At 37.2% G+C, this 57,671-nt stretch carries 42 protein-coding genes (2 of these 42 running past the window's edge); 9 read left to right on the top strand and 33 right to left on the bottom strand.

The window, feature by feature from the left end; all coding sequences use genetic code 11:
- The 17 genes from CYTFE_RS0104500 to CYTFE_RS0104420 form a co-directional block, all read right to left on the bottom strand.
- Positions 1–555, bottom strand: the 5' portion of a protein-coding gene (locus tag CYTFE_RS0104500; protein ID WP_027470842.1) for a glycosyltransferase family 4 protein. 453 nt of this gene lie to the left of the window's left edge; 555 of the gene's 1,008 nt are visible here — the first part of the coding sequence; the start codon lies at positions 553–555; its stop codon lies off the left edge, out of view.
- A gap of 188 nt (positions 556–743) precedes the next feature.
- The gene (locus CYTFE_RS0104490; protein WP_027470841.1) at positions 744–1,670 is read right to left on the bottom strand and encodes a glycoside hydrolase family 130 protein; all 927 of its coding nucleotides are present in this window, start codon (positions 1,668–1,670) and stop codon (positions 744–746) included.
- Complete coding sequence (locus CYTFE_RS24970; protein ID WP_044262573.1) at positions 1,660–3,963, bottom strand: glycosyltransferase family 4 protein; 2,304 nt, start codon at positions 3,961–3,963, stop codon at positions 1,660–1,662. The genes CYTFE_RS0104490 and CYTFE_RS24970 overlap by 11 nt, the downstream gene beginning before the upstream one ends.
- Before the next feature lie 1,607 nt (positions 3,964–5,570).
- Positions 5,571–6,272: an aromatic aminobenezylarsenical efflux permease ArsG family transporter gene (locus CYTFE_RS0104480; protein WP_027470840.1), complete on the bottom strand. Its 702-nt coding sequence runs from the start codon at positions 6,270–6,272 to the stop codon at positions 5,571–5,573.
- Positions 6,273–6,281: 9 nt separating this feature from the next.
- Positions 6,282–6,806 (bottom strand): nitrophenyl compound nitroreductase subunit ArsF family protein, encoded by a 525-nt coding sequence (locus CYTFE_RS24965; protein WP_152541766.1) that lies wholly within the window; start codon positions 6,804–6,806, stop codon positions 6,282–6,284.
- Between the two features lie 121 nt (positions 6,807–6,927).
- Complete coding sequence (locus CYTFE_RS0104470; protein ID WP_027470838.1) at positions 6,928–7,158, bottom strand: thioredoxin family protein; 231 nt, start codon at positions 7,156–7,158, stop codon at positions 6,928–6,930.
- Positions 7,159–7,226: 68 nt separating this feature from the next.
- Complete coding sequence (locus CYTFE_RS0104465) at positions 7,227–7,529, bottom strand: ArsR/SmtB family transcription factor (protein ID WP_027470837.1); 303 nt, start codon at positions 7,527–7,529, stop codon at positions 7,227–7,229.
- A 106-nt stretch (positions 7,530–7,635) separates the two neighbouring features.
- A complete protein-coding gene (locus CYTFE_RS24960; protein WP_052342988.1) occupies positions 7,636–9,042 on the bottom strand; it encodes an ArnT family glycosyltransferase in 1,407 nt (468 codons plus the stop codon).
- Positions 9,017–9,337, bottom strand: a complete 321-nt coding sequence (locus tag CYTFE_RS30650; protein WP_052342987.1) for a glycosyltransferase family protein — start codon at positions 9,335–9,337, stop codon at positions 9,017–9,019. Before CYTFE_RS30650 ends, CYTFE_RS24960 begins: the two co-directional genes overlap by 26 nt.
- An 80-nt stretch (positions 9,338–9,417) precedes the next feature.
- A complete protein-coding gene (locus tag CYTFE_RS30645) occupies positions 9,418–9,771 on the bottom strand; it encodes a glycosyltransferase (RefSeq protein WP_052522218.1) in 354 nt (117 codons plus the stop codon).
- Positions 9,772–9,938: 167 nt separating this feature from the next.
- Positions 9,939–10,334 carry an acyl-CoA thioesterase gene (locus CYTFE_RS0104450; RefSeq protein WP_027470836.1) on the bottom strand — a complete coding sequence of 132 codons (396 nt, stop codon included), beginning with the start codon at positions 10,332–10,334 and terminating at the stop codon, positions 9,939–9,941.
- 9 nt (positions 10,335–10,343) lie between these two features.
- The gene (locus tag CYTFE_RS0104445) at positions 10,344–11,381 is read right to left on the bottom strand and encodes a threonine aldolase family protein (RefSeq protein WP_027470835.1); all 1,038 of its coding nucleotides are present in this window, start codon (positions 11,379–11,381) and stop codon (positions 10,344–10,346) included.
- A 121-nt stretch (positions 11,382–11,502) separates the two neighbouring features.
- Positions 11,503–12,018, bottom strand: a complete 516-nt coding sequence (locus tag CYTFE_RS0104440; RefSeq protein WP_027470834.1) for a glutathione peroxidase — start codon at positions 12,016–12,018, stop codon at positions 11,503–11,505.
- A 104-nt stretch (positions 12,019–12,122) separates the two neighbouring features.
- Positions 12,123–13,352: a tryptophan synthase subunit beta gene (gene trpB / locus CYTFE_RS0104435; protein ID WP_027470833.1), complete on the bottom strand. Its 1,230-nt coding sequence runs from the start codon at positions 13,350–13,352 to the stop codon at positions 12,123–12,125.
- Positions 13,353–14,180: 828 nt separating this feature from the next.
- Complete coding sequence (locus CYTFE_RS24950; RefSeq protein ID WP_044262571.1) at positions 14,181–15,155, bottom strand: M23 family metallopeptidase; 975 nt, start codon at positions 15,153–15,155, stop codon at positions 14,181–14,183.
- Between the two features lie 396 nt (positions 15,156–15,551).
- The gene (locus tag CYTFE_RS24945; protein WP_044213219.1) at positions 15,552–16,040 is read right to left on the bottom strand and encodes a GNAT family N-acetyltransferase; all 489 of its coding nucleotides are present in this window, start codon (positions 16,038–16,040) and stop codon (positions 15,552–15,554) included.
- Entirely contained in the window at positions 16,034–16,891 is an 858-nt protein-coding gene (locus tag CYTFE_RS0104420; RefSeq protein ID WP_027470832.1) for a histidinol-phosphatase, read from the bottom strand. The genes CYTFE_RS24945 and CYTFE_RS0104420 overlap by 7 nt, the downstream gene beginning before the upstream one ends.
- Before the next feature lie 168 nt (positions 16,892–17,059).
- Between CYTFE_RS0104420 and CYTFE_RS0104415 the strand changes: the two genes are divergently transcribed.
- Both CYTFE_RS0104415 and CYTFE_RS24940 read left to right on the top strand, forming a co-directional pair.
- Entirely contained in the window at positions 17,060–18,637 is a 1,578-nt protein-coding gene (locus CYTFE_RS0104415; protein ID WP_027470831.1) for a peptide chain release factor 3, read from the top strand.
- A gap of 251 nt (positions 18,638–18,888) precedes the next feature.
- On the top strand, positions 18,889–19,179 hold the full coding sequence (locus CYTFE_RS24940; RefSeq protein WP_044262568.1) for a thioesterase family protein: 291 nt from the start codon (positions 18,889–18,891) through the stop codon (positions 19,177–19,179).
- 89 nt (positions 19,180–19,268) lie between these two features.
- Here the strand turns inward: CYTFE_RS24940 and CYTFE_RS0104405 are convergent, their stop codons facing one another.
- Together CYTFE_RS0104405 and CYTFE_RS31795 are read right to left on the bottom strand one after the other, a co-directional pair.
- A complete protein-coding gene (locus tag CYTFE_RS0104405; protein ID WP_235208185.1) occupies positions 19,269–20,699 on the bottom strand; it encodes an exonuclease domain-containing protein in 1,431 nt (476 codons plus the stop codon).
- A 524-nt stretch (positions 20,700–21,223) separates the two neighbouring features.
- Positions 21,224–21,391: an alpha-L-fucosidase gene (locus CYTFE_RS31795; RefSeq protein ID WP_200871321.1), complete on the bottom strand. Its 168-nt coding sequence runs from the start codon at positions 21,389–21,391 to the stop codon at positions 21,224–21,226.
- A 193-nt stretch (positions 21,392–21,584) separates the two neighbouring features.
- Here CYTFE_RS31795 and CYTFE_RS0104395 point away from each other — a divergent pair, with 193 nt between their 5' ends.
- Positions 21,585–21,767: a hypothetical protein gene (locus CYTFE_RS0104395; RefSeq protein ID WP_027470829.1), complete on the top strand. Its 183-nt coding sequence runs from the start codon at positions 21,585–21,587 to the stop codon at positions 21,765–21,767.
- 372 nt (positions 21,768–22,139) lie between these two features.
- Here the strand turns inward: CYTFE_RS0104395 and CYTFE_RS24935 are convergent, their stop codons facing one another.
- Positions 22,140–25,115 carry a glycoside hydrolase family 2 protein gene (locus CYTFE_RS24935; RefSeq protein WP_052342985.1) on the bottom strand — a complete coding sequence of 992 codons (2,976 nt, stop codon included), beginning with the start codon at positions 25,113–25,115 and terminating at the stop codon, positions 22,140–22,142.
- A gap of 100 nt (positions 25,116–25,215) precedes the next feature.
- On the opposite strand from CYTFE_RS24935, the gene CYTFE_RS0104385 reads away from it, so the two are divergent.
- Positions 25,216–26,436 (top strand): hypothetical protein, encoded by a 1,221-nt coding sequence (locus CYTFE_RS0104385; protein ID WP_027470828.1) that lies wholly within the window; start codon positions 25,216–25,218, stop codon positions 26,434–26,436.
- Between the two features lie 21 nt (positions 26,437–26,457).
- On the opposite strand, the gene CYTFE_RS0104380 is transcribed toward CYTFE_RS0104385, so the two are convergent.
- From CYTFE_RS0104380 to CYTFE_RS0104370, 3 genes are all read right to left on the bottom strand, one after another.
- Positions 26,458–27,843 carry a sulfatase gene (locus tag CYTFE_RS0104380; RefSeq protein ID WP_044213239.1) on the bottom strand — a complete coding sequence of 462 codons (1,386 nt, stop codon included), beginning with the start codon at positions 27,841–27,843 and terminating at the stop codon, positions 26,458–26,460.
- A gap of 247 nt (positions 27,844–28,090) precedes the next feature.
- Positions 28,091–29,575, bottom strand: coding sequence for an arylsulfatase (locus CYTFE_RS0104375; RefSeq protein WP_027470826.1), 1,485 nt, complete (start codon positions 29,573–29,575; stop codon positions 28,091–28,093).
- Between the two features lie 587 nt (positions 29,576–30,162).
- Positions 30,163–34,248 (bottom strand): hybrid sensor histidine kinase/response regulator transcription factor, encoded by a 4,086-nt coding sequence (locus CYTFE_RS0104370; RefSeq protein ID WP_044262564.1) that lies wholly within the window; start codon positions 34,246–34,248, stop codon positions 30,163–30,165.
- A 502-nt stretch (positions 34,249–34,750) separates the two neighbouring features.
- Between CYTFE_RS0104370 and CYTFE_RS24930 the strand changes: the two genes are divergently transcribed.
- The 5 genes from CYTFE_RS24930 (at position 34,751) to CYTFE_RS0104340 (ending at position 43,399) form a co-directional block, all read left to right on the top strand.
- Positions 34,751–37,855: a glycoside hydrolase family 2 TIM barrel-domain containing protein gene (locus CYTFE_RS24930; protein ID WP_081735910.1), complete on the top strand. Its 3,105-nt coding sequence runs from the start codon at positions 34,751–34,753 to the stop codon at positions 37,853–37,855.
- 627 nt (positions 37,856–38,482) lie between these two features.
- Positions 38,483–39,607: an alpha-L-fucosidase gene (locus CYTFE_RS30640; RefSeq protein WP_027470823.1), complete on the top strand. Its 1,125-nt coding sequence runs from the start codon at positions 38,483–38,485 to the stop codon at positions 39,605–39,607.
- Between the two features lie 21 nt (positions 39,608–39,628).
- A complete protein-coding gene (locus CYTFE_RS30635) occupies positions 39,629–40,342 on the top strand; it encodes a glycoside hydrolase family 2 TIM barrel-domain containing protein (RefSeq protein WP_262505574.1) in 714 nt (237 codons plus the stop codon).
- Positions 40,339–41,883 (top strand): sulfatase-like hydrolase/transferase, encoded by a 1,545-nt coding sequence (locus tag CYTFE_RS0104345; protein ID WP_027470821.1) that lies wholly within the window; start codon positions 40,339–40,341, stop codon positions 41,881–41,883. Before CYTFE_RS30635 ends, CYTFE_RS0104345 begins: the two co-directional genes overlap by 4 nt.
- 394 nt (positions 41,884–42,277) lie before the next feature.
- Entirely contained in the window at positions 42,278–43,399 is a 1,122-nt protein-coding gene (locus CYTFE_RS0104340; protein WP_081735909.1) for an aldose epimerase family protein, read from the top strand.
- A gap of 181 nt (positions 43,400–43,580) precedes the next feature.
- On the opposite strand, the gene gluP is transcribed toward CYTFE_RS0104340, so the two are convergent.
- From gluP to CYTFE_RS0104290, 10 genes are all read right to left on the bottom strand, one after another.
- Positions 43,581–44,756 (bottom strand): glucose/galactose MFS transporter, encoded by a 1,176-nt coding sequence (gene gluP, locus CYTFE_RS0104335; protein ID WP_262505573.1) that lies wholly within the window; start codon positions 44,754–44,756, stop codon positions 43,581–43,583.
- A 523-nt stretch (positions 44,757–45,279) separates the two neighbouring features.
- Entirely contained in the window at positions 45,280–45,969 is a 690-nt protein-coding gene (locus CYTFE_RS0104330; protein ID WP_027470818.1) for an NUDIX hydrolase, read from the bottom strand.
- A 152-nt stretch (positions 45,970–46,121) separates the two neighbouring features.
- Entirely contained in the window at positions 46,122–47,789 is a 1,668-nt protein-coding gene (locus CYTFE_RS0104325) for a ribulokinase (RefSeq protein ID WP_027470817.1), read from the bottom strand.
- 106 nt (positions 47,790–47,895) lie between these two features.
- Entirely contained in the window at positions 47,896–48,264 is a 369-nt protein-coding gene (locus CYTFE_RS0104320; protein ID WP_027470816.1) for a zinc-binding dehydrogenase, read from the bottom strand.
- A gap of 216 nt (positions 48,265–48,480) precedes the next feature.
- Entirely contained in the window at positions 48,481–49,167 is a 687-nt protein-coding gene (locus CYTFE_RS0104315; protein ID WP_027470815.1) for an L-ribulose-5-phosphate 4-epimerase, read from the bottom strand.
- Between the two features lie 12 nt (positions 49,168–49,179).
- A complete protein-coding gene (locus tag CYTFE_RS0104310; RefSeq protein ID WP_027470814.1) occupies positions 49,180–50,859 on the bottom strand; it encodes a sodium:solute symporter in 1,680 nt (559 codons plus the stop codon).
- A gap of 212 nt (positions 50,860–51,071) precedes the next feature.
- Positions 51,072–52,574 (bottom strand): L-arabinose isomerase, encoded by a 1,503-nt coding sequence (gene araA, locus CYTFE_RS0104305; protein WP_027470813.1) that lies wholly within the window; start codon positions 52,572–52,574, stop codon positions 51,072–51,074.
- Positions 52,575–52,733: 159 nt separating this feature from the next.
- Positions 52,734–53,417, bottom strand: a complete 684-nt coding sequence (locus CYTFE_RS0104300; RefSeq protein ID WP_027470812.1) for an NUDIX hydrolase — start codon at positions 53,415–53,417, stop codon at positions 52,734–52,736.
- Positions 53,418–53,535: 118 nt separating this feature from the next.
- On the bottom strand, positions 53,536–56,382 hold the full coding sequence (locus CYTFE_RS0104295) for a glycosyl hydrolase 115 family protein (protein ID WP_044214024.1): 2,847 nt from the start codon (positions 56,380–56,382) through the stop codon (positions 53,536–53,538).
- Positions 56,383–56,487: 105 nt separating this feature from the next.
- A protein-coding gene (locus CYTFE_RS0104290) for a RagB/SusD family nutrient uptake outer membrane protein (protein ID WP_027470810.1) crosses the window boundary here: on the bottom strand, positions 56,488–57,671 show its 3' portion. The gene runs 493 nt beyond the window's last position; the window shows 1,184 of its 1,677 coding nt (coding positions 494–1,677); its start codon lies beyond the right edge, outside the window; its stop codon occupies positions 56,488–56,490.

Below are 57,671 nucleotides of genomic sequence, written 5' to 3'. Positions count from 1 at the left end.
TTCATAAGTACCTTTATCCGGATGGATTCTACCAAAATACAATAGGTAATCTTTGGGTTTTGCACGATATGTGAAATCATCCACATGAATTCCGTTATAGACAGTCGCTATATAATCTAATGCTGCACTCCTATCAGCATAACTAATGGACACATAGTGGCATATATCGTTATATTTCTTATAAACGGGAATAATTTTGGGTGAAGAAAAGCCATGAATAGTGGTTAGCATTGGCGTATCAATCAGTCTGGCATACGTTAAGGGTAAGAAATCAAAATGATTATGAATCAGATCATATTCATGCGCATGTTCCATCAGATGGCTAATATGCAGGCACTCCCACACTTTCGCATCGAGGCTTGGGTCCTCGGCATAGGCCGTTTCCGAAACATATTCCAATTTTCCCTTAGTGGATGAATTACCGGTTGCAAACAATGTAACGTCGATTCCATTTTTCACCAATCCTTCCGCAATATTAGAGGCCACTTGCTCCCAAGGACCATAATGTAACGGAGGTGTTCGCCAAGCGATAGGTGCTAAAATAGCTACTTTCATATGTTTATAATTTGTTTCTTAATGGTCATATGGAACTCGCCGTGATAATCATTCACCTGTGTGAGAGATTACTCTCATGCTCATTTCATATGATTACAATTAAATTTTCAAAGGCCATATGGAACTCGCCCAGATTAATCATCCCCCCTGTGTGCGAAACAATTCCCATGGCTCCTTTCATTTTAAATTTAAATGGCTTTTCTAGGATGATTTAAACAATGATCTACCAACTCATCTATAACTGCCGTGCCTACACACATGACTTTATCGGCACCGCCCCAGTATAATTTTAATGTACCATCGTCTTCTGGCACTGCCGCACAAGTAAAGACGACATTATGCACATAACCTGTAATCTCATACATCTCTTCTGGCTGTAGGATCCATTGATCACCGACGGCAATGATACGAGAAGGGTCGTCTAGTTCATGAAGCGCAACACCCAGACGATACACACATCCGTCCATGGTAGGAAATACACCATGATATATATTCAGCCACCCCCGCTCTGTTTTGATAGGGGGTGCCCCCGGACCTATCTTCATTTCATCCCAATGATACTGAACCGGTTTCATAATTAATTTAGATTCTCCCCAAAACCTTAAATCGGGCGAATAAGAGATCCAAACAGACCAAGGTGATATTTCGGAGTGAGGGCGATCCAACCGAGCATACAGACCATTAAACTTTTGCGGAAAGATAACCACGTTTCGGTAGTCAGCTTCTGTAATCATAGAAAAACGCTGGACCGTTTCAAAATCTGTTGTCTTAGCTAATCCAACCCTTACTCCATGACGCGAGTACGCGCTATAAGTAATCAAATATTCACCCTCCATAAATATCACACGCGGATCTTCCACCCCATACTCTTCGTATGCCTTAAAAGGTTCCTGATCAGAAGGAACCATAAAAGGCTTGGCTCTCGCCTTAAAGTGAAAACCATCTTCACTTTCGGCGAGACCTATTATACTGCGCCCATTGAATAAATGAGAACGGAATATCATCATATATTTCCCTTGATATTTAACTACACCGGCATTATGTACCGTGGCTACTGGATAGGGGATATCCTCCTTTTGGAGGATTGGATTTTTAGCGTAGCGTTTAATCAACATGACTTTCTTTATTATATTTTGAATTTAGTTCATCTTGCATTCCTATCTCGATTCTACGAATGAGATTCTCATTGACTGCTTCGTTATAAGCATCTTCCACAATCAATCTAGATATTTGGTAAGCCAGGGTACTTTCGGCACCCTGATTTAGGTTAACACCATCCTCCTCCAGTCCATCACAACAACCATGCGTGCTTCTATCATATAAACATATTCCTAAATCGTTCTCACCCAAGAACCACAAAAATGATTGAAAAGTAGCTTGCAGATATTTTCTTTCTTGTGTAACATCGAATGCCTGACGAAACATTAACACCATGGCCATGGTATCAATAGGCTGTTGGTCGAATTGGGAACGCTCCCCTCCTTTTTTATACCACTTATCTGACCCGATAGTAGAAAGATGTCCATCAATAAAGGTATTTTCTGAAAGAAAATCCATAGACTTAAACGCCACCTCACGCAGGCGACGATCATTGACTATCCGAATAGCATGTAGGAGAGCCAAAGGCAAAATACCATTATCATAGGTCAATTGATCTTCGAACCAATGCCATTCTTGAGTACAGTGGCTATCAAAGGCATCGGCCAATTCAAATGACAAATCCTTTAATATTTGAATCATTCCTTCATCATAGGAATGACTTTTTAAGTATGCAGCGATACCTATCACCACAAGCGCCACACCCCGTACCGATTTGAGACCTTTAAAATGGGGAACCGCTTTCATAAAAAGCGTTTTACCCATTTGATAGGTGGCATCATCCGGCGCATTACCAAGAAGATACCCCAAGGCCCAAATGGTTCTTCCAAAAGCATCTTCCGATGTTTTTTCAGGTAAAAAATGCCGGTCATAGGCCAAGAAATTATGGAAGCTACCGTCCTCATTTTGCATATAATGAATATAGCTCAAATAAATAGATATCAACGACTGTGCATCCTTATCCTGGAATTGTTGATAAGCCATTAGACACATGAGTAAAGCCCTGGCATTATCATCCAAACAATATCCCTCATTAAAATTTGGAATATCAAATTTAGCATGCTGTAAAATACCCGTATGATCACTAAGTCGCTTGACATGCTCCATTGAAAATGGTGGAAGCTTATCAGGATCAAACACTCCCCTACGGGATTTCTTTTTGGGTGCATTTTCAATAATGGCTCGCAGCAAATGATTGTATTTTGAACCTATTTTAGGCCACGTGATTTCTTTTCCATAATTAAAGGCATTATTTCGAATACGACTCATGATATCTGGATTATCCAACAACTCCATCAAAATATCACGCAACTGATCTGCTCTTTTAAAATCAAACAACCTACCTCTATCATGATCTAATAATTCCTCAGCATGCCAGTAAGGTGTGGAGACAACAGCCAGACCTGCCCCAACAGCAAAAGAAAGTGTTCCACTGGTAATCTGTGCCTTACTCAAGTAAGGAGTAATATAGATATCTGAGGCATATAGGTATTTAAACAATTCTTCCTGACTCACAAAACGATCCACCATGATCACATGCTTCTCTAGGTCAAGATGCTTAATTAATTCCATCAAAGCTATTCGATATTCATCACCAGAACTTCTTAAAACATTGGGGTGCGTTTTGCCTAACACCACATACACCACTTCTGGATGTCTTTTTACAAGTGCCGGTAAAGCCTTGATGGCCGTTTCAATACCTTTATTCCTACTTAACAAACCAAAAGTAAGCAATACCTTTTTCTGCTTAAATCCCAGTTCGGCTTTCACGTCAGTCCTATTAAAACGATGGTCGGGTACACCATGCTCAATCAACTCAATTTTCTCCTTGGGAATATCATATATATGAAGCAAAAACGAAACCGCTTTATGGCTCATAACAATAATTTTATCTGCCACTTCCCCCATTTTATACATTATATGACGTTGCATAAAGGTAGGCGACTGAAGTACGGTATGCAACGTAACCGTAATAGGAACAACCAGCTTGTCCAAAAGAGAAAGAAGATATACACCACTTTGGCCTCCGAAAATTCCAAATTCATGTTGCACCATACAAACATCGGCTCCGCTATTGTTAATGTATTCAGCGGCGCTAAGATAGTCAGACTTACATTCTTGTCGAATGGTCATCCTTACTTCAGGTGGAAAAGAATAGCGCTGCTTTTCGTCGTTCATTGCGATAATAAAACTCTTTTTAGCTCCATTTACTCTATCCAATGTTCCAACCATCGAGTGGTACAAGTCTTGTGTAAAAGTACCAATTCCGCACTGACGCGGAGGATAAGTTCCTATGTATGCAATTTTCATAATATATAAGTTTTATTTTAGATAAATTTGTCTTTAACTATGCATGACTTACATGCTTCAAGATCAAACGCCCTAAAAATGTGAAAGACACCTTCAAAAGGAAGTATTCAGGTTAAAATGTACCATCGTAACCCACTCGTTATTGGGAATCACCAACCTACATCAATGAGTAATTCCAATTCCCAGTTTCAATATTGTACAGTGATGGCTGACATCCATATCGAATAACCATTTTTTTTGCAATGAAGTATTCAGATACTGAACTCTGCCATATAATTTAATTCAACGCAGCCAAACTAGAGAGACCACAATCTTTTTCTAAGTTACAGAATTTTAACCAATTATCCTTTACAATCACTCCTTTCTTTACCTTTCGTTAGCTAAATAACATTAAACACCAAATATTTTAAGTTTATAAATCATAGTAAATACTATGAAAATAAGTGCAGCATAACATTTTCACAAATGATCCTCCACACTAAATATTAAGTTTTAATACAAATTGGCTATTACACCGGTAGTTATGTTTTGAAGTAATAGTCCAATTTCTATTTGCTTCATAACACGATATCACATGCAGTAGTACAGACTTTTAAACCTTGAGCCCACACGTGTGGGCTCAAGGTTTAAAGCATTATTAATAGTGACACGAATATACAAATAATTTGAGAAAAGGACAAGACTATAAAAATTTCTCAGTAGTACAGTGAGGGCAAAGAAGGATCAGTTCATAATGCAGATTCTAGCTTGAGCATGCACTTAACAGTCCTATTTTTATTTAACCCGAAAAATGCATTAGAATTCGACACGTGAACGAAAAGTGCAATCAATAACTTGTTGAAATAAGATAGCACAGCTATAGTGAATCTAAACCAGTTCTCTGTCGACTTAATTGAACGTGCCTTTTATTCGTAAGAGATTTTTTAATGCATTTTCCGGGTTCATAGCTTCTCGCCAATGCCGGCCCCGGGGCTATTGTTCTGGCCAACCCTGCAGTCGATATATTGATAATTAAGCATTTAAACGAGAATTACTCATTAGTTGAAAATTATCGAATATGCTTATGGAAAATTATCACCCTCTATATTTTAATTGAAGATACTCCATAGATTGAAAAGTCCCCAAGCTCACACTCTAAACCTTATACCTTAACCCCTTCAACTCGCTACCTTAACAACTCACCAACTTAATATCCCTTCTGGTAAAAATAGAGCCGCTGGTAGCTCCAATGGTAGTTCTTCTTTCACAATTTATTTTATCCGTCTCTATTTAGTGGCTGCAAGAAAACGACTGTTTTTTCTGTCTTTGATAAGAAAGTTTCAAAGACAAGGCTTTTGATATTTTTGAAACCAAGGAGTTTACTGATTAAATGACTGTTTCAAAAATGAGAATAACGCAGTGTTTAGAGCTTTCTTGCAAAGACTATTTAACAGCTAAATAAATACTTATTTTTCAACAGACCCAACTTTTGTACGTGATCCCAATAGCACCTTCCTTCAAATAAAATAAACATAACCAATGAAGCTCAAGAGTAAATAGATACGAGTCTTCAGAGGTGACCAGTAGTAGAGGTCAGAGACATTCGTTGTTAAATAAATCATGGTTCATTACAAGAGATATAGAAATGAGTAATACATCCCTACGCCGATAAATACGATGGATACGACTCTTCGAAACCAACGCTCAAAATTTTTCATACCATCATACATCTTACCAACGGAACCAACACTAAAAGCGAGTATCCATGCAAAAACAATCACAGGAATACCAGTGGCAAAAGCATATACAATAGGCAAATAAAGTCCGCTAACACTACTAACAGTCATTGGGATCAACATTCCAAAAAACAAGACACCGCTATAGGGACAAAAAGCCAGTGCGAAAACGATTCCCAGCAGCAAGACACCCCAGAATCCCTTATTAGCCTTATTCTCCATTTTATCACTTAAACCAGAAACGCCGGGTATACTTATCTTGATGATACCCAACATAAACAAGCCGATTATAATGAGCAAGGGGCCAAGCATCTTTTCTCCCCATTCCTGTAAAAAGCCGGTTAAACGAAATTGACCTGCTCCCAAAAAGAATAATATACCCAATAAAGTATAACTAATACCTCGTCCCAGGGTATAAACAAGTCCGTTAAAAAAAACAGTTCTTTTACGCTCTATATCCTTACCTATAAAACCGATGGCTGTAATATTTGTAGCCATCGGACATGGACTAATGGCGGTCATTAATCCCAGGATAAAAGCAGACACAAAAGGAATTTGAGAATTCTCCAAAATGTTACTTAATACTTCTTCCATTAGAAAAAATTAGTTTAACATGGCTTCAACCGTTAATACCAATTTATCTTGTAACTTATCTGGATTAGTACGAGCATTCATAAATGCAACATTGGTAAGGTTCACTACCTGGTCTCCTTTTACTACAATCAAAGTTTGTCCTTCCACCTTATATTTAGCAAGCAAAGGATTCTCTTTATCCTCTTCGCGATTGATAGATGTAAAAGACACTTTGCCATCATATTTTTCATTAAGTGTTTCTGCAGTAACCTTTTCCACAGCCATACAAGTAGCACAACGGCGTGTTGCATGGAAATAATAAGCTTGCACCTCACTTGATTGAACATTGGTTTCGGAAGAGCAACACGCTGTTGAGTCGACATTAGTCTCGGCACAGCACGATGTTGAAGCCTCTGTTTTCACTTTTTGATCACAGCATGAAGCAGTTTCTTGAACCGTCTTTTGGTTCGCGGTACTAGATGTACAACTTTGAATACCCAGGCTTAAAAGCGCCATTGATAATAGCTTAATAAGTTGTTTTGTTGTTACTTTCATTTTCATTAATAATTACTAGTTATACAAATCTATTTAAAGGATCTATCTTTGAAGCGCCACATCATCCCAACGTTATAGTCTATCATATACTCCCGTTATAAAATGATGTAGAACGATAAAGTTATTGTAAAAGTTTTTTTAACTGATCCAATTTAGGCACGCTACCCTTTAATACGACCTTACCATCCACCACCAAAGCAGGTGTTGTCATAACGCCAAACTCCATGATTTTAACAATGTCTTCCACTTTTGTTACACTGGCCTCAATACCCAATTGTTCAACAGCTTCTCTTGTTACCTTTTCCAGGCTTTTACACTTGGCACATCCGGTGCCCAATACTTGAATTTCCATTTCTATTCATTTTAATTAATATACAATTTCGTTATTCGCAAAACAACGAACATTAGATTTAAATTTTTTTAGATTCTTAAGAACTCCTTAAATAAAAGCTGGGCTTCCGCCCAATTTTTCTTATTAATACAATATTTAATTCGGGGGGTTTCTATTTCTCCCTGTATTAGTCCTGCCTCCTTCAGCTCTTTTAAATGCTGCGACAGGGTAGATTTGGCAATACTTAACTCTTCCGTTAAGTCACCGCTATAACAACAAGCTTGTTGCGAAAGCAGGTTCAAAACATAAATTCGAACCGGATGCCCAAGAGCTTTGGCATACCTGGCTATACGTTGTTGCTTTACGGACTCTACTTCTAATTTAAAACTCATACTCAATAACAGTTCGTATTTTCACGAACAAAAATAACTACATTTTTTGAATAAATACAAGGAAAAGCATATTTAATAGCTTTTCCTTGAAAATAACGTTCTAATTTCAATGGTAGGAATAGATTTTATTCTTCATCGAAGTACCTTCTACAGACAAAGGAGCAATATCTAACTCCTTTTGTTTCCTTAATGTTCTGTCTGATATAATTATTTGAAAGGGATCCTGCTGCTTCATTTTCTCTTTCAGTTCTTCGATGCTCAAACTTTTCACCTTACCATTACTATAAAACTGGCTTGAATAACTCTTTGTTCCCAAATAATATAGGGGTTCACTGCTATCCCAATAATCCTCAATAAGATATTTATCTGTATTGCTATATTTTTCAAAATTATTATTTACCAAACCAAGCATTAAAGTCAGCGCAGCTAAACACGGCAATACCAAACTAATAATAACGCCTGCTTTTTTATTCTTCAGCTCATCCCAATAATAAAAAACAATGAGCGCAATAGGAGGCATGACAGGTAACACATAGGTATGTATCAAACTTTTAGAAATGGTAAAAAACATTGGTGTCCACAACAGCCATCCCAATAGAAATACCAACCACTTATTTTTTACAACATTTTTTCTATCCTTCCATAGTTTCACAAAAATCATTTGCACCCATGGCAAAGCCATTCCCAACAAAAATAGCCAAACGATCCCGAGGGGCTGTGTCTTCGGAAAACCATATTTATCGCCCTTCCACGAAGAATCAAAAAAACGTTTAAAGTGCTCCCCTACGATAAAATAATCAATAAACCCCTCACTATTCTTCTCTGCCAGAACATACCAAGGAATAGCTGTCAATGCCAATATTGGCAAACCAATGAGCCATGGAATACGCGTTAGCAAATTTTTGAACTGCCCGAACAATAATACCCAAACAAAAAGAGGAGGTGCAGTAAGGATAATAACGATAGGTCCTTTTGCCAGCAAACCAAGTCCCACCCCCACAAAGAGCAGATACCCCCATATATTTTTACGGGTACTATTGATTTGTTTCCAAAAAGCAACCATTACCAATGTGATAGACATCAACAAGCTGGTATCTGTTGAAACCACACCTGCATGCAACAAAAATTGAGGTAGAGTAAACATAACAAAGGCGATCACAAAAAAGCTTTTTCGCTTATCCTTGACCAGTTTACAAAGCAGGAAAACCACCAGTACACTCAACAAAAATGCAGGAAAACGCACTGCAAACTCATTCACACCAAAAATATTCATACTCAAAGCAGATAGCCAGGTATTCAAGGGTGGTTTTGCCCAAAACGGAACACCATAATCAATTTGGGGGGTGATCCAGTTATTGGTTTCGTACATCAATCTGGCAATTTCAGCATAACGAGCCTCTGTTTTATCCATCAATGGCAAAACAGCATTTAACAACAATCGCAAGAGAAGGATTCCAACAACACTATTTCTAAAGAACTTTTCGCTATCAAACACTTTTTTTAATTCTGACATTATATAATTTATTTATACGATATAAATCGAGCCACATTTTCAAGAAGTACGTCATTTTTACTTTAGAATCGTCTTTATCCACCCATGCTTTCAATGGAATTTCTCGCGCAATCTTACTCATTTGATCCGCATTATATAACCTTTTTATCCTAAAAAAAAGTTCCACATCAAAAAGCCATTTAGATATAAACTGCTCTTTAAAAATAACTTGTGCCAATTCTCTTTTAAAGACTTTACATCCACATTGTGTATCGTACACCTCAACTCCCAAAATAATAGAAATTATTGTAGCCACTATTCGACCAATGAGATGACGATATAGTTTTCGATCAATTTTATTATCAATTTTTTGAATACGCGAGGCAAAAGCAAATACTATATTTTTTTTATATGCTTACTTACTTTAACACAAGCTTTAAGCGAAGTAGCCAAATCCGAATCTAAAAACGCAATTTTATCAAAATCCAGATTATGCTTATAGCAATATAAAACACCACTCCTTACAGCTGCGGCCTTCCCTCCATTACTTTCCAGCACATTAATAAAGATACGCTGGGGGCAACTTTCTTTTATTTCTTTTAATAGCTGCAGCGTGTTATCCTTAGATCCGTCGTCGGAAAACACAATTTTACAACGGGTATTTTTTTTCATAAAAGAAATAAACTCATCTTTTGGAAGACGCTCAAACTCATTATAACATGGTACTACTATTGCTAAATTATCATCCATGAACTTCATCTACATTTTTCATTTACAAAACCATCAACTTCATAACATATACATAATGAGCACTGCACCGTTGCTTCACAAGTAAAAAAACACATGATTCCCAACCAGCTAAAAGAGTCAAAAGTAACAAATGATTTTATAATAATTTTAAATTTTATAGTATACCATTAAATTTGTATTGCCTTTACGATCTCATCACAAATGGCTAACTTACCATTTACTAATGTTGTGCTGGTGATGATCCCCTTTAAGCACAATTTTTCGTCAGGCAATCTATAAATATTTTGATAGAACATAGTCCGCACGCCTTTTTGTTCACATCTCAATTTGACAACAAAACGATCATTACTTTGTAAGGGAAATTTATACTGCAAATCAGCTCTGGCTACAACAGCTTTTATCCCACGGTCATTTAAATCCTTAAAATTCAGTCCCACTGTTTGCAAAAATTCGTGTCGTGCATGTTCTAAATAATTTTGATACACGGCATTATTAACAATCCCTTGGAGATCGCACTCATAATCTCTAACTTTAAATTCCAATTGAAACACACAATTCTCCATAAGTTGCTTTTAAGCTAAAACAGCAATTTTTTCTTTAATTAAGCCCACGAAGGTGTCAATATCTTCCTCCTGCGTATCAAATGAAGTCATCCATCTCACTTCTGACTTGTCAGGATCCCACATATAAAAGAAAAATTCTTGTTGCAGGGCTTCAATAATCTCTTCGGGAACAATGGCAAACACACCATTACTTTCTACCTTCTGAGTGATTCTTATTTCGGGTATTTCACCAAGCTTAGCGGCTAGTTTGCGGGCCATTTCATTGGCATGACTAGCGTTTTTATACCATAATTCATTGCTAAGCAGTGCTTCAAACTGAGCGGCCGTATATCTCATCTTAGAATGCAGCTGCGCTGACTGCTTACGAATATATTTTACCGCTTGTGTATTTTGATGAAAAAACAACACAGCTTCACCAAACATCAATCCATTTTTAGTTCCGCCAAATGAAAGCACATCAACACCAGCATCCACTGTCATTTCTTTAAAAGAACATCCCAAGGAAGCGGCTGCATTAGCAATTCTCGCGCCATCCATATGTAAGTACATGTTATTTTGGTGCACATATGCTGCAATGGTTTCAATTTCGCGGATAGAATATAATGTACCTAATTCTGTAGCCTGTGTAATACTAACCAACCTAGGTTGAGAGTGATGCTCAAAGTCAATACCATGCATATACGCTTTTATCCCCTCCACTGTCAATTTACCGTCATCTGTCTTAACTGGCAAAAGTTTACATCCGGCGTGTTTTTCCGGCGCACCACACTCATCCACATTAATATGGGCTGTTTCTGGACATATTACTGCATGATAAGGTTTCGCTAGAGCCTGAATAGCCATCACATTGGCTCCGGTACCATTATAAGCAAAAAAAACATCTGTCTCTGTTCCGAATATTTCTTTAAATTTAAGGATGGTTCTCTGAGTAATATCATCATCACCATAGCCCACTGCATGACCCACATTTACATTTTGCAAAGCACGCATCACATCAGGATGCACTCCCGAATTATTATCGCTGGCAAAGCCTCTTAATCTTGACATAAAAAAAAATTTAATGCCCGAATTTGCAAATAATTATTGAAACCCAATACTATTTTGCATAAAAAAAGCCGGCACCCATACGTACCGACCTTTTCAGTCAATATTAGAACAAGCAAATAAATTAACTTTTTCCTTCAATCCATTTTATAATTTCCTGATCATCAGGAGAAGTACGGGGAGACAACACTTTTACCAACTTACCTTTTTCATCAATCAGATACTTCTGAAAATTCCATTTCACACCACTATCCTCCACTCCATTACGTTTCTTCTGCGTTAACCACTGATAAATGGGCGCCATATCTTCACCTTTCACAGATACCTTAGCCATCATGGGAAAAGTCACACCATATTTTTTCGTACAGAAGGATCTAATTTCCTCCGCAGATCCCGGCTCTTGTTTCATAAAATTATTAGCAGGAAAACCAATGATCACAAAATCATCACCTCCATATTTTTTATAAATGGCTTCCAGCTGCTCATACTGACCCGTCAATCCACATTTTGATGCAGTATTTACCACCAATACTTTTTTTCCCTTTAGCTGAGACAAAGAAAAATCTTCTCCTTCCAGTGTTTTTACTTTAAAATCATAAAAAGAAGTCTGGGCATTCATCCCAAGTGATATAATAGACATTGCAAGGCAAAATAAAATTGTTTTATAATTACAGTTCATGACATTCTTATTAAATAGTTATAAACAATTAACCTCTATCCCCTTACTTTTGTTTATATTTTTATTTACAGTCCATATTCCTTGCCATATTTTTCCACCACATAATCAACATCCTTATCACCCCTTCCTGATAGATTTACCAATATGGTTTTCTCTTTACCTAATTTAGGTGCCAATTTAACGGCGTACGCCACTGCATGAGCACTTTCCAATGCAGGTATGATACCTTCAGTTCTCGACAACTCAAAAAATGCCTCTATAGCCTCATGATCTGTAATACTTTCGTAGGTAACACGCTTGATGTCTTTCAAATAACTATGCTGCGGACCGACACCGGGATAATCCAATCCACTGGCTACTGTATTCACAGCGGCAGGCTCTCCATTCTCATCTTGCAATAGGTAACACTTAAAACCATGAATCATACCTGGCTTACCCAAGGTTAAGGTAGCGGCATGATCGCCAGTCTTAAAGCTAGTACCGGCTGGCTCTACCCCATAAATATTTACATCCAGGTCTTCGAGAAAAGGAGAAAAAAGACCGATGGAATTTGAGCCACCGCCTACACAAGCGATCAAATTATCGGGCAATTTACCTTCCATTTCCAACATCTGTTCCTTCGCTTCTCTTCCTACTATCGACTGAAAATCACGAACCATCATAGGAAAAGGATGGGGTCCTACCACCGATCCAATGGCATACAACTGATTAACGGGATCTTTTAGGTAGGCTTCAAAAGCAGCATCCACTGCTTCTTTTAATGTCTTTAAGCCGTGTGTTGCAGGTATCACACGCGCACCCAATATGCCCATTCGGACCACATTGGGATGTTCTTTTGCAATATCTACCTCCCCCATATAAATATCACAATCCAAACCAACAAGGGCTGCTGCAGTGGCTAAAGCAACTCCATGCTGACCAGCACCTGTTTCAGCAATAATTTTTTTCTTGCCCATTTTTTTGGCTAAAAGGGCTTCGCCAAGACAGTGATTGATTTTATGTGCTCCGGTATGATTGAGGTCTTCTCTTTTAAGAAAGATTTGTGCCCCTCCTAATTTGTTGGATAGGTTTTTAGCGTGAAATAACGGAGATGGGCGGCCGGTATAATGTTTTTGTAAATATTGTAATTCCTCGATAAAAACAGGGTCGTCTTTAATCTGTTCGTAAGCTTCTGCAATCTCCTGCATAAGTGGCTCTAGCATAGGGGGAACAAAACGACCTCCATACTCACCAAAGTAGCCATTTACATCAGGCATTACTGAGGCTTGCAGCAATGATCTGTCAATATTTTTCATAAAAGTATAAATGAATTATTTAAAATTTAATGCGATAAACACAATATTAATCGAATAATTTGACAACACAAAGAATGACTCAAAACATTAAAAATATTTTTTCTATGTAATTATTGAATCCATCGTCCACCCAATATATTGAATGGTTGATGATGTAACTCGAAATGCTTTGAAATGATTTATCGTTTCTGATAATATGCTCGTAAAACCGCGATCGCCTTGCAAAATCGGCATGTATTTTACGGACGTTTTAGGTAACCGTACATTTATATTGTATGATCATTAAACACGTCGCCATCATCCGGTTTACCAATTATAATTATGCCGTGTACATGATTTGGCATTACCCTAAAATTCCGTGCGACACACAATCCTAACCCACTAGACCAGCCGTACTACCACCTCAAGTGCGCCCTTGAACCCGGATGATGTATTAGAACTTCGTCGTGAGCGTTGAAATAGCAACAAAAGAAGGCTTTTCTGAGACGAGGCATAGCTCCAGCTATGGTGAGTTGAATAAAAGTAACGAAGTGACTTCTTTTGAAGCCATTTTAAGGCGTAATAGATTTTCTAATGCATTTTTCCGGTTTCATAGCTCTCTCTCCAACGCCGGCCACAGCTATTGTTCTGGCCAGCCCTGCGGTCTTTTTCTGATAGTTCCATATACGTATGGAAGATATCTATTAAATGAGAGTTCTTGAATATGAATTTATATAATTGAGAACTTCTACGTTCTACTTGGATTTGTTTTCAAAATTGAAAACCTTTTTTTATGTATGGAGAGGATGATTTTATTCTTTTGAAGCCTTCGCCAGATTTTATTTTCAATTATTCCATCGTATTAACAACACTTTGTGCCTGAGCAACCACCGCTTTGTACTCATCAGGTGTTAAATCACTAAAAAAGTATTTTACAGGATCTACTTCCTTCCCATTCACATGCACCTCATAATGTAAATGAGCACCTCCCGACAATCCTGTACTTCCAACTTTACCGATCACCTCACCCCTTTTAACCAGCTGTCCTTTTTTGACCAATTGTTGACTCATGTGTGCATATAAAGTCAATATACCATAGCCATGATCTATTTCCACCATTCTACCAAAGCTATTTGAAAAACGAACAGTGATAACTTTACCATCAGCTGATGCATAAATATCTGTTCCTGTATTAGCCACGAAATCAACCCCCTCATGTGCTCTCCATCTTTTTAAAATCGGATGATATCTACGCGGAGAGAATCCTGAGCCAATTCTTTTCAAATCCCAGTTTGCCACAGGTATTATCGCAGGTAAATGTTGTAAGCGATCTTTGTTTACCAGACTCTTTTTAAAAAGCTCTCTATAAGATCCCTCCTGCACATTCATTTTGGCCACCAATGCATCTAACTGTTTAAAAGAAGTAATCACCTCTTCCGGAGTCCCGACATGCTCCATATCCTTATACTTATCAGTACCTCCAACACCAGCTTGTCTAACCTCCTTATTTAAAGCATTCTCACCAAGCATTGTTCTATACAAACTGTCATCCATAGCAGCCAGATGCTCTAATGTGGCATTCACTTCATCCATCCTGTTATATAAGAGCTCATACTTACTCTTCATACTTTTAATCTGCTGTGCCTGCAATTTTTCTTTTGGCGTTGAATAGCCTCCAAGAGCCATTACCAAATAAGCAACTATGCCCACAAAACCACCTGCCAACACATAAGGTAAAAATTTCTTTGCTCTGGCCTTCAACGAAACATCAACAGCAATGTAAGTCAAGGACTCTGGGTCAAATATGTACTTATTCTTAGCCATATTTCTTTTATAATTTAATTCTACGCTTTGTGTAGATAATTTTTAACGGTAAAGATATATTTGTTCATTGTCAACAAAACACTTCCGGTTGTTTATTGACCTCCCAATATCTTTTGGTCAAATTGCTGATTTTATTACGAAACCCAATGCAAATAGTTTCATAAACCATTGATAAAGACAAATAAAAACCTTACTACAATTGGTTTACAGACTCATTATTGGCAAGTTTATAATCAGAAATAAGACCGAAAAATCAGGAACTGTCATCTGAATTTTGACAACATTAACCGCAAATATATAAGAGTTTATCAAATCATACAATAAAAGCGCATTAAAAAATACACTTTTATTCAGTTATCATATTTATATTTCTTACTTGCGTCAAGAAGCAATGTTTTAATTTTGGATTTCTTTTTGCCAAAAATGCATAGGAGGATTGCATTCTTTAAAACCTATTTTTTTATAAAGGTTTTGTGCTTTCACATTATCATAGCGAACCTCAAGTGTAATCTTACAATAGTTATATTGGCTACCGTATTGAGAGATCAAATTTAGCAGCGCTTTTCCTGCTCCCTTCCTTCTGCAATGAGGCGATATAATAAAATCATGGATATTGATTAAAGGCTGTGCCTTAAAAGTAGAGAATCCGACGAAACAGTTAGCCAAGCCCAAATATTGGTTCGCATCTTTCAGCAAAAAACCAAGATAATTACTTTGCACACTTAAGCCCTTGATTATCCGATGCCCTAACTCTTCCGATAATGAGGTATTTAATCCCATATCATCCAACATATAGTCATTCATTAAATGCAACAAAGCACATTGATGTTCTTTCACACTTAAGTCGACCTTAACCAGTTCAAAAGGTTTAAATTCATTTACCATAGTAATCCCTGTTTATTAAATTCAACATCACACCACGCTCCATTGACCCATTCTTTCAAAACTTTAAAACCAACGGCACTCAGTGCTTCGGCCACAAATGCATACCCCACCTCTAATTTTTCGGGATAGTGAGCATCACTATTAATGGTAACAGGTATTCCTTTCTCCAATAGCAAAGGAAAGATTTCCACTCCAGGAAATAATAAGCCATTACGCTCGTATGATTTGGTATTGATTTCAACGATGATATTCTTTTGAGCAATACAATTCAAAGTATCATCTATCTCCTTCAAATACCAGTCATCATTTTCATCAAATTGAGGCGCTGTAACATTGTGCATTTTAATTTTATCGAAATGTCCAATTATATCAAAATGTTGCGTTCGAATCATTTCTCTACTCAGCTGAAAAAAACGTTGCACAAGTGCCTTAACGTCCCCTTTAAATATCTTATCTAGTCCATCCTTAAAATCGTAAAAACTACCATCCACGGCCCAGGGTGTACCATTGTCAAAATGATCGACAAAATGAATTGAGCCAATTTTATAATCCAGGTTAATACTTTTTAAAAAGTCAGCATCCGGTCCAGTAATGTGCGGTATATAATCTATTTCAAGACCAGTTAAAACATTTATTTCTGACTGATACTTAAACTTTAGTTTCGCTATTTCGTTCAAATAATTACCCAGCTCATTGGCCTTCATTGTCCAAAAGCACTCAAAAGGAACAGGAGCATGCGATGATATACCAATGGCTTTCATTTTGTATTTGATAGCCTGCTGAATATATGCTTCTATTTGCCCGTTACCATCACAATAATTGCAATGTCCATGATAATTAGTCCACCCCATTACACAAAGTCATTTTTAATTAAGCATCAAAAATCAAACATTTTTTACGTAAATCAAACTTTAGACCGAGTATTTCCCAAAAAACATTGCGTTAAAAAAGTTTTATACATACCAACGATATTAACTATACATTGATTAACTTTGCGCTCGTTTTTACAAAAGGATATTATGGGTTTTATTGAAGAGATACAACGTAGAAGAACATTTGCTATTATCAGTCACCCCGATGCGGGTAAGACCACTTTAACCGAGAAGCTACTTCTTTTTGGAGGTGCAATTCATGTGGCCGGTGCTGTAAAATCTAACAAAATCAAAAAAACCGCCACATCCGATTTTATGGAGATTGAAAAGCAAAGAGGTATCTCCGTAGCAACTTCTGTTATGGGATTTGAATACAAGGATCACAAAGTAAATATTCTGGACACACCCGGTCACCAGGACTTTGCAGAAGATACATTCAGGACTCTCACAGCCGTTGATAGCGTAATCATTGTTGTTGATGCAGCCAAGGGAGTTGAAAATCAAACCCGTAAATTGATGGAAGTATGTAGAATGCGAAATACACCTGTAATGGTTTTCATCAATAAAATGGATCGACCTAGTAAAGATCCTTTTGATCTATTGGACGAAGTGGAAGAAGAGCTAAAAATTAAAGTTCGTCCATTAAGTTGGCCCATAGGAAACGGAACATCATTTCAAGGTGTTTACAATCTTTTTGAGCATAACCTAAACCTCTTTGAAGCCAGCAAACAAACTGTAGAAGAAAGCATTGCATTTGATGACATTAACAATCCTGCATTAGAAAATATTATTGGAGAAGAGCCTGCCGGGTTATTACGTGAAGAGTTGGAATTAGTAGAGGGTGTTTATCCCGAGTTTGCAGTTGACGATTACTTACATGGAGAGTTGGCTCCTGTATTTTTTGGTAGTGCCTTGAACAATTTTGGTGTGAATGAACTATTAAATTGTTTTATAGAGATAGCCCCCAAACCACAACCCTCCACTACAGATACCAGGACCATTGCACCCAACGAAGACAAATTTACGGGCTTTGTATTTAAAATACATGCCAACATGGATCCCAATCACCGAAACAGAATTGCCTTTGTAAAAATATGCTCTGGCACTTTTGAAAGAAACAAAAACTACCTACATGTACGTCAAGGCAAGAATTTTAAATTTTCCAGTCCTACTGCATTCATGGCTGAAAAAAAATCAATTATAGACAAGGCTTATCCCGGAGACATTGTAGGCTTACCAGACTCTGGCAACTTTATTATTGGCGACACCATTACCGAAGGTGAAAAAATTAATTTCAAAGGTTTACCCAGTTTCTCTCCTGAGTTATTTCGCTATATCGAAAACGATGATCCCATGAAATCAAAACAACTGGCCAAAGGTATTGATCAGTTGATGGACGAAGGAGTAGCCCAATTGTTCACCAGTCAGTTCAACGGACGTAAGATTATTGGTACCGTGGGAGCCCTTCAGTTTGAAGTTATCGAACACCGATTAAATCACGAATACAATGCCAAATGCAGATATGAACCTATCCACCTGTTTAAAGCCTGTTGGATAAGATCAGAAAACGATGCACAGTTAGCCGATTTCAAAAAAAGGAAAAACCAATATATGGCTAAAGATAAACAAGGCAGAGATGTATTTTTAGCAGATTCATCGTATATGCTACAACTTGCTCAGCAGAATTTCGAAGACATTGAATTCCATTTTACCAGTGAGTTTTAGATTCGTCCAAATAAATAAGTAGATATTTGCGTATATTTCAGGCCGGATAAATGAGTTTTTAAATTACATTCGAATATTTTTATGCTAAACAAGATATTTATTACATAGCTCATGTAACTAACTATCAACCATCAACGATTTGCATTTGCCAAAATATTTAACAAGTAAATGTAAATTCATGTGTTTATTCCTAACTTTTTTACCAAATTAGGGTATAATATAAATTACTAAGGAAAGAGAAAAACACAACCATGGATACACAACTAAAACCCGGACTACATCTCTCCAAAAAATTTAATATTTCGGAGAATGACTTGGCATCAACATTACAAACGAGCAAAGTACCTTTTGCAGCCACCCCCTCTCTAATTATTTTAATGGAAAGGGTTATTTGTGAAATGATTAGTACGCATGTACCCGAAACCTATACCTCTGTAAGCGCCGAAATAAACATTAAGCATTTAATACCGGTTGCTGCGGGAGATCAGGTAAGCTGCTCTGTTCACCTTAAGTTTGTTGAAGACACAAAACTTTTTTTTTGATTTTGTCATCTTTAATCTAGAAGAAGATGTTGTAGCAATAGGAGCGCATGAAAGAGTATTGGTAGAAACAGATACATATTAACATCCATTTAAAAAGTATAAACTTTTACATCTTGCTTTTTTTCCTTTAAATAGCGATGGATAATAATTCTGGCATCTTGATTGTCATCATATGATTGAATAACCGTCATGGCATCATCCAACGATTCAAAACTTGCACCACTTTGAACCCAACCAAACCCCTTAAACCTACCATCTTGAACTACCACGACTGAGTTCTCATTCACATCACGCCCCACATCAACCATTAAAAAGTTATTAAACTCAAAGGCCAATTCTTCAACAAAGGCTTTCGCTCTCTTGTTATAATCCACAGGTGCCTCCAAATGAATACAAGCGCCTTTACATTGTTTGATTTGATATTGAAAACAAGCATCCGTAGAGTTGGATAAGCCACTTAATTTTTGGCAGAGCGTATACTCCTCTACCTTTTGAAAAAGAAAATCTCTGGCTGCCTTATCCGATTCAAAAGAAGCAATTGGATTTACACGTCCATCGTTTCGTGCGATATGAAACCGTAAATACCCCTTGCGATCTTTAAAGCAAAACAATCCAAAATGCATCCTATTGCGCTTTTGGGTCTTATTATAAAGCGGTTTATTCTTTTTAATTTCAGCAGACTCCTTCAACAACGCTACTAACTCACTTCCGGTCAATTCAAAAGTCACATCGACCACCTCTTGTTTCATCCTCACGGCTTTTTGGGCCTTGGGATTTCCTAAATGAGTTAACACCCTCTTTTTTATATCTTTACTCTTTCCTATATATATTAAGTCTCCCTTATCATTGTAAAAATAATATACACCTACTTTATGGGGCAATTCACTAAGCTTACCCACTTTAAAATCAGGATGCAACCCTTTAACAGAAAATAATTTACTACCTTCCATAGGAAGGATGACCCCTCCATTTTTATCCAATAAAATTTCAAATAACTGCACAGTAGCCAAAGCGTCTCCAGCAGCTCTATGCCGGGCGTCATTGGATATTCCATAGGCAGTACAAATATTACCAAGGCTATAAGAATCAAGACCTGGCAATAATTTACGGCTTAATTTCACCGTACAAAGCGTCTCTCTATCAAAATCATATCCCAAGGCTTCAAATTCTGCCTTTATAAAACCATAATCAAATGAAGCATTGTGTGCCACAAAAATGCTCCCTTTGGTTATCTCCACTATTTGTTTAGCAACCTCATAAAATTTAGGAGCATTTACCACCATTTGGTTGGTAATTCCGGTTAGTTGGCTTATAAAAGGAGGGATAAACTGTTCCGGGTTTATTAATGAAACAAACTCATCTACTACCCTATGCCCATCATGAAGATAAATGGCTACTTCGGTAATTTTACCATTTTTAAAATTTCCGCCTGTTGTCTCAATATCAATGATGGTATACATATAACTGTTCCTATATTTCTGATAATCTGCAAAGAAAGGAATAGATACAATTAAGTGCAATAATATACCCGAAATTATTTTACAATTTTCGATATCCCAAAGCGCTAAATCCCTTGATATTTCTTGCTAGTCATAAATATTTAACCTACATTTGTTCTAAGGTTTTGATAAAGGTAAACCGCATCAGTTTTATTTAGATTGTTAAACTCAACACTACATTAAAACCGAGTAAAGTTATTTGATCTAAGGGCGGGCCTCACCTTCGGGTTATCATTTGTGGTACGGAGGATTACTGCAGATCATGTACACTCAAATCCTGTATACAGGAGTTTAAATAGTCCATTAATTGATGCGGCCGGCATAAAGGAGCTGTCTTGATTTATTTAAGACAGCTCTTTCATTTTTACTCCAATTCAAATTTAAATACAGTAGCCAATTCATTTAAATCTATTATACCCTCCAATTGCTCTCATAGAAATACGTTTCCCTGCTTTTGGCTTTCCAAAAAAGAAAGCATACATTTTTATGACAATGATAATTCGGCGAAGCCTGATCATGACAGCCTTTAAAACAAGCCTTCCCGACTAAAAGTGCGGGTACCAGACACTTCCATATGCAGATACACTATAAGGTCCCCAATGAAAACAAATACCAAGTTTAGCATCAACAAACCATTCTGGTGCAGCTTTATGTTGCATCAGCGACTCCCAGCTGGCTGTATAATCTTTAACCCCTCTGAGCGTTTTTAACAAATTTCAGCCTTTTTTTGGGCAAAATAGGACTTTTTTCTGATAGTTTGGATTTATATATAACTGATTATCAGCTATGAGATTTTCGAAAACTCATTTGTAGTACCCCCCCGATGCCGCATGTGTGGCAGTAAAACAAGTTGGTTAAGTTCAAACTTTTTACTAATGTAGTAAACAAAACCCAAACATATAACTCATGAGTCGAAATTATAAATTCTATAATCCCCAAGGGGTATATTTTGTAAGCTTTGCCATAGTAGAGTGGTTAGATGTTTTTACCAGAAACAAGTACAAAGATATTTTACTTGAGAAGATAAACTACATACATAATAATCCGATAGGAGAAGGTTTAGTGTTTCAGTCAGAAGACTATGTATAGAGTAGTGCAAGAGACTATAGTGGAGAATCTGGTTTATTGGAAGGAGTGATCGTAATTAAGTAGAAACCACTCATGGCGACAGTCGAGTAGGCACAGGGAATTTCACCCCATGCCTCTCACAGCACCGTACGTGATAGTCTGAGACTGTAAACTCAACTCTGTCAAAAACGAATTAACGAAGGGAAGCATGTAATGAGTACTCTAAATATTATCAGAAACAAAATCTTGGCAAGAATTTTTGCTGTTGTAAGAAGAGGCACTCCATATGTGGATACATATGGATATGCCTCTTAATAAAATATTGCTCTTTATATTTGTTTTTGTCTTAGAATACGGGGGGGGGAACTGAAAAATAATATATACAGACCATATTCAAAATTGAAAAGTTAAATCCATCACCATAGGTGCATCATCATTACCAAAATAGTATTCCAAATTACCATGTGGTCCCATGGTATTGGAATTCTGAAATTTTGTACCGATAGCCGGTATATTCATCACAAAAGAAATATCTCCTTGCGGGAATAAGGGACTCACGCGCCCCTTATGATCTCCTTTGGGATTTTGGGGAGTTAACATTCTCAAATACGTATGCGGCGTTCGGCAATAAACCGTAAAACCATTATTTTCACGTCCTTTAATTTTTGACCAGTAGATATTCGAGAAAAATCCTTTAAACTCAGGATACACAAATCCCGACTCCCCAGTAACCGTATTATTATAGTCATTTTCCCACACCTGAAATCTTGTTCCTTTCATTCTATTTCGCCATACTCGATACGGTCCATCCCCCAACCATTTCATCCCAGCCACTTCCGACTCAGGAAACGAGAAAGTAATACCCCGATAAGCTTTCAGATTTCTAAAACCCTTCAATTGAACCTTGAGGTCCAGCAAGCCATTGGTATGCACGGTGCATTTAATAACATCAGACCTTTTTTCTCGAATAGTTGACCACACAGGCATCCACTCAGATGCTTCAAACACCACTTTAATCACCACACTATCTTTATGAGTAGTAACAACGAGGGAGTCAATTTCATCATTTTGATTTAAAATAAGGGGTCCATTATTTAGTGGGATAACCCGATCCCCCTTTCTCACTTCCTTCAACAAGCCTGTTTCTTTAGAAAACAAATAACTAACATTATCAGTTTCAACTTTTATGACTTGCTGACTGGTATTCGTTTTTATGCCGCCAATGGTGGAATAATCAATATATTTACGATTCATTCTTTTGGGAGAAGCGACAGGATAACTCCATGTGAATATCTCTTTACCGTACGGATCCCTCGCCTTCAAGTACAATACATCGGCCAGATGCCAATTATCAGGCATAGTTACTTTAAACTCCCCTTTTGACATGGGAGCTAAATTAGGTAATTGAACTTTCGTTTCTGACAATAAGCGGTTCCCAGCCATTTCATCCGGACCACAAAGCTCCACCCATTGAGCAGTCATATCACACTCCCCGAGATTCGTATAGCTATATCTGTTTTCAATTCTAAAAAGGCCATTAAAATCTTCACGGATAAAGCGATCCTCTATATACAGGGGTGACCACACTTCCTTAATGGTAAAATAACTAGCTTCCTTTTCTCCATTGGGCCCAACAATTCCATCAGGCGCCTTATTACCCTGCAAATCTATTTCTCCGTTTTTATCTGTTCGTACAATTCCTTCATCTGCAAAATCCCATAGAAAACCACCTGCACTCAAGGGCATATCCCACATCATTTCCCAATAATCCTGCAAACCGGCACCATGACCACCATCATATAAACCGTGTAAGAATTCAGTAGGAAACAAAATTTTATCTTTGGTATACGCATCATTAACCAAAGAATGATACTGGCTATAATGAATTGTATTTGTCTTCCGAAAAACTCCCCAAGGATGAATCACTTCTCTATTTTGAATATCCCATTTGGAAAAATCATCATCGACTTCACAATTCCAACCTTGCTCATTTCCGTTGGCCCAAAGCAATATACAAGGATGATTCACATCTCTAACAACAGTTTCTTTAATAATCTTACGCGCTATTTTTGTATCCAGTATTGGGTTATGCCAAGTGCATATTTCATTTATAACAAACAAACCCAAGGAATCGCATACATCCAAAAAGTGAACATCAGGTGGATAATGTGCCATACGAACAGCATTCATATTCATATCTTTTATCATTGTTGCCTGTTCAATACTCCAGGATTTTGAGGTAGTACGCCCCGACACGGGATGAAAAGAATGCCGATTGACACCTTTGAACTTTACCCGTCGCCCATTCACATAGATACCATCACCCTCCAACACTTCAACAGTACGAAAGCCAATTCGTTGACTTACTTTATGCAAAGGCCTACCGTCTTTATCTAACAAAACAAATTGAAGAACATAAAGGTGAGGGCGCTCTGGATTCCAGGAAAGTATATGATTCGCTTGCGCGCTCACACTCCACTTTAACTTACTTTTTTCAAAAGAATTTATTTTCAGATCCTGAATCTTTTGCCCATCCAAGTCATACAATGCAAGTTCCAACCGATCCGCTTCTTTCGCATCCACCCATACATCAGCAAAAATTTCACCATTCATTTGGGCATTTATAGCCACACGATCTATATTCTCTTTGGGTGAAATCGTCAAATACACTGGCCTATAAATACCTCCAAATATCCAAAAATCGGCTTCTCTTTCGGCATGATTAACAGACTCATTGGCTGAAACCTTATTCACTTTTACCTCAAGAACATTTTCTGTTCCATACGCTAACAAACCAGAGATAGGATATTTAAACTCATAAAATGCACCTTGATGTACACTCCCTGCGGATTTTCCATTTATCTTTACTTCACAATCCGTCATGACACCTTCAAAAACAATATCAATGTCCTTATCCCTCCATTCCTTAGGCACCATAAACTTACGTTTGTAAAGACCATACTCGCTGGCACGATCCTCCATAGGATCGCTACCATAATTATATGCCCCAAAACCCTGTTGCTCCCAACACGAAGGCACTCCTATTTTAGTCCATTTACCACTATTCATACCTTCTGAACAATAAAAATCCCACTCCACCATATCATCATTACCTGTACCGGACAAATATTTAACCTTTGTATCCGTAGTTATTTGGTCTCCCTTAGAACATACAACAAACTGAGATGTGAACCAAGCCTTGGAATTTGTTTCACTCACAAGAGCATCATTGACTGTGGCGAGTGCCATATAACCATTGAAAAATAAATTTAGACATATAAAAATCAACTTAAAAACCATCACAGTACAAACCTTACTCATATAAACACTAATCATATTAAACAAATAAAAATTATCTAACGCACGCATTCTTCTGACGAATTTACATGGAATCAATAAAATACTTATCTTTAACATGACCTTAACGGTAGTTATAACGGTTCTTAACGTCACACAAGTACCTGTTTAAATGCACTTTATAACATACAGCGCAGAACAAACAAAAACAACAGTTAGTCCTTTAAAAGAGTCTACAACTATGCTTTCTAAAGAAAAAAAACTTGAATTAGCAAAAAAAATTACCCAAAGTAACACATTCAAGAATGCCCCAACTAGCATAGCTTTACTAAAGTACCTTGTACAAACCAATATTGACGAACGTGAATTAAAAGAAGGCATCATAGACATTGAGTTCTTTGGAGGCCAGTCAGACAAAGACAAAAACAACCCTAGGGTAAGGGTAAACATTTTTAATCTTAGAAATAAATTACATAAGTACTACCTATCAGAAGGTATAAACGATTTATGGCAATTAAAAATTGACAAAGGTCAATACAGACTCCGCTTTGAAAAACAAGGATTACAACAAAGGCACATCATCAATAAAAAGTACGTACAAGCAGTACCTTATCTACTACTAAGCATTCTCATTACCGTTCTTATTTTTCACAACTTAGCAGATTCACCGCCCCAAATTTGGAAAGCTTTTTTCAACAACAATCACACAACCAACCTATTTATTGGGGATGCATTTGGCTATGGCGGAAAAACGATATCTGGCTTACACGGATGGACGCGTGATTTTAGCGTTAATAGTCTGGATGATTATTATGAGATGGTAGAGCAACAGCCCCAATTAATATCAACAACCAGTCCAACAGATTACTTTTATTCCAAACGGATGGCAGAAAATGCCACCCATGATTTATCACGTTATTTCACAAAGTGGGGCAGAGATTTTGAAATTAAATATGCCACCCGTACTTCTTTTTCAGACATTAAGAAGGACAATACAATTTATGTAGGCCGGTTAAAATACCAAAAAAACTTTACTTATTTATTCAATGAAGGAAATCCCTATTTCAAGGTAAAAGATCGCAGTATAGAATTCTCTGGTCATCCAATATTGAAAGACACTTCATTTGTAGTTAGCACCAATGAAACAGATCAAGATTATGCAATAGTTGCAAGAATTCCCGGTCCCCACCATACAGAACAATTTTTATTCTTTTCTGACCATGATATTGGCGTAATGGGCACCGTTGAACTCTTCACTAACGAAGACGCTATTAAATCATTCGCTACAAAACATCTGAAGGACAAATCCTATTTTGTAGCCATTTATAAAGCCAAAGGAAAAGAAAGGATCAATCTAGACATGAAAGAAGTACTCATCGTTCCCTTTGAATAACACGCAAACAGCTAGACCAGTTTATGGTCTGTATTTATTTATTTGTTTACGGTTCCATGCTTCATCGTAATCACTATTAAGCTGGCTTGGTACCGGAGCTTTTGTGTCTACAATCCAGTCATCCATTGATTTTTTCATTTCTCTCACAATCTCAGGAAGCTGCTGTGCTAAATTGTTGGACTCACTTATATCCTCTCTTAAATTAAAAAGCTCAACCTGTTCATCTTCATAATAATAGATCATTTTCCAATCGCCTCTTATCATGGCAGTACCAGGTCGCGTTCTAAATAGAGGATCTCTATTGACCCCTGACTTTTTTGAGTAAGCCTGTAAATATACCGGAAAATGAAAAAATAAAGACCGTTCTTCCAACTCTTTATTTTCCAATAAGAGTCCTTTTAAACTTACGCCATCAAAGATTTTATTGGCTGGAATCTTAGCCTGAATAATATCGCGAAAGGTAGGATAAAAATCCATATTCAAAACGGGAACATTCGTTTTTCCCGGCTCAATATACCCCTTCCACTTTATCGTCAAAGGAACACGAATGCCTCCTTCATAATAAGCCCCCTTTCCTGCTCTCAAAGGCCATTGCTTACTGATGGCAAAAATACCTCCATTATCTGACGTAAATACAATCAGAGTATTATCTAACTTTAAATTATCTATTTTATTTAAGATACGACCTACACTATAATCCATACTCTCCACCATAGCTGCATAATCAGCTCTATGATGTGCTTCAGTAGAAGCTTTAGATTTATACTTTTGGACAATCGCCTCTTTACCCTGAATAGGTGTATGAACAGTATAAAATGGCATATACAAAAAAAAGGGATTTTTCTTATTATTCTCCAAAAAGGTGATTGCTTCATTGGTCAGTCTGTCTGTCAGATACTCTCCTTTAGGAGCAGGCAAATCAGGATATATATAAGGTGCAAAATAACTTTTAGGGTGACCACTAGGACCTCCCCCCACATTAACATCAAATCCTTGTGTACATGGATTTTCTCCCAAATGCCACTTTCCAAAATGCCCCGTCACATAACCAGCATCTTTAAACATTTCGGCCATCGTATAAACACTATCTGCCAAAAATTCAGTGTTTTTAATAGGAATCAGCTTTCTGCTTTTTACATTACCTCTATCAGATGGAGAAACCGTATAAATACCTGTTCGTGGAGAATTCATACCCGACATTAATGCTGCCCGACTAGGTGCACAATTGGCAGCTCCAGCATACGCATTAGTAAAGACCATACTTTCTTTGGCTAATTGATCAATATTAGGCGTTTCATAGTATTCACTTCCCATAAATCCACAATCAGTCCAACCCATATCATCCACCACTATTAGCACAACATTGGGCAAATCTTTGGGTAGCGATGTTGAATCAGATCTATACATACAAGCTGTTAACAAAAAGCCCAATGCTATAAAAATGACCAATCCTCTTATCATAACAATATTCATAAAAAAAAGACTGTCTCAAAAAAATCATACAACCAACATAACTTACACTACATAAATTACATCTACATATCTTTTATCTCTGAGACAGTCTCTTAGTTTACATTAAAGTAGTACGCCTATAAAAACAACAGTACAACCTCCCTAACACAATCAATAATTTGTATCCGTAACAAACTTTCTATTAATGTCCACTTAAAGTACTCCCTTTAAACTTAAATGTATCAGATTCCGTTCTAGCACTCTTCAAAATATCTTTTATTTTGGCCACTACCTCAGGATTTTCATCTGCAACATCGTTGCTTTCAGAAGGATCTTTACTCAAATCGAACAGCTCAAAAGTAGTTTCAGCAGGATTAGCTACATGGTAAACTACCCCTTTCCAATCACCCATTCTAACGGCCTGTCTTCCACCCTTTTCATGAAACTCCCAATACAAATAAGGATGTTTTTGTTGTTGATCACTTCGTCCCATTAATTCAGGTAAAAAAGAAATACCATCCGTTTGTGTATTTAACGAAATCCCGACCAATTCAGCAAATGTGGGCATCACATCCCAGAAAGCCGAGACATGGTCACTCACACCTGGTTTAATATGTCCTGGCCAGTAGGCAATAAAAGGCGCACGAATACCACCCTCATACAAATCTCGCTTATAACCTTTAAAGGGACCATTACTTTTAAAGAAATCCGGATCAGCTCCTCCTTCTTGATGAGGACCATTATCGCTTGAAAACATAACAATCGTATTATCAGCGATTCCAAGTTTTTCAAGTTTATCAATAATTTGTCCCACATAAGCATCAGACCTTACAATCATAGAAGCAAAAGCCGCTTTAGGTTTTTTCTGTGAGGCATACTTCCATATTTTCAAACTTTCGCCATAGTCACCGCCTTCTGCTGCCTCGTAAGGAGTTTCGTCAAAAGCATTTTCCAATTTTTTCCAAATTGTATCATCGGGTGAAATCAATTCTGCATGGGGCAATACCAAAGGCACATAGGCAAAGAATGAAGTATCCTTATTGGCTTCGATAAAATCTAATGTGGCCTTTTGAATTTCATCCTGGGCATAAGTCTGTGTCGTTTTCCAATCATTACCTTCCATAGCTACTTTCTCTTGATTATGCCACAAGTAAGGAGGATAATATCTGTGCGCCATTCTCTGGCAGTTATATCCATAAAACTCATCAAAACCTTGCATATTAGGATCTCCTTCTGATCCAGGAAAACCTAAACCCCATTTACCAAAAGCACCCGTTACATAGTTGGCTTCCTTCAATACCTCAGCAATGGTTACTGCTGAAGCAGGTATTGGATGCTGACCTTCAGGTTTCACTTCCAGGTTCCCACGCACCGGAGTATGGCCTGTATGCTCACCTGTTAATAATGATGAACGAGAGGGAGCACACACTGTAGACCCGCTATAATGTTGTGTAAACTTCAAGCCCTGTGCCGCCATCTTATCCAGATTGGGGGTTTTAAACTTCTCCTGTCCATAACAACTTAAATCACCATATCCCATATCATCTGCTAAAATATAGATAATATTAGGTTTACTTTTTTCATTTTCTACCACAGCCTTTTCTTTAGACTGAGAAGAATTACAGGAATATAAACCCAGAAATAAAAGGCCTATAACTCCATGCACCATGTTTTTTTTTATTCTCATTATATATCTATTTATTTAATATAGAGGAAAGCCTTGCTAAACTTTTCCTCGTGATTATTTCTACCACTCTTCATACCTTAAATCTAATTCTACATCCTGACGCAGAATTCTTTTCACAAACAACCTTATTTAGCTTATGATTAAATAAAATAAGCTCATATACTACAAGCTATTTGATCAAAGATATACACTTTACCAAAGACACCTTGCCAATCAAAATGCAATTAATAAGAGTCATACTTCATTTTACTATCATATTGATATACTACACCTTACAATATCAAAAGAATTATATATCATAATAATTTGAATTATTTCTCATATAAATATATATCAGAACCAACACAACTAAAGAAAGTATTCGGTTTATCATTAATACAGAATACCATATCTAAGCAAGATGATATCCAAAGGAGTAGTCTTCTTTTCTTAATAAAAAGTGGCTAGGAAAGCTTGAATAATGTAGAAAAGGAAATATGAAAAACAACGACCTTAACCCCACAAAAGGCATTAGAAAAACTTTTACAAAACTCCAATGCCTCATCCGGGATTAAGATCACATCTAGAAAAAATGACTTCAAAGCAATTTACAAAGTGCTTTTCCGTTCACCCTCTTGGTATTGAGATGGCGTTACGCCAAACATCTTTTTAAAACAAACTCCAAAATAGCTAAGATCGTTGAAACCGCATTTATAGGCCACCTCTGAAATTTGAAAGGCTCTATTTTCAAACAACTGTGCAGCACGTTTCAAACGAATATTACGCACAAACTCACTGGGTGAGCAGCTTGCCAAATTTTTCATTTTTCGGTAAAGCATGGAGTTACTAACCCCTAATTCATTGGCAAAATCTTTAATAGAATATTCTGTATCAGACATGTTCTCCTCCACTAGTTTCTTTGCCCTGTTAAAAAATTCCTCATCCAAGGGAGTGATCTCTATATTTTCAGGTTCAAGATTAAGGCTGGCATGTGTTTTTTCACGTTGGTTCTGAAAATCTGTCAATAAAGCACGAATACGAATTATCAAGAGCTTCATATTCACAGGTTTTTCAAGATAAGCGTTCGCACCAGACTGATATCCAGCTAACTTATTATCATCACCAACTTTAGCAGTCAATAAAATAACCGGTATATGACTGGTATGAATATTACCTTTTATGGCCTGACATAATTCATGTCCATTCATAGAAGGCATCATAACATCCGATATAATTAAATCCACCTCTTCTTTTTCGGCCATGAGCAAACCTTTTTTTCCATCCTCGGCTTCTAATATCCGATACCGTGATTCCAGTACTTTTTTCAATGACTGCCTAAACTCTTCGTTATCTTCGACCAATAAAATCGTTTTTCCTTCTACTGAAATTTTATCACCCTCAAAGATATTGCAGTCCTCTATTTTAATTTCTGTATCCACCATCGTACTCCCATCCAAGCTCTTTAACTCATCCACCTCACTATGCACATAATCTTCATTAAAACTTCCGTCGATGGGCAAAGAAACTGTAAAAAGAGTACCCATTCCCTCTGTACTTTCAACTTGAATACTACCTCGCAAGATATCCACCAGACTCTTAGTCAGACTCAGACCGATACCAATACCTTCGGCCTGAACACCCTTTTTATTTTTTACTCTGTAAAAACGATCAAACAAGTACGGCAATGCATCCTCAGGTATACCACAACCAGTATCTTTCACCTTCATAACAATATTGTGTGCACCTAATTTTTCCAGTGAGAACCATATATCTCCATTGTCAGAAGTATATTTTATCGCATTTGACAATAAATTACGAATAATTAATTCACACTTTTCTTTATCCACCGTACCTGCTAAGCCATCTTCAATATCTACAGAAAAATTGATCTTCTTTTTTCGGGCTATAAGCTCAAAATCATTCGCACAGCCAGATACAATCTCACTAATATTCTGCTGATTCATACTTACACGCATACTATTGGCCTCTACCTTTCTAAAGGTAAGCAGCTGTTTAATTAGTCTTTCCAGTCCGGCAATACTTCGCTCCATAACAGAGACAGTATTATCATCATATTCTTTCGTTTCCTTTAAACTAAACAGAGAAGTAGACAATATTGAAATAGGTGTTAGTAATTCATGTGATATATTGGTAAAAAAACTTAATTTATAATTATTCAATTTCTCTGATTTAACCCTTGCCACATGCTCCAATTCCATATTTTGCTTTACACGTTCAATTCGAAGTCTTTGTCTAAAAATCAATCCTGCAATCATTCCAATAATAATAACATACAAACCAATGGCCCACCAGGATTTATAAGGAGCTATAGCCACCTTTATTTTCAGCTTAACAACATCCTCGTTCCATACCCTCTGACTATTAGAACCTTTCAAGAGAAATGTGTATTCACCAGGGGGAATATTACTATAATTGGCACTACGCATTTTAGCGTTGGCAAATTTCCAGTTCTTATCCAGGCCCTCTATCATATAAGCATACTGATTGGCTTCCGGGAACGTATAACTTAAAGCAGAAAATGAAATAGACACATCATTTCGCAAGTGATCGAGATAGATAATACTATCTTTTAAACTTGCTAAGTCATAAGGTTCTCCTTCCACCAATACATCGGTGATAACTACAGGGGCTTTAATAAAATCAGATTTTATTCTATGCGGTTCAAAAATATTAAATCCGTTATATCCTCCAACATAGAATATTCCATTATCGTCCTTATAAAAGGAACGCGGTAGGAACAAATTACCTTGTAAGCCATCTCTGTGAAAATAGCTCTCTGAAGACAATTCGGGTTGTTGCACCCATATCTTAGAAATCCCTTGATTACTAGTTACCCATATATTGTCATACTTATCCTGATTAATTCCATAAATTACATCTCCAATAATATTAGTCTCAGGATTAGGACGTAAGATAATATCACTATTAAGATCAATATATTTCAGGCCATTCCCCTTTGTTCCGATCCATATCCGGCCACTATAGTCTTTAAACAAGCACACAATCTTATCTTCACAGTTACTCCACCTTTCAACCTTAATATCGCCCTTATCAATGGTTAGCTTATACAAACCATACAATTCAGAAGCAATTAATACACTATGATTGTCAATGGATACAATGCCTGTAATTGAAAAGGTACCTGCACTTCCTCCTGTCTCCTTTTTTAAATCGATATATCGACTTTTCCAACGATTATTTTTTCTTTTTATCAATAAATTCAGACCATTTTCAGTACCTGCCAACACGGAGCCATTGGGTAGAGTATTCAACACATTAACTTTACGTCCTCTGTATTCATCCCATTTGAATTCATTACGGATCACCTCCACTTTTTTGGTTTTGACATCCAGGAGCACGAGTCCATTATACCTTGTCCCGATCCACAATAAAGAATCTCTGTCCCACATAAAATCCATCACCGTATTTAAATTGATGAACTCATCCAACACTTTATACTCAGGAATATCTTTATAATGTTTAAACACTTTCTCATCCATATCGTAAACAACAAAGCCCATACTCAAGACTCCCATCAGCAATCTACCTTTATGGTCAATTACAAAAGAGTGGACGGCCTGATTTCGTCTCTGCGGAAACAAATTAGGAATTTTTAAATGCTCAAACTTATTCCTTCCTAATATAAGTTTTTCAACACCTCCCCCTTTAGTGCCAAGCCATAGTATATTAGAATCATCATTAATGATACAATTAATAATGGTACTGGATATGGATCCCTTTTTATCCTCCGGGGTAGGATTTACAATTTTATGATTTTTACTTAAGGGATATTGGATTACAGATAAACCATATGGAGTTCCAACCCATATGTTACTATAACTATCTTCATGAATAGCCAAAATAATATCACCTGCAATGGAATTAGGATCAGCATTTTCATGCACAAAGGTTTTAATAATATGGATGCTATCTCCGGAAATATCCAAAACAAAAAGACCTTTATCCCAACTACCAACCCATAAATATCCCCTACTATCAATAAACAGGGCATTTGTTGCTAATTCATAACCTACTTTACCCTTTGACTGAAACAGCGTATAATTGGTAAATGATTTTTTATCAGAATTCAGCTTCAATATATTATTTGTCCATGAACTAATCCATATTTGGCCATTACTATCTTCAACTATTTGCTTAGTATTATTAACACCTACATTCTCATTTTTAGCTGGTCGCAATAAAGAAACATTTTCTTGCATCGGGTCAACAACAAAAAAACCCGTTTGTGCTGTTACATACACTGTTCCATCAGAAGCTTTTATAACGTAATTGAGTTTAGTTCCTTTAAAGTAATCTTCTGCAAATTGCAGAATGGGTTCAAAAAATTTATTAAAAGCATAAAAACCATCATTGGTAGTTACGTAATAGTTACCATCTTGATCCACATGGATGCAAGTAATTACGATACCATATAATTTACCTAAATGATCGTGATTTTTAAAGGATTCAAATTCATAACCATCGTACCTGACAATGCCTTCAGAAGTACCAAACCAGATAAATCCATTTTTATCCTGAACAGTACTATATACTTCATCAGACAATAATCCTTGCGTATTATCAATATGTTCAAAGTATAAATTATTATAACCCTGCGCACATATAGCGTTAAATATTAATAAATGTAGATATAGTAGATTTCTAAATTTCATACCTTTAAAATTGATTACATTACCCTGGTACACATGCCTACAAAGCTAGAAACATAAATACATTACTCATTTTTTTAGCAAATTGAATAAAAATTCCTCCACACTCCAAAGCACACATTTATCCTTCTTTCTTTTGATTTTTATTTAATATCGATCATTTCACTTACAAAACAAAGACAATTCTTTAACTCAAAACAATCTCTATCAATTCATACAATAAGAAAAGACTGTATTGGCAAAATCCTCTTATCAACAATCTTCTATCAAATAAGGATAATTAATGGGCAGATATTGTTGTGCAAATATCCAAATTTTATCCAAAATACACATTTATTTATTTATTGCTCATAGTTCATTTTTTATGAATTATAGTTCACACCCTGCCAATAACACATTTTTAACTGATATATTATAAATATAGATATATCATCAATAAGTAAATAGCTTAGTATTTATAATATTTGAATTTGAAAATTAATAGTACCATTTCAATAATTAATATATGATACATTTATTTAGAACATTAACAACTCTGGTGGTCTTATGTATTACAATACATATGACTGGTCAAGATTGGAAGAACATCAATATCTTGCAGAAGAACAGGCTCGATGCTTCATCCATTATAATACCTGCATCAACAGTGAGCGAAGCCACAAAAGCCGATGCTGTAAGTTCAAGCTATTATAAACTATTAAATGGCCAATGGTCATTTAAATATTCAGAAGGGCCTCAAAGCAGGCCTATTGATTTTTACAAGACAGATTATGATGTTCAAAACTGGGACCTAATAAATGTACCCGGCAACTGGGAATTACAAGGATATGGCATGCCCATGTACCTCAATCACCCCTTTGACTTCTCTCCCAACAAGAGACCTACTCCTCCGGTTCTTGATTTTATTCCGGCAGAAAAAAACCCGGTAGGTTCATACAGAAGAGACTTCGAGGTTCCTGACGATTGGGATGGTCGTGATATCATCTTACATTTCGGAGCGGTAAAATCAGCCATGTATGTATGGGTGAACGGACAAAGCGTAGGATATAGCCAAGGATCTAAGACCCCGGCAGAATTTGACATTACGCCATACCTTCAAAAAGGCCCAAACACATTGGCTGTAGAAGTTTATCGCTGGAGCGATGGATCCTTCTTAGAATGTCAGGATTTTTGGCGCATTAGTGGTATTGAGCGTGATGTATTTATCTATGCTACTCCTAAAACAAGGGTTCGCGATTTTAAAGTAAATGCAGGATTAAGCGAAAACTACACCAATGGTGTATTCTCTTTGGAATTAGATATACAGTCGCAACAAAAAAGCACAGGCTTACAAGCATCATTTCAATTGTTAGATGGCAACAAAGAAATCATTCAATCATCCATGCCATTAAAAGTAAAAAACCACAAAGCCAATGTAGTTTTCAACCACAACATCAAAAACGTAAAAAAATGGTCTGCTGAATCTCCCAATTTATATCGTCTTGTTATTTCATTAAAAAACAAAGACAATGAACTAATAGAGACTTTCGGAGAAAATGTAGGTTTTAGAAGTGTGGAAATAAAAGACGGCCAACTGCTGGTAAATGGTCAAGCCGTGCTTGTAAAGGGCGTTAACAGACATGAGCACGACCCTGTAACAGGCCATTACATTAGCAAAGAATTAATGGAACAGGATATTCGTTTGATGAAAGAATATAACATCAACACCGTAAGAACCTGCCATTACCCTACAGATCCATATTGGTACCAATTATGTGATAAATATGGCTTATATGTCATTAACGAAGCAAATATAGAATCACATGGTTTAGGAGCAGCCCTACAAGCGCCTTACGATTATCATATTGCAGATGATCCCGCATGGGAAAAACCACACCTGGACAGAATTGAAAGAATGTATAAAAGAGACAAAAACCATCCTTCGGTTATTATCTGGTCCATGGGTAATGAAGCAGGAGATGGTGTTAATTTTGTGAAGGCTTATAAATGGCTTAAGTCCCAAGACACCCGTCCGGTGCAATTTGAACAGGCCGACAATAAACGGCATACCGACATTGTATGCCCCATGTACGCCACTGCCGAAGAAATGGAAAATTATGCACGACAAACGGATATTTACCGCCCTCTCATTCAATGTGAATACGCACATGCCATGGGTAACAGTGTAGGAAACCTACAAGATTATTGGAATCTAATTGAGAAATACCCAGCCCTACAAGGAGGATGCATCTGGGACTGGGTTGACCAAGGTATATTAAGTAAAGATAAAAACGGCAATGACTACTTTGCATTCGGTGGTGACTTGGAGAAGCCAGGCACACGTAATGACAATAATTTTTGCATAAATGGGCTGGTTTCTCCAGTACGTGAACCCAACCCACATATCTATGAGGTGAAAAAAGTGTACCAAAACATTTCGGTAACCAAAGGACATAGAGCAGGTCAGTTTTTTATCAAAAACAAATTTTTCTTTTCAAACTTAAACAAATACAACTGTGAAGTCAGTGTTTTGGTTGATGGAAAAATAACACACACCAGCCATTTTACGGATCTTAATATTGCAGCCCAATCAACAGAGGCTATTACGGTAAAATTACCCGAGGACAGTAAAAAAGACGTATATGTCAACTTTTCCTTTGTTTTAAAGGATGATGATGGATTACTTAAAAAAGGGCATGAAGTTGCCAAAGAACAAATTTTAATAGCTAATGCCGCACCTAAGGTGGGTATACATGCCGAAGGTAAACTTAAAGTAAAGGAATCAGAAAAGGGATGGAACATCAAAACAGAAACTTCATCACTTAACTTTGACAAGACTAAAGGTACATTTACGAATCTAAGCATCAATGGGAAAGAGTATATCCAAGAAGGCCCCCAACCTGATTTCTGGCGTGCCCCGGTCGATAACGATTATGGATACGGGATGGTGAAGAAAATGGGCGTATGGAAAGAACAAGATAAAAAGGCGACAGTAAGTAATATAGAAGTAAGTCAGGAAAAAGGAATGCTAACTTTTAAAGTAAGCAAACGAATGGAAGACGTATTTGGTGATTTCATAAGCACCTACAAAATAAATGGTAAAGGGATCATTCAAGTAGACCATTACATACATTTCGACCCCAACAGAAAGACCGTTTCAATACCTCGCGTAGGATCACAGATACGATTAAATAAAGATTTTAATCAAACACAATGGTATGGCCGTGGTCCTCATGAAAACTACGCAGACCGATACACCAGTGCTTTCATGGGAACCTACCAGTCAACCGTTGACGACATGTACTACCCTTACATTCGTCCTCAGTCAAATGGTTACCGAATGAGTGTTAAATGGTTAACACTTAATAATGGAGCGCATGGTTTAAAAATAGAAGCACGAAACCAGTTAGGCATACAAGCACAATATTATGAACATGATGACTACGGTAACGAACCCAAAAAACAAGCCCATCATCAATATGATATGAAAAAACGAGATTACATTGTGCTGAACCTTGATTACGGCATGGCAGGCATAGGTGGTGATACCAGCTGGGGAGCCACTCCGCACTTGATTTATCAATTATTAAGACGAGAATATAGTTGGGGTTATACGATTACTCCCTTTTAATTTCCAGAAGCGTTATCCTCCTAAAAAAACAAATTTTCGGGAGGATAACGCCTCTTATCTCTGACCCGTTTAAGTTAAAAATATTCTGCTTACCCACTTAATTCCTTGAACTAATTTTACATATAAGCAAGTTCATTATGCCCCAAAATATCGCTTTTCATTTTATTTGGATAATCGTTGCTTTACCAATAATAAGTAAGGCTCAAAACAAAATTGTATACAGTGCTTTTATTGGCAATGGACCAGAAAGGTATGGATACAACAGAATGGGTGATCATTACAAATACTTTTCACCACTCCATAGAATAAAAAAGAAGCCCCTCCAACTATACTATTTAGTCTTTGCAAGAAAACTCCAAATACTGCGTTATTCTCATTTTTGAAACAGTCATTTACAATCAGTAAACTCCTTGGTTTCAAAAAAATCGAAAGCCTTGTCTTTGAAGCTTTCTTATCAAAGACTGAAAAAACAGTCCTTTTCTTGCAGCCACTATTTATGAACACCAAGGACCATTTGTTTCGTGATAACACATACTAATAAACGGGTCATGGACAAAGTAATGAACCAATCGTTGAAATAAAATAAATTATCAACCAAACAGTCAAAAACATCTAAATATAATTCATATGAACAGAAGAAATTTTCTTACATCTACACTTTTAGCAGGCGCAGGAGCTATGATCTTACCTGGATGCCTCAGTAACTCTAAAAATAACATACCTCCATATTTAGCCAGCTATAATGATCTTTACAAAGTAGATCCACGTAAAGCATCAACAGAGTGGTTTCGTAATGCACGCTACGGTATGTTCATTCACTACGGTTTGTATTCCTTATTAGGAAGAGGAGAATGGGTGCAGCTAGCAGATAAAATACATGTAAACGAATATGCAAAGCTAGCCGACCGTTTCAAGGCAGATAAATTTGATGCTGACTTCATTACAGATCTTGCTTTACAGGCCGAAATGAAATACATCAATATCACAACCCGCCATCATGATAGCTTTTGCCTTTGGGACAGCCAATACACTGATTTTAAAAGTACCAACTCTCCTGCCAAAAGAGACTTAGTAGCTGAATTATATGAGCAGTGTAACAAAAAAGGACTTGCTCTATATTTATACTATTCACACGGTCGTGATTGGCGTCATCCGCATGCACCTAACAACGACAACTGGGGTGGAAATGCCAGACCTAAATATGAGACAAAAGAACCCTATTATAAGTATGGAGAAGAGCATGATATCAATATCTATGTAGACTTTTTATACAATCAAGTCGGTGAACTGATAAATATGTTTCCCAACATAGGAGGAATATGGCTAGATGGACAAGGTGTACCTGCATCAGGAGACTTTGCAAAGTTTAGACTACAAGAACTATACGACTTGGTTCATGCCAAACAACCACATACTTTGGTTTCTTATAAACAAGGAGTCCTAGGCACTGAAGATTTTCTGGCTCCTGAACGTAAATATAAAACAGAAGGACTGCCAGAAAAGCCATTGGAAATATGCGACCATTTACAACGTAATAAATGGGGTTATGCGAAAAATCATGATGGTAAGCATAAAACAAAAGAGGAAGTCATTAAAATGTTAAAACGTGCCAGTCAATACCCCGCTAACTTATTGTTAAATACCGGACCTCTCCCCTCTGGTCAAATGCACCCCGAAGATGTAAAAGTACTACGTGAGGTAGGTAAAGAAATTAAAACCAGAGGTTGGGATAATTTATGGGAGCATGTTTAGCATGTTTTTTTATGCGACGAAATTGGCATTATGGTAATGGATGAAATATTTGATGGATGGAAGAAAAAAGCAAAACATGATTATGGAGTTCGTTATTTCAAAGAGTGGTGGCGAAAAGACCTAACAGATTGGATAAAACGTGATCGCAACCACCCTGCTGTAGTAATCTATAGTGTTGGAAATGAAACAGGAGGCTCTGTGGGCAAGGACATTGTAGAACTATTTCATCAACTGGATCCTTCACGTCCTGTAACATCCGGTCATTCCGGATCAGAATTTATGGATATACATGGCGTAAATGGAGCTAGCGAAAAAACAAACTACATCAACAACCTGCCCAAAGACAAAGTATTTATTGGAACAGAAAATACGCATACATGGCAGGTACGAGGCTATTACCGAAGTAAAACATGGTATCGTGATGGTAAAAACAAGGCAGGTCTAAGTCTAACTAAAGATTTAACAGAAAATGGTCCAGAAACCCTCAACATCAGGTACAGTTGCAATAGCACAAATAATAATGGAAGGGTAGTAAAACTGATTGTTAATGGAGAAACAATACAATCAGAATTACTGTTACCAAACACTGGCTCCTGGGGCAAGCACTGGGCTACAGTTTCCGTAAAAATACAAATTAAAAGAGGTGCCAACACCATTCAATTAGTAAACGCAGGAATCGGAGGCGCCTACATCGACGAAATTTTCTTTGGGAAATACACAAACACAACAAAATGATATATATATATATAATTCTTATTAGCATTATAGCACTAACAACAAGTTACGCACAGAACAAAAAACCTAACATTATTTTTTTACTGTCTGACGACCAAAAAGACAACACGTTTTCGGCCATGGGACATCCATACATTAAGAGTCCCAATGTTGATCAATTAATTAAAAATGGCGTACGATTTTCAAACACCTATGTAGCAGAGCCAATTTGTGCACCCAGCAGAGTAGCTTTTTTTACAGGCTTAAACGAACGCATGAGTGGAGTTGGATTTACCTCTTCCTATAAGCTAACAGAAGAACAATGGGCCAACACCTACCCTGAGTTATTAAGAAACAACGGCTATTATACTGGTTTCATAGGCAAATTTGGTATAGAGTATTACACATTTAAAGGAAAAACAAACAGTAAGTTTGATTACTGGCGCGCCCATGATGGTTGGGCTAAATTCTGGCCTAAAACAGCGAAAAACTGTTCCGAATACTTTGACTCCGGTGAAGATATCATTACTCCAGTAATGGGAGAAAGCATCGTAGAATTCCTTGACCAAGCACCCTCTGAGAAGCCTTTTTGCTTGTCTGTTAGCTTTTCCGTTCCACATGGTAGTCAAATAAAATCTATGTACCCAGGAAATAAGGACGCTGCGGATTGCATGATTCCTGCAAATGAATATGAAAAACTAAAAGGTCATCCTTTTTACGATACCTTGTACCGAAACTTGAATATTGAAATACCAAAAGAAACAGCTACTGATCCATACGTATATATACCCAAAAACGTATTAGACCAGAATAAAGGTAGGGCAAGCAATGTTTATAAGTATGATTACAACCCAATATCGTGTAAAGAACACCACATACGCTACTACCAGCAAATTTCAGGCATGGATAAAGTAATAGGTGATTTGGTGGCAGCTCTAAAAGAAAAAGGACTCACAGAAAACACCATTATTATTTTCGCAAGTGATCATGGATTATTGATGGGAGAATACGGCATGGGCGGAAAAGCCTTGCTATATGACCTAGCTGCAAAAGTTCCTTGTTTTATTTACGATCCACGCCTACCAGAGGAAGTAAAAGGGACAACCATTGATAACCTGGTTTCAAGTTTAGATATCCCAAGCACCATACTTGATTACGCAGGTATCAGCAAACCTGAATACATGCAAGGAAGCAGCCTAATACCACTGTTAAACGGAGAAAGTAAAAAGTGGAGAAAAGAATTGTTTCTCGAAAGCCTTTATACAGGCCGTGATAATCCAATTTGTGAGGGTATAGTTGACGGAAAGTGGAAGTATATACGTATGTTTCAAATACAAAAAAGAAAATATTCAGAAAAAGACCTCGATTTTGATAATTTAAAACCTGACTTCGAGCAACTTTTTAACCTGCAAGAAGATCCTATGGAAACCAATAATTTAGTGAGTGTTTATGAAAACACTTCTCTCCTAAAAAAATTACGAAAAAAAACAGGACGCTATTCGTCTCAATTAAACAGACAAAGAGAATCTTATAAATCAGACACACACACAGTAGCACGTTAGCTTCATTGTCATCAGAATTATAAAACTCCAATAAGTTAAATCCCTTAAAAGGGTAGGATCAATTGATCCTACCCTTTTTTTATATAAAACTGACATGCCCAAGGCAAATAATTAAACACACAGCCTAATGATTGAAATTGCACTGGTTAGTGAAGTTTCGTTAATTTTTAAACATATGAAGAGCCCACGGGAATGTTTTTGCACACAAGGGAATGAGTAAATTTAGCAAGTTCCGTATGACCATTGAAAGATAAACATAAGCATAGAAAATAAGAATAGAAACTTTAATGTAATTGGCTATTTTATAAGCATTGTGTTTTTTATAGTATAATTTACTATTATATTTGTTGAAATAACATTTATTCAAATAATACTAATTTAAACAATCTTCATCATGAAATTCATCTTTTTAGTTCTAATCTGCTCTATGGCCATAAGCTGCGAACCTCCCACTTCAGGTATAAAATTACTAGATAAAGAAACCTTTTCCACCACCATCAAAGATAATAAAGTCACCCTATATACACTTACAAATAACAAGGGCTTAGTCTCTGAAATTACGAATCTTGGAGGCCGAGTAGTTTCCTTATGGGTACCCGATAAAAAAGGCAGATTAACAGACATTAATATTGGTTTAAAAACAGCTCAAGAATATACAACATCTAAAAGCCGTTATTATGGAGCCATAATAGGACGCTACGGAAATAGAATAGCCAATGGAGCATTTTCTATAGATAGTACAACATACCATTTAAATTCCAACAATGGTGAAAATTCTTTACATGGAGGCCCCACGGGCTACTTTGATAGAATTTGGAACGCTAAGCAAACTGCAAAAAACAGGCTTGAATTAAGCTATCTATCAGCAGATATGGAAGAAGGTTACCCCGGCAACCTGAACATCAAGGTTATTTACGAGTTGACCTATCAAAACGAACTGAAAATTGAATATTTTGCCACAACAGATAAAACAACACACATTAATCTCACCAACCATAACTATTACAATTTAGCTGGTGAGGGGAGTGGTAGCATCACCCAGCATATTTTATATATCAATGCCAACAGCTACACTCCTGTAAATGAATCTTTAATACCCAGTGGAGAAATCGTTCCGGTAAAAGATACCCCCTTTGATTTTACCTCAGCCACAAGAATTGGGGAGCGTATTAACGATCCAAATATCCAGTTGAAATACGGAGCAGGATACGACCACAACTGGGTATTAAACAAAAAAAGTGACACCCTATCATTGGCTGCCATCATAAAAGAGCCCATTTCCGGCCGAGTAATGGAAGTTCTCACTAACGAGCCAGGATTACAATTTTACAGCGGTAACTTTTTAGATGGAACAGACACTGGCAAACACGGAAAATCAATTACATACCGTTCTGCTTTTTGCTTAGAGACCCAACACTTCCCTGACAGTCCCAATAAACCTCAATTTCCATCTACCCTACTTGAACCCGGCAAAGAATATTATTCAATTTGCATATACCGATTTAAAACAGAATAATTAAGGATGGGCACTTGTAAGTATGTCCATCAAGTATATATTTTGGCATATATTTTACCAATCATTCTCTTGAAAAAGGCGAAAACAAAGAAGGATCCCCGTCAGAGAATCCTTCCAAATTGATTCTTGAAAAACTTTTGGGGAGTTCCATCAAAAATCAGAATCATATTTATTATCACAATTATCTAATCTTAGACCCCTTTGTTGCGAAGAAAATAAGATATAAATAATACACGAACAAACAAGCGATACCAGCCACAACAGTTCCTGTCATAGCTTGAATTCCTCCCATAATAGGAGTAAGAATAGCTGCACCAATGACAGAAGTAGCAATCACACCCGAAGCCACATCGGCATGAGGACCTAAATCCTCCAAGGCCAGACTATAAATAACCGGCCACATAATTGAATGGAATAAACCAGTACCTAAAAACAACCACATACTCACATTTCCATTCAAAGTAATAGCCCCCACCAACATAGCAGCACCACCCATGGCACACAAAGACAAAATTGTCGATGCCTTATATTTTTTCAACACAAAAATACCCAATAAACGCCCTACCATCAGGCCTCCCCAATAAAACTTCAACATATCCGTAGTAGACGTTTCGATCACCGCTCCTTTAGTAGCTGCAAAATCAGCAAAAAAACTAGGAATGCCGATCTCAATACCCATATAAACAAAAATAGCTATTGAGCCCAACCACACATGCGGGTACTTAAATGCACTTGATTTAATTTTAACAGAATTTGTCTTTTCATCTCCCTCTTGCTCTCCTTTTATATTAGGCAACTTCAAAAAGAACATAATAAAAAGAATTACAGTAGTAGCTATTCCAATTCCCACAAAAGGATTTATGACAATATCTCGAATTGCTGAATTTTCTAACACCTGACCTTCACCTAATTCCGGCACTACTAATAACATCGAAACAAAAATAGGAGCAATAACAGTTGCCACTGAATTTAGTGCATTCGTTAACGTTAATCTACTTGCAGAACTTTCTTTAGGACCAAGAGCTACCACATAAGGAGCCGCAGCAACCTGAAGGATAACCACACCAATGGCAAAAATTGACACTGTACTTAAAAAACCATAATACCCAAATCCAACACCTGGTATGCACGCAAAAAAACCAATGGCTATTAATGCCAATCCAGTAAAAATTGAAAAACGATAACCAATCCTTTTAATTAAAAAACCCACTGGGATTGAGAGCGCATAGGCACCATAAAAGAAGGTATTAGGCAATTGCTTTTGTACATCGTTTAAGCCAAAAGCTTCTTTCAAAAACTCAATCGTAGAGTTATTCATTGTCGTTATAAATCCAAACAGGAAAAACAAAGACGCCATTACAATTAATGGAAATAGATATTTATTTTTAGACATAAAAATTAGATAAATAAATGATAGTATATAATTTCATTTTAAAATCAATCTTTTATTATGCAGATATTCTTTATACAACAAGTAAATCATCAAAAAACAACTTACTAAACTTAATTAAAACAAGAACAAATCCATTTGTTTTAACAAGCCTTTCTATCGCTTTTTTTTGATAACTTTTTACGATTTCCCTCTACTATTGAACTTTCTTGCTTATCTAAATAATTTTTAATAAACAAGTACGACGTTCCACTTACTAACCATTTTGCATACTTACTAACTCGTTTCGTTTCCATCATAAATTTATTTAAGGATTTAGATTATTAAGAGAAACTAAAGTATATTACACCTTTATATTAACAACTATATATTACTATATAACAAGATTATAAAAAACTGTAAATTAATTAAAACTCCTAATTACAACTTTATAAAAGTATATTATACCTTTATAAAATACAAGAAAAAACTTCACTAAATTCGCATACTTTTAAATAAATTTCACAATCCGATCACTCACCCTCATTTCAGTTTCCTCTTTAAACTTATAGCAAAACGCGCCTTTACGAGACTCGGTAGTATTTTTAATACTTGTCTTTTCCAAAACGCCCAAAGACAAGATCTTCTTACGAAAATTAGCTGGGTCAAAATCTTTTTGAAAAATAGCACCATACAAACTCCTCAGTTGATTCAGTGTAAATAAATCAGGAAGTAACTCTTTGCCCACCAACTTCACACTTGCATCCTGTTGAAGTTTAAACAATGCCGACTGCACCATACTTTTGTGATCAAAAATAAACTGAGGCATTTTATCAACCGGCCACCAATGAGCTCCATGATCACGCACCAATTCTTTATCATATTTATCTATATGCACCAAGGCATAACTCACCACACTAATCACCCTAGCCCCGGGATCCCTATCTGGTCTGGAGAAAGTAGATACTTGTTGCAAATAAATATCTCTCAAACCAGTAGTATTAAGCAAAACTCTTCTGGACGCATCCTCCACCGATTCTTTTTCCTGGACAAAACCACCCAGAAGAGACCAATTCCCAAGCGAAGGTTCAAATCCCCTTGGGTAGAGCAGTAATTTTAAGACTCCCTCTTCATAACCAAATATTACACAATCTACAGCGACATGATATCTTGGATGCTGAATATATTGATTATCTTGCATATTAATTATTTTTGTATTGACGCATAAAGGTAATTCTAACTTTGCATTACACAAAACAAAAAAACTCATCCAAGACAAGCTCACTAAACACAAAGGCGAGAAAAGATATCACAAGCTTTTCCCGCCTTAGCAACATTAGTCTTAATAAATAATCACAACTCACTTTCGGTAAATGCACCTAATTTAAGGTATTTATCATAAATAGTCCCATAAACCTCTACATTTTTTGCATTTGGCTGATATACTTTTTCGAAACCCTTACCCATTGCCTTCTGCGCATCTTCCACCCTATCATAAGCTCCACCAACAACAGCAGCAAACATAGCCGCCCCAAAAGCACAGGTCTGATCGGTAGCCGCCACCTTCAGTGACATACCTAAAACGTCGGCCAATATTTGCATGACAAAAGGTGATTTTTTAGCCACGCCCCCCAGGGCTATAATCTCTTTAATCTCAACCCCCTCACTCGCAAACCGATTCACAATTGCTTTCGAACCAAAAGCCGTTGCCTCTACCAAGGCTCGAAAAATACCTGGTGCCGAGGAACCCAATTTTAAGCCAGCAATAGAACCTGTAACTTCCTGACTTGCATCAGGAGTTCGGCGTCCATTCATCCAGTCCACAGCTACAATAGTAGATTCTTCAACAGGTATCTTCATGGCTTCGTTCGACAATTCAACAATAATAGCATCCATAGTTTCCTGCATCAACTTAGTCTTTATTTTATCATTAACCAAAGTCGTTTTTGCCAAAATATTCTCAATTGGCCATGCCAACACATGCTTAAACCACGCATACAAATCTCCGAAAGCAGACTGTCCGGCTTCCAATCCCACATAACCTGGCACTACAGAACCATCAACCTGACCACAGATTCCTGCAATTAGCTTATCCCCAATCTTATCATACTCTTCAATCATAATATCACAAGTAGAAGTTCCAATAGCCCGAACCAATACATTCGGAGTTACCTCACCTCCTACCGCCCCCATATGACAATCAAAAGCACCAACCCCCACTTTAACATTCGTTGTAAGCCCCAACCTTTTAGCCCATTCTTTAGATAAATTACCTACTGCAACATCACTGGGATAGGTATCCTTATATAAGCGCTCCCTATAACCATCCAACACAGGATCAAGCTCCGATAAAAATTCCTGAGAAGGGAGCCCACCCCAACCTGGATGCCACATTGCTTTGTGACCTGCAGCACAACGGCTGCGTAGAATTTCCAACGGATTTTGATTTCCGGTGATCAAACCCGGTAACCAGTCACAATGTTCGACCCATGAAAAAGAAGCTTTGCGAACAGTTTCATCCGAACGCAACACATGCAATATCTTGGCCCACACCCACTCTGAAGAATAAATACCACCTTCAAACTTGGTATAATCCTCACTCCAACGAGCGGCTAATTGATTTATTTCTGCAGCTTCCTTCACTGCGGTATGATCTTTCCAAAGCACAAACATAGCATTTGGATTTTCGGCAAATTCAGGCAACAAAGCCAAAGGAGTACCCTCCTTATTCACAAGCACCGGAGTACTGCCGGTCGTATCAAAGGAAATACCGATCACATTATCAGCTACACCTTCTCCCGCTTTTTTCAGGGCATCATTTACTACATACTCCATCACCTCAACATAATCCAATGGATGCTGACGATACAGATCCTTCTCCGGAGCGCAATACTTCCCCTCCATCCAACGAGGATAATATTTTACAGACGAAGCCAACTCATTTCCATTTGCCACATCAACAACAACTGATCGCGCAGAGTCAGATCCATAATCCAATCCTATTACATATTGCTTTTTCATTTTTTTCTCGTTTTTTTTTCAAAAAGTAACACCAAGACAAATTCCACCCACACCAAACACACTAGCATAAAACCCTAAAGTTCAAGGCTAAACAATCACATTTTACTTATATATCATCAAATTCCACCATCGCCTTTATAACCCCATCCTCATAATTTGCAACATTTTCAAAAGCTTCCGAAGCAGCCTTGAAATGGTAATTATGCGTAATGAGCCTCTCAAAATAAGAAGGCTCCTTTACTATCATTTCAATAGCATCTTCAAAACTATTATTCTGACGACGCACATTTTGAACACAAATCTCCTTACGACGCATCAAATTCATATTAAACTGCAGGCCCTCCGTCTCTGGAATCCCAACAAACACTAACTTACCGCCTGATTTTAATAACCGCAATGCCGCATCAAGCGCCTCCTGTTTACCACAACACTCATATACCACATCATAACCCACTTCAACCTCATTCTTCAGCATTTCTTCCTCACCTGCCTAATACCGGTTATGTTAACTGCTTGCATGAGAATAAATTTTGTTTTCACTTGCCACATAAACCCGCGTCACCTTGACAACTTCATATATAATAAATAATTAATTCTATTCCACTATTTCACGCCACACTAAAAATAGAGCTGCCCAGATATAACAAAACGTCCTTTATACCTAAGCGGTCAGCTCATTCACTATTAAGAATCACCTTTGACCATAATATGCATTAACTCCGTGTTTACGATTAAAATGCTTCTCTACCAGATGACTATTCATATCCGTTTCCGGATTTACCTGAAAGGTTATCTGATCCATTTTTGCAATTTGCTCCAGGACTACACTATTATGCACCGCCTCATTGGCATCTTTTCCCCATGAAAAAGGTCCATGATTTTTTACCAAAACACCTGGCACATGCAAGGGGTTCCTATTATCAAAAGTCTCCACAATCACTACTCCCGTCTCTCTCTCATAATCACCTTTTATTTCCTCCTCTGTCATAGATCTGGTACATGGCACATCCCCATAAAAATAATCAGCTTGCGTAGTTCCCAAAACAGGAATACTCTTTCCTGCCCGAGCCCAAGCTGTAGCATAAGTAGAATGCGTATGAACCACAGCTCCAATGGATGAAAAAGCCTTATACAATTCAAGATGCGTAGGAGTATCAGAAGAAGGCTTCAAATCGCCTTCCACCACATTTCCTTCCAAATCAACCACAATCATATCCGATACTTTCATCACCTCATATTCCACTCCACTAGGCTTTATAACCACCAAACCCTCGTGTCGATCAATGGCACTTACATTACCCCATGTGAAAATAACCAGACCATACCTTACCAGATCCATATTGGCCCTATAAACTTCCTCTTTTAATTCTTCTAACATCACTTCTCTTTTTTACCAGAAATAAATATAAAAGGCCACTGTAAAGCCAAGAATTACAACAGTATGAACCACATCCCACTTATTCCAACTGGCTCTAGACAAAGCTTTTTGCTCAGGAGTCGAAGTTCCAAAAACCAAACCTTGAATTTTTTCTTTGCTAGGCGCCTTGGTATACAAACTCACCACCACAACCACTACGATACACACCAATAACATATATCCACAGAAAAACAACCAATTGGTATCAAAGAATACGGACTTAAACAAGCTATCCCCTGCATCTTGCACTGAATTATAATACACCTTAGCACCCAAGCGTGTAATACCAATAATAAAACCAGACATCAGACCCCAAAATCCACCTTCAGCAGACGCACGCTTCCATGTTATACCCATTAAAAAAGCCGCAGCAATACCAGGAGCCAATACAGACTGAACATCTTGCAAATATTCATACAAAACATCTCCAATACTGCGCATAATAGGGATCCACAGAATACCTAACGCTACTATAATAATAGTAGCTAACTGACCAATCTTGACCAGTTTTTTTTCAGAAGTACTCGGTTTAAAACGCTTATAAAAATCGATCGTAAATAACATAGCCGAAGAATTAAACAAGGATGCCAGAGAACTCATTAATGCGGCCAAAATACCACACACCACCAGTCCTTTAACACCTGCAGGTAACAATTGAGCTACCAAAGAAGGAAAAGCAGCATCTGCACTTGGCAACACATAAAGTTCTCCATTCAGCATCACATCACCTTTGGCACCCATTGCATAAGCGATCATACCCGGTATAAGAAACAAAAACACAGGCAACAACTTCAAGTAAGCACCAAAAATAGTTCCTCTACGCGCCTGTGTTTCGTTTTTGCCTGACAGCACCCGTTGAACAATGAATTGATCAGTACACCAATACCAAAAGCCGATAACAGCCGAACCAATCAACGCCCCCAACCATGGAAAATTTGAATCGCGGTTATCACGTATCAAGTTCACCATACTATCGCCATAATCATTCACTTTTGTTGCACCACAAATCTCAAGCATTTGTTCCCAACCACCTACCGCCTTTAAACCAAGCACAAGAATAATCAAAGAGCCCCCCAACAAAATTGGTGTTTGTAACACAGACGTATACAACACAGATTTCATACCTCCAAATATGGTATATAACGCAGTCAACAAAACCAAGCCTATTGCAGAAATCCAAAAGAAATCAATCCCCCACATCTCTTCAATCCCGAACACCTGCTGAAAAACCAATCCGCCGGCATAAACCGTTACTGCCACCTTTGTAAGCACATAACTTACCAAAGATATCAATGACAATACCGTTCTGGACTCTTTATTATATCTTCTTTCGAGAAACTCAGGCATTGTCAGCACCATACTTCTTGAATAAAATGGCACAAACACCCAACCTAAAATTAATATCATCCAACCTTGTATTTCCCAATGTGCCATTGCCATCCCGCTTGAAGCCCCTGCACCAGCCAAACCAATCAAATGCTCTGATCCGATATTGGAAGCAAAAATAGATGCTCCGATAGCAATCCAGGAAGCATCACGTCCTCCCAGGAAATAATCCTCTGAATTTTTATTCTTTTGACTAACTACCCAAACAATAATAGCAATTAAAACAACAAAGAACAGTCCAATAACAATCCAATCTAACGTAGACATTTTTTCAAACCCGTTTAGTTAACAAAAATCACATATAAAATACACCTACCAACACTAGGCTTCAAGTAGACATACAGATAAATAAAAAGCTACTGTTGAGCATTTCATATGTTCAAATTTATTTTTCTATGGCCATATGGAACTCGTCAGGATTAATCATCTACCTGTGTTTGAATCCATTCCCATAGCTCATTTCATATGGTCTATAAAAATTATATTCCTTTGGCTAAATGATAATAAAGGTCATTCCACTGAAGCTCTTTCTTAAAAGCTGAAATAGTAGTATCCTTATCGATAACAAGCGCCTCAACACCAGCAATCTCGGCAAAATCCAACAGATCTTCGACGCTCAAATCGTACGAAAAACTTGTATGATGCGTTCCTCCTGCTAAAATCCAAGCCTTTGCACCAACTTCAAAATTTGGTTGCGGAATCCAAAGTGCACTTGCCACTGGAAGTTTAGGGAGTGCCTTTGATGCAATACAGTCCACTGCATTAATAATCATTCGAAAACGACTTCCCATATCAACAACTGTAACCGCAACACCAGGCCCAGTCTTACTCGTAAACACCAAACGAGCCGGATCATTTTTTCCACCAATACCCAAAGGATGAACCTCTAATTTGGGTTTATGATTTGCAATTAAAGGACAAACTTCAAGCATATGTGCTTGAAGAATGGAACTATTTTCTCCATCAAAATTTAAGGTATAATCTTCAAGAAAAGAACAACCATTAGGTAAACCTTGTCCCATATACCAAACGGTACGACACAAAGCAGCCGTTTTCCAATCTCCCTCAGCACCAAACCCATAACCATCAGCCATCAGGCGTTGACAAGCCAAACCTGGTAATTGATCAATACCCTCCAGATCATCAAAGTTTGTGGTAAATGCCTTGGCTCCTTTATCCTCCAAAAACCTCCGTAAAGCAATTTCAATTCGAGCTGCATTGGCAACCTGCTTCCTATCTCTTCCTCCTTCCTTACAATTATCTGCTAAATCATAATGCAACTCATATACTTTCAGCAAATCTGACACCTCTTTATCCGACACCTCATTCTGCACCGCCACCAATTCAGCAATAGGACTATAATCAACATGATACCCAAAGACACGTTCTGCCTCCACTTTGTCTCCATCTGTAACAGCCACATTATTCATCTGATCACCAAAACGTATAATCAGCATATCCTGAGAGTCAGCCCAGCCAGCCGCCACACGCGTCCATCTGGCAATTTGAGAAAGCACTTTAGCATCTTGCCAATGCCCTACAACCACCTTACGATTCAAACGCATCCGAGCCGTCATATGCCCAAACTCCCTATCACCATGCGCACTCTGGTTCAAGTTCATAAAGTCCATATCAATATCATCCCATGGAATCTCCTTGTTATATTGCGTATGTAAATGAAGTAAGGGTTTGTTCAACTCTTTTAGTCCATGAATCCACATCTTAGCAGGAGAAAAGGTGTGCATCCAAGTAATAATACCTATACAGTTTTCTGCACAATTGGCATCCTTACACATTTGATGGATTTCTGACGAACCTGTACCTGTAGCCTTACAAATCACCTTCACAGGCAACTCTGACGCCTCATTCAATGCAGTTACAATTTCCCTGGAGTGTTCAACAACCTCATCAAGAGTCTTTTGCCCATATAAATGCTGACTGCCTGTAACAAACCAAACTTCTAATTGATTTAATGCTTTCATAATTACCGATTTTAACAAAAACTGAATATTATAGGATAATACACTATATTATAAAAATCTAAAATTCAATATATAGTATCTGACTACTTTACATTTTACACAATATTATTAGTACACTGTACTATTATAAAGTCAAAAAAATACAACGGAATTTACTCGCTAAATTTTCACTATTCTCTCAAAAGATTTTTCCTTTGCCCCTTCAATAAATTTAAAATAATACGCACCACGTCTCGACTCTGTTGTATTTTTCTCATCTAAACGCTGAAGAACCTTTAAAGACAGAACTTTTTTCCTAAAGTTACCAGTATCCAATTCTTTTTGAAAAATGGCCTCATACAACTTCCTAAGCTGTAATAGCGTAAACTTGTCAGGCAACAACTCGCTTCCCACTAATTCCAATCCAGCCTTTAATTGAAGTTTTTCCAGTGCTTTATCAACCATTTCTTTATGATCAAAGATAAATGCTGGCAAAGCTTTCATAGACCACCAATGCGCACCATTTTCTCTAACCTTATCAGAATTATGCTTATCAATCCTTATCAAAGCATAATAGGTAATACTAATAACCCGGTCCTCAATATCCCTTTTTGGCTCAGTAAAAGCCTGCACTTGCTCAAGGTATATCTCATCCAGTCCGGTAATATTTTTTAGAATTCTCCGGGCAGCTGTATCCGACGATTCGGTCTCTCCAACAAATCCCCCAATTAACGACCACATTCCTTTTGCTGGTTCAAAACCTCGATGATAAAGCAATAACTTTAAATCATCATTGGTATAACCAAAAATTACGCAATCTACAGCTACATAATATTTCGAGTATTTATTGTACTTTTCGCCCATATAAATCATTCAATACACAAATATAATAATAGTATCCTATACTATTATTATATTTGTTCTCTTTTTTAAAAAAAAATAATTTTCAAGGCTTCCCAGTAGAAACACAAGCACATATTTCTTATTTCATAGGCACAGGCCCCACATATGAATTTTTAAGCCCCCCTGTATCGATCATAATTTTTTGAATGATCATTCCTGGATCCACCGAATAAACTTTCAAGGTATGTTTACCCAATTTATCAACAAAGACCTTTGATTTATTAATCGCCGTATTCCTCATCACATTTTTAGCCCAATTCCGAGAATACTCTTTTACATCATTGTCAATCACCATAATTTCCTGATCATCAACTTGGACACCATACCGGGTACCATGTTCTTTGTCCTTAGCAAACAAAGGCAACATAAAGGTGTGGATGCATATTTCACCAAACTTATTTACATAAAAATCATATTCAACAAACGATCCTTCCCCAGAGTTACACAGGGCATTACCAAGCTGAAGAGAAGAATTACAATAACCTAAACCATTAATTTTTTGAAATTTAACGGTTCCATTTTCATTTTTACGATGAAATTTCGCAGGATTAATACTAATAACGCCATTATTTTCGGTATATACAAGAGGATCCTCAACCTGGTTTTTAACTGCAGACACTTCAACATTGACAGTTTGGTTTCCATCAGAGATATACACAAGGCCTTTTAAAATCTCCACATTAGGAAATAAATCCCAGTCAATACTCACTTTTATCCTATCTTGCGTCTTCACGGCACCCTTATCTTCACTTAGTTGAATCCACTTTTCAGATGCCTTTGCATTCCAATTAACGATACCTTTTCCTCTATTATATATTTCAATAAAATAAGTATCCTCAAAACAATGCACAAATTCCGGTAATCTTTTCGGCGAAACATTATCCAACTGTCCTTCCACAAAAACCGCTAACTGAGCCGAATCCTTCAATACAATATTTTCAGTTGGAGGTAGTTGCACTCTAGGCAAGAAACCAGGTGCAGTCATCATACCATTCCATTTACCATTCAGCAAGTTATTATACTCCTCTGTTATCATAGCTAAACTATCATGATACAAACTAACATCCCTAGCCAGCACATTGGTTAACGCTCGGTTACTTTTTGCATACCATCGGTTTTTCTGGGCTATTAACATTTCATGATTATATAAAGAAGCCCCTTTAACGGGATAATATACCCATTGAAAAAAAGCAGCCTTTTTATCTTCTGGTAAACTCTCCAATATAGCAAAGGCTCTATTAGAAATTTCCTTATAATCATTCAAACGTCTATCCGCCTCCTTGTAATTAACAAAAGAAAAATCCGTATCCTTAACCTTTTCAATATCGAATAAGCTATTCCAGACCCAATCACCAGTCATATATTCAGGTTTTCTTGTAAAACCATAATAATAGTATCTATCTAAGATATAAGTCAAATCCTCTTTATACTCTTCTCCCAAAAAAGATGTAAGCATATTAACTTGGTAATCATTGATATTGTCAAAATTAAACTGTTCCATATCCCAAGCCATATCCAGAAAGAGTTGCATACCCATTTCTCCAGGTTTAATATCACCAACATTAACCAACCAATACTTATTTGCCCCTAAAGAATAAGCCTTATGCATTTCGGCATACATAAGTGCAGGCGGCGTTGTATTTAACCATAAATAATCATTGGGCCATCCCAGGTAAGACAAGTGATAGTAAACACCAGCTCCCCCCTTACGCCCAAGTTCTTCGGCATTGCTCATTCGTTTTATATAGCCATAATTATCATCCGGCCAAACAATTGTAATATCTTCAGGTATTTGCAAACCTTGTTCATAAAGACCTAGCACCTCCTTATAAGGCACAAAAATTTGAGGTATCTCATCGATTGGTTTATCAATATATTTAGTAAGCAATGATCTTTGGTGCTTTATAGCCTCTGCAAGAGTTTCTAATTTTTCTTTATCAGAACCTCCTTTCATACCTTCATCATGCATTCCTCGCAAAGCGATGGTATAAATATTATCATTATTATGGGCTTGTATTACACGATTTTCAAGAGCTCGTTCCATCTCCACTCTATTGGTTTTATAATTCCATTCGCCCTGGGTATTTTTATCCCACTCACTGGCATTGTTGTATAAAAGTGGCTCACAATGACTCGTGGTAACCATAATTCCATACTTATGAGCCATTTCCATATTACCAGGAACGGTATAAAAAGCTTTCGTACATTCATGCATTGCAGGGGCAAACATATTGGCTTTCAAACGCAAAAGCAATTCAAAAATCTTTTCATAGGTATTAGGTCCAATGCTATTTACTTCTGGATCCATATTACTTGCCGCCCAAGGATGAAGCCCCCAATCCTCATCGTTCAGGAAAACACCACGATACTTAACCGTAGGAGCCTTGGAAACATATTTTTCATTTAGCAGGTAGAGCAGTTTATTTTTTTGAACAGGTACATCAGCCCAATAGTACCAAGGCGAAACCCCCATTGCTTCAGAAAGAGAAAAAACCCCATAAGCAGTTCCTCGCTGATCACTTCCTACAATAACGAGGGCTTGATCTACCCCCCTCATGGGATTCTTAACCGTTTGAATAAGGAAACGCTCCCATTTATTTTCAATTTCATATACATCGATCTTTTTCTTAGAGATAAGTTGATCGATCAGCGAATTTTTACCAATAGTACCAATTATTATAACATGTTGTTGAATCTTTTTTTTCGATGCAATAACAACTGGTTTTTTACCACTCACCGCTTTAATATCAGAGGCTAAAAATTCTGCTGCCTTACCCACAACGGCAGCATCATTCATATCAAAATAGATAGATGTGACCGATTGTGCCTGGGCAATAGGATAACCTTTACCATCATGATTTGATATATTAATTTGGGCAAATAAAACCCTAGGTATTAACAACAAACAAAGAAAACAGAATCTCATAATAAATTGTATTAAGAAGTTTTTATTAACAATTAACGATAACAATTTACCCAAGGCGTAGCCTTGGGTAAATTAAAAGATAACATTTATTTTTATGGGTAAATATTAATTATAACCCGGATTTTGTTCTAGAACAGCACCAATATTGGCTTCAATTTCACTGGCTGGTATAGGCCATAAATTATAGGTTTCTGTCATTCCATCAACCATATCGCGATAATAGGGATTACACTTTTGTATCCTATCATATAGTTTTCCTAAACGCATCAAAGTCAGCCTTCTTTTTTCCTCCACACCTAATTCACGCATTCTTTCATCCAGAATATAATCAATATCAACATCTTGCGGAGCTACTGGGTTCGCATTAGCCCTGGACCGAACAACATTAATATCTGCTGCTGCTTGATCCGTTTTTGTTAAGCCCAGATAGGCTTCCGCTCTCAGCAGGTATGTTTCAGCCAACCTAAACATATATTGATCGGTATATGTTGAACCACCTATTCCTTTTAAGGTAAATGTTTGAGCATCTGCATAAACATTGGCAGGATGATTATTTGGTGTTGTACACTTAGATTGGTATGCATAAAGCTGTCTGGATGGAACCTTATCGGCCAAAGCAGGGTCTTGAGTAGAAACAACTTGACCATAATAGGAAGAATTGGGATTCGTACTTACAAACGCACGAACAAAATTATGATTTGCATTTCTCATATCATTGTCAAAATCACTTTCCCATATAGTATTAGAAAAATATCTGGTAGAAATGGCCCATCCAATTCCTCTACCGCCGGAATAATCACCAATGGGCCAGGAAAAAGGTTTTTGATCATTCACACGAAAATCTCGCACAAAAGGACCGTGATGACGCTCCAAGACAAAACCACTCCTTGAGGTTGACAAAAGATTTCCTCCGGGTACATCTGTTTCAAACTGAATAACCCATATCCCTTCGGTATTACCAGATTTTCTATTTTGGTTATTACGCCTGTATAAATCCCAATACACATCTTTATCAATCTCTGTTGCCCGTGTTCCGAATCTATCTTGCATTAAAGCAGTAGCAGGATGATTAATTACCATGCTAGCAGCGTCAACTGCTTCTTGGTATTCTCCCGCAGCAAGATATACCTCAGAAAGCAAATGATAAGCTGCCAAATTATGTATTTCACCATCGGTGACCTCAGTAATTAATGGAAGATGAGTTGCAGCTTCATTTAAATCCTCTATAACTTGACGAAGAACGTCTTCCTTACTAGCTCTTACAAAATCATCCTTAGGCTGCTTTATTT

Source organism: Saccharicrinis fermentans DSM 9555 = JCM 21142, assembly GCF_000517085.1.
Lineage (GTDB): Bacteria > Bacteroidota > Bacteroidia > Bacteroidales > Marinilabiliaceae > Saccharicrinis > Saccharicrinis fermentans.
The sequence above is the reverse complement of the archived record's forward strand: the minus strand, read 5'-3'. Positions and strand labels throughout refer to the sequence as shown.

What these genes read in the sequence shown, in the direction of transcription:
- gluP (WP_262505573.1), bottom strand. Translation starts at nt 44,756, where the DNA reads ATGGCGTCTTTGTTTTTCCTGTTTGGATTTATAACGACAATGAATAAC.
- CYTFE_RS30640 (WP_027470823.1), top strand. Translation starts at nt 38,483, where the DNA reads ATGAACAGAAGAAATTTTCTTACATCTACACTTTTAGCAGGCGCAGGA.
- CYTFE_RS24945 (WP_044213219.1), bottom strand. Translation starts at nt 16,040, where the DNA reads ATGGTAAATGAATTTAAACCTTTTGAACTGGTTAAGGTCGACTTAAGT.
- CYTFE_RS0104295 (WP_044214024.1), bottom strand. Translation starts at nt 56,382, where the DNA reads ATGAGATTCTGTTTTCTTTGTTTGTTGTTAATACCTAGGGTTTTATTT.
- CYTFE_RS0104440 (WP_027470834.1), bottom strand. Translation starts at nt 12,018, where the DNA reads ATGTCTATTATATCACTTGGGATGAATGCCCAGACTTCTTTTTATGAT.
- CYTFE_RS0104445 (WP_027470835.1), bottom strand. Translation starts at nt 11,381, where the DNA reads ATGTCAAGATTAAGAGGCTTTGCCAGCGATAATAATTCGGGAGTGCAT.
- CYTFE_RS0104380 (WP_044213239.1), bottom strand. Translation starts at nt 27,843, where the DNA reads ATGTATAGATCTGATTCAACATCGCTACCCAAAGATTTGCCCAATGTT.
- CYTFE_RS0104450 (WP_027470836.1), bottom strand. Translation starts at nt 10,334, where the DNA reads ATGGAGAATTGTGTGTTTCAATTGGAATTTAAAGTTAGAGATTATGAG.
- CYTFE_RS0104340 (WP_081735909.1), top strand. Translation starts at nt 42,278, where the DNA reads ATGAAATTCATCTTTTTAGTTCTAATCTGCTCTATGGCCATAAGCTGC.
- CYTFE_RS0104420 (WP_027470832.1), bottom strand. Translation starts at nt 16,891, where the DNA reads ATGGGGTGGACTAATTATCATGGACATTGCAATTATTGTGATGGTAAC.
- CYTFE_RS24940 (WP_044262568.1), top strand. Translation starts at nt 18,889, where the DNA reads ATGGATACACAACTAAAACCCGGACTACATCTCTCCAAAAAATTTAAT.
- CYTFE_RS0104310 (WP_027470814.1), bottom strand. Translation starts at nt 50,859, where the DNA reads ATGTCTACGTTAGATTGGATTGTTATTGGACTGTTCTTTGTTGTTTTA.
- CYTFE_RS30645 (WP_052522218.1), bottom strand. Translation starts at nt 9,771, where the DNA reads ATGGATGATAATTTAGCAATAGTAGTACCATGTTATAATGAGTTTGAG.
- CYTFE_RS0104345 (WP_027470821.1), top strand. Translation starts at nt 40,339, where the DNA reads ATGATATATATATATATAATTCTTATTAGCATTATAGCACTAACAACA.
- CYTFE_RS0104385 (WP_027470828.1), top strand. Translation starts at nt 25,216, where the DNA reads ATGCACTTTATAACATACAGCGCAGAACAAACAAAAACAACAGTTAGT.
- CYTFE_RS0104395 (WP_027470829.1), top strand. Translation starts at nt 21,585, where the DNA reads ATGAGTCGAAATTATAAATTCTATAATCCCCAAGGGGTATATTTTGTA.
- CYTFE_RS24970 (WP_044262573.1), bottom strand. Translation starts at nt 3,963, where the DNA reads ATGAAAATTGCATACATAGGAACTTATCCTCCGCGTCAGTGCGGAATT.
- araA (WP_027470813.1), bottom strand. Translation starts at nt 52,574, where the DNA reads ATGAAAGCATTAAATCAATTAGAAGTTTGGTTTGTTACAGGCAGTCAG.
- CYTFE_RS0104370 (WP_044262564.1), bottom strand. Translation starts at nt 34,248, where the DNA reads ATGAAATTTAGAAATCTACTATATCTACATTTATTAATATTTAACGCT.
- CYTFE_RS0104480 (WP_027470840.1), bottom strand. Translation starts at nt 6,272, where the DNA reads ATGGAAGAAGTATTAAGTAACATTTTGGAGAATTCTCAAATTCCTTTT.
- CYTFE_RS0104375 (WP_027470826.1), bottom strand. Translation starts at nt 29,575, where the DNA reads ATGAGAATAAAAAAAAACATGGTGCATGGAGTTATAGGCCTTTTATTT.
- CYTFE_RS0104330 (WP_027470818.1), bottom strand. Translation starts at nt 45,969, where the DNA reads ATGCAAGATAATCAATATATTCAGCATCCAAGATATCATGTCGCTGTA.
- CYTFE_RS0104415 (WP_027470831.1), top strand. Translation starts at nt 17,060, where the DNA reads ATGGGTTTTATTGAAGAGATACAACGTAGAAGAACATTTGCTATTATC.
- CYTFE_RS0104315 (WP_027470815.1), bottom strand. Translation starts at nt 49,167, where the DNA reads ATGTTAGAAGAATTAAAAGAGGAAGTTTATAGGGCCAATATGGATCTG.
- CYTFE_RS24960 (WP_052342988.1), bottom strand. Translation starts at nt 9,042, where the DNA reads ATGTCAGAATTAAAAAAAGTGTTTGATAGCGAAAAGTTCTTTAGAAAT.
- CYTFE_RS0104465 (WP_027470837.1), bottom strand. Translation starts at nt 7,529, where the DNA reads ATGAGTTTTAAATTAGAAGTAGAGTCCGTAAAGCAACAACGTATAGCC.
- CYTFE_RS24965 (WP_152541766.1), bottom strand. Translation starts at nt 6,806, where the DNA reads ATGAAAGTAACAACAAAACAACTTATTAAGCTATTATCAATGGCGCTT.
- CYTFE_RS0104320 (WP_027470816.1), bottom strand. Translation starts at nt 48,264, where the DNA reads ATGCTGAAGAATGAGGTTGAAGTGGGTTATGATGTGGTATATGAGTGT.
- CYTFE_RS0104300 (WP_027470812.1), bottom strand. Translation starts at nt 53,417, where the DNA reads ATGGGCGAAAAGTACAATAAATACTCGAAATATTATGTAGCTGTAGAT.
- CYTFE_RS0104325 (WP_027470817.1), bottom strand. Translation starts at nt 47,789, where the DNA reads ATGAAAAAGCAATATGTAATAGGATTGGATTATGGATCTGACTCTGCG.
- CYTFE_RS0104470 (WP_027470838.1), bottom strand. Translation starts at nt 7,158, where the DNA reads ATGGAAATTCAAGTATTGGGCACCGGATGTGCCAAGTGTAAAAGCCTG.
- CYTFE_RS24950 (WP_044262571.1), bottom strand. Translation starts at nt 15,155, where the DNA reads ATGGCTAAGAATAAGTACATATTTGACCCAGAGTCCTTGACTTACATT.
- CYTFE_RS24930 (WP_081735910.1), top strand. Translation starts at nt 34,751, where the DNA reads ATGATACATTTATTTAGAACATTAACAACTCTGGTGGTCTTATGTATT.
- CYTFE_RS0104490 (WP_027470841.1), bottom strand. Translation starts at nt 1,670, where the DNA reads ATGTTGATTAAACGCTACGCTAAAAATCCAATCCTCCAAAAGGAGGAT.
- CYTFE_RS24935 (WP_052342985.1), bottom strand. Translation starts at nt 25,115, where the DNA reads ATGCGTGCGTTAGATAATTTTTATTTGTTTAATATGATTAGTGTTTAT.
- trpB (WP_027470833.1), bottom strand. Translation starts at nt 13,352, where the DNA reads ATGAAAAATATTGACAGATCATTGCTGCAAGCCTCAGTAATGCCTGAT.